Source organism: Mucilaginibacter sp. 3215, assembly GCF_050433785.1.
GTDB lineage: Bacteria > Bacteroidota > Bacteroidia > Sphingobacteriales > Sphingobacteriaceae > Mucilaginibacter.
In genome coordinates this window covers 1-49,799 of sequence record NZ_JBNPWO010000031.1, presented here as the reverse complement: position 1 = coordinate 49,799, position 49,799 = coordinate 1, and the positions used below count along the sequence as shown (strand labels likewise).

Below are 49,799 nucleotides of genomic sequence, written 5' to 3'. Positions count from 1 at the left end.
ATAAGCACTATAACTCGGTCGGCCACACTGCACGGTTCAGCAAATCTATGTCATTTCACCTTCAGAGGCCACGGATTTAAACACTCAGGATGACACCCGTTTTTAATCATGTCACCCCCACTGCCCGAAGTCTTTGACTTTGGACCATTATATTTGTAGTTTATAACTACAGGAAATGTTTTGGGTTCTGTCGTCTCAGACTGCAGGCATACTTAATTCGAAGTCAGAGACTTCGAACAGCACTTCTCTTTTTAGGTCAAAATGATATTTTTAAATGATCGTCAATTCACCATCCTCCCCGCAATATCCACCGACCGTGCAAAAGGATTAAAAAACCTGTTGGCCAGTATAGCAAACTCACGACGGGTTACCGGCCGTTTCATATCAAAAGCAGAACTGAATTTATATTGATCTTTCCAGGCCTTTTGCATGGCAATCTCCAAAGTGTGAGGATCGGTTAGCGTAGTTTCGCTAATAAACGATAATAGGTTTCCTACCGTGAACACCGGGCCGGGCTTCTCTTTATTAAACCATAAAAAGCCCCGGGTATAAATCTCTTCCAGCGTTGGTTTGATTTCGGCTGTGGCAACTAAGGAATCAGGCTGAAATAACAAACGCGCGGTATTGCCATCTGCTTTTTGTACACCTTTTAATAACCCTGAAGCCCCTATCTGTTGCATGGCCCGGAAATACGGATCGGTTGGTTTAATATCGGCAAAGGGCATGATCCAGGCTTTAAAGTCGAGCAGTTCCCCCTGGATTATCCGCACATTTAAGTTTTGCGTAGTGGTTTTAAAAAAGGCGCAATAGGCTGCGGTTGCACCGGCACCCTGTCCAATGGCCATTTGTACCGAGGGGTACATGGTACTGGCATTTACCAGGTGCGTTACCGACATGGCTTTTTCCGTTACTAGTAAATTGTCTAAATCTTTAAGCACAATAGCCCCCAGCGGTACGCCATAGGAAGGGAAAGGCGGGTAATTAACTTTCGGAGCATTGGCATCTGTATAATGCTGCCCCGGCGAGGCATCGCCAACGGCAATGGCTGTACGGTAAAGTTTTGATTCGCGGTCGTAAGGTTTGTACACATCATCCAGCATCATCCTCACCAATCCTTTTGTCGCGCGACCAGCTTCGCGCAAATATGGGAGATATGGCAAATGATCGGGTGTAGTAAAGCCTTCGTCCAACCCGAGGTTTTTATAGTCCAGTTCGGTTTGCAGATAGTAGATCAAACCTAAAGTATGCAAGCGTGCTTTGGCATAAAAAGCTTCCCGGTTTTCCGGCTTTAAATTATCAGGGGTAACAGGGAATTGGTTTCCGCATTCGGCCCATTTGATCATGTATTTATCGTTGGGCAGCTTGCCATCATTGAGCATTTGCTTAAGATCCTTTCCTTTTAGACAGGCATAAGCAGAGGCATCATAGCCTTCGGGCCTGGGAATGGTCTTATCTGCCGCGGCACCAAAATCTTTCAAAATAGCAATCCAGCTAAGGTCCTGCAACTGTGCCGATTCATTATCGGGCGCCAGGGCTTCGTTAGTTTGCTTTTTACTCTCAAAACCATAAACATAGGTTTCGCCTGCTTTGGCGGCCACATCGCCGGTTTCGGTAGCATCAATAACTACTTTGGCTTTTACGGTAGCGGTTTTCCCGTCGAGAGTGATAGTTACATCCCAACCGGTGCCATCTTTTTTAATACCTGTAAATGGGGTATTTAATTTTATAGTGAGGTTTTTTACCGTATCGGTTATTTTTTTGAGGATAGCCGCCCCGGTATAAGGTTCAAATCTTAGCGTAGCATTGTAAGCCGTATCATAACCCGGGGTTTTGCTGTAAAAATCCCTTACCCTGCGCCTGAACTCGCCCCAGATGCCTGTTGGTAAATTGCGGTTACCTTCAACTATGCTCATCCCGCCAGCTGTCATGCTGCCGCCAAGCCAGGGGCCTTGTTCAACCAGCATGGTTTTTAGTTTGCTTCGTGCACCCTGTATGGCGGCCGCTGTTCCGCTTGCGCTTCCGCCTACAACTAATATATCGGTTTTAATGGTTTGCGCAAAGGATAGCGTACAGTTAAAAACTAAAAGTACCGCCAGTAACTTTTTTATCATTAGTTAAATTAACAATCTACAGAACGCTAAAATAGGTCAAAAGCTTGTGGTAGTATAAAATAATACCTAATTTAAATTTTTTTAACATTTATGATGACAGACGAACAAATGAAATACCCTATAGGAAAGTTTGCGCCCCCGGCTTCTTACACTACCGAAGATATGCGCGGCTGGATTGAAGATATTGCTACCCTGCCGGGGAAGCTGCGTCATGCAATTGCCGGCCTTAATTACCAGGAACTGGATACGCCATACCGCACCGGCGGCTGGACACTGCGCCAGGTGATTCACCATTTGGCCGATAGCCACATGAATTCCATTACCCGCTTTAAGCTTGCCCTTACCGAAAATAACCCAACTATAAAGCCATATGAAGAGGCCGACTGGGCGCTACTACCAGATTATCGCCTGCCGGTTGAGCCATCATTAAAAATGCTGGAAGGCATCCATCAGCATTTTGTAGCCCTGTTTGAAAGTTTCACCGAAAACGAATGGGCACGCACATTTGTTCACCCGGCCTCGGGCGAAACGATATCGCTGAAAAAAGGACTGGCCCTATACGCATGGCACAGCAACCACCATTTGGCACATGTAACCGAAACGGTGAAGAAATTTGCGAAGGTTTGATTTGAGGTGAAAGGATAAAGGTAAAAGGCGAAAGGTGTGTTTTACCGGAATAAAGTTTATGTTCCCTCAGGGTCTCTCTGCAAGAGGCTCTGAAGGGACTTTATGACGTAAATGTAAGTTATTGATTATCGGATGCGTTTTTTAATTGATTTATAAATATGGGCGTTGCCTGCGGCCCGGGCTGTACGCTCATACTGCACAAGGCCTTATCCACAGGCCGGTATCCGCTTCCATCCCTAACGCAGCCCCATGCACCATCTTTAAATAAATTTCAAATGTCATTCCGATTTTTTCCGGGGGCACGAACGAGCTAAACGAATATCTTTTAATCAATCGATTCAAAGGTTAACAGCGAATGCTGACCTGCGGTATGAAGGTCCCGCCATACCTGGTTAATTTCCGTATCCGGGTTGGCGGCAGATAAACCACAGTAGGTATAAAGCTTATCCACACTTTCGCGCGAAACTTTGGCCAGCTTCCGGCTCATTAAACTTACTTCCTGTAAGCCATTATTATCATCCGAGTCAAAGTTGTTCCATGAGTTATCAACAGCCTCGTAAAATTCCGCACGGATTTCATTGAGTAAGGTGGTTTGATCGGCCAGTAATTGTTTAATGTATCCTTTTTGAGGCTCGGTTAAACGCGGGTTTTTCATCCGTTCATCAAAGGCAGGTCCGCAGAGGTCAAGAAAATGAACCGCCAGGCCCGAAAGGTTCGCTGCTAAAGTTGCTTCAGCTAATTGGAGAAAGGGGTAGCGGTACAACGGCTCATTGACAACTGTGTATTGCGGATCGATCTTAAAGTTGCGGTTCTTATCAACATACAGGCCTTTTACTTCATAGGCATCACTTCCGGTGGCCATCATGCCAACATATTTCCAGGCCGGGAAAACATGAACATCTTTTTTATCAAAAATAAAAGGAAGTATCAGCGGTTCGCCCTCATCATTCAAAACAGTTTCATCGCCTTTTTTAATGATGCAATTTGCAGTGATATGTGTTGCATGATGTGCACCGCTGGCATATTTCCAGGTACCGTTGATGATATAGCCATCTCCGCTGATGGTAGCTGTACCTGTTGATGCACCGCTACCTGCCAGGCACAATTGCGGATTGGTCATGATCTCTGCAGCTAAAGCCGGATCCAGAAATCCACCAAACCAACCTGCACCTGCACAAAGGGTTACTACCCAACCCAAACTGCCATTTGCCCAGCCCAAACTTTCTTCCAGCCGTACCATTTGCGGCAACGCTAATTGCAAACCGGAATAAGCTTTCGGTACTAAAAATTTAAACCAGCCCTGTCCATAAATAAGCGCCAGCTGATCGGGCTGCAGCTTGCCTGCCTGCTCAGCTGCAGGAGCATCTTTCCGGATGATATCAACCCACTCGGGTTTTAAATTTTGTGATGGATGCATTTTTTATTTAGCTTAAAGCTGAAAGCAAAAGGCTTAAAGCGTAACAGACAATACTCAATTTACCTTCAGGATAACAAAAGATACTGACAGTATTTTGTCAGTGTTCAATTTTTGAAAAACGGGTGTTCAATGTTTTGGCCCTTAAAAACACAAAATACTGATTACCAGAACAAAAGCGTTCAATTTGATTAAAATTGAATTTCAACCAATTCGTAAAACACTGACTATCAACCATGTTTATTTTTCAAAAAACGCCGGGTGTTTACCCTTTTTAAAATTGAACACCTGGTACAACCTGGCCATTGAACATTTTTCCTAACCTCTAATCTCCAACCACCAATCTCCCTTGCTCTACCTGTTTCTTCCATTCAAAATAGCCCCATATCGCTACGATAAACAAGAAGATGGTAAGCATGGCAAACATAGGTAGCTTTTTGTAAAACAGAAGCGGCACCGCGAAAAAGTTGGAAATGTTCAGAAAGATCCAGTTTTCCATTTTACGGCGGGCCAGCAACCACATGCCTGCCCAGGCGGTCGACGATACCAAAGCGTCCCAGCCCGGCACGTTTGATGGGGTGAAATATTTAGCAGGCAGGTTCTTGATCATGTAGTAAAACACTACCCATCCCACAATGCTGATCGCCAAACTTATTATCCATTCATTTTTGGTGGAGTAGGTAATTTTTACCGGCGGTTCGTTACGCTTCTTTATCCAGTGGATCCAGCCGTAAATGCTCATTACAATGTAATAGCCGTTCAACACCGATTCGGCATACAGGTGAACTTCCATCAACAAAAATATGGATATGGCAGTACCCAGTATCCCTGCAGGGTACAGCAATATGTTGTTAATGCGGGCCAGCAGCACCTCGGTAACACCCAGCGCAACGGCAAGCCATTGCAGCCAGGTGGTTTCCTTTATTTGTTCAACGAACAGGTCGAGCCAGTGTTGCATATCCTAATCCTCAATTCGTAAAATTCGATCCAATTCGTAAAAATTAGTGCTCATTTAAAATCCCAGACTCAACGATGCCATAAAATTTCGCGGGGCCTGCGGGAAATAATAGTTGTAGTTAATTACGTGTCCCCCCTCAATATCCGGATAAGTAGCACCGTTATTTTCATACTTCTCGCTGAAGATATTATTAACCTGCAGGCCAACAGTTATGTTTTTAACCGAGCGCACACTGAAGCTGTACCTCAACCTCACATCGTTCACAAAAAAGCTGTTCAGCAAACGGTTGGCGGCATAAGGATTAGCAGCATTATCAGGCGCAATGCCAAAACCTTCGGGATTACGGTTCATGGTATTATCTAAGTATTGCTTGCCTACATATTTGCTGATGAAAGCAATTTCCCCGTCTTTAACAGGACTGTAACTGATCACACTTGAACCGGTAAATGACGGTGAATAGGCGATATCTGTTTTGGCAAAAGTTTCCTCAACAAGTGAGCCATCATCATAATTGGAGAAAAACTGGTGATAGTTTTTAATCTTGTTAGTGCTGAGGGTTGCGGTAGCACTCCAGTTTAACTGATCAGTGATTTTGACTTTTCCGCTAAATTCGAAACCCGCGCGGTAGCTGTCCTTTACGTTGGTACGCACCGGGCTGCCTACATCATTCAATGAACCGGTTAATACCAACTGATTTTTATATAGCATGTAGAAACCATTCAACTCTCCACTAAAAACAGGTGAGCTGAAGCGGTAGCCAGCCTCAAAATCTTTCAGATTTTCGGATTTAGGGCGGTTTTGCGGCGGCGAGTCGACATAATCATCGCGGTTGGGCTCATGGTTTCCTACCGCGAAGGAAGCGTATAAGTTACTATGTCCGTTAAATTGATAAGTAACCCCGGCTTTAGGGTTAAAAAAGTTTAACTCTGCTGTTTGCTGGGCATTATTCAGGTTTTTGTCGATGCCGTAAAACGAATAATTAATATGGCGGTACTGCATGTCGGCATACAGCAAAAATTTCTCTACATGCCATTCGGCGCGGCCGAAAATATTAAAGTCCTTCTTTTTGGCATCATCTCGATAGTATTGGTAGTTAGGGCCTACTCCTATGCTTTCTTCGGCAGAAATGATATTGCCATAGTGTGCTCCTTTATATTCGTTATAGGCGCCGCCTAAGTTAAAGTTCAATTTTGTAGTTGGCTGATATTTTAAGGCATAAGTAACACCATAAAAATCATTATTAAGCCAAAGCCTGCGAACAAGATTAGTGGTTGAAATGGTATCGGTACCATAAATAACCGGTGTTAAGCCGTAATTACTTACAGCATCACCTTTTTTGTACTCTTCATAATAACCTTCGCCATGGGTATAATGTAAAGCCCCGCTGAATGAGAGTTTATCCGAAAACTTTTTATCGTATAGTAATTGATAATGGTTCTGAAGGTAGTCGTCAACTTGGTCTTTATAAAACGCGCCATTGCCCATATCTCCCAATTCGTTATAAGTACGGTTATCCGGGCGGGTATCATCGCCTATTACATAATCGGCTACGCCGTTCCAGGCCTGGTAGGTACGTTCATGGCCCGAGAACACATTTAATCTTAAAGTACTGTTATCACCATAATAAGCCCCGCTTACAAAAAAGGATTTTAACCGGGACGATGCACGGGCGATATACCCGTCGGAACGGATGCGCGATAACCTGCCGTCGATACTGAACCTGCCGCCAAGCAGACCAGTCCCTACGCTTACGGTGTTTTTTAGTGAACCGTATGAACCTGCCGAGTTATCGAGCTGAGCATAGGCGGTATCCCTGCGGGTAGCGGTTTGTACATTGATACTACCTCCAAAGGCACCTGCTCCATTGGTTGAGGTACCCACACCACGCTGGATTTGCAGGGTGTTGATAGATGATGCAAAATCGGGCAAATCGACAAAATATGCGCCCTGGCTTTCAGCATCATTTAAAGGAATGCCGTTAACCGTTACGTTAATGCGCGATGCGTCTGATCCGCGGATGCGGATCCCTGTGTAACCTATACCTGTACCTGCATCCGAGTTGATCACTACCGATGGCGTTTGATTTAACAAATAAGGCAGGTCCTGACCAAAGTTGTTTTTTTCGAGATCTTTTTTGCTGAGGTTAGTGAATGCTGTAGGTGAGTTTTTACCTGCACGGGTAGCGGTTACAGTAACCTCGTCAGCAGTAAATGTACTGCCGCCCAATAAAAAGTTGATTGATTGATTAGCAGCAAGTGTAACACTTTTGGTTAAAGGTTGATAGCCGATATAGCTGACTTTAACGGTATAATTGCCTTTTTTCAGATCGTTAAAACTATACTTACCTGCAGCGTCGGTAATAGTGCTTTGCTGCGGGTTTAAAATAGTGATAGTTGCGCCGGGCAATGCTTCGCCGGATTGATTGGTTACTTTCCCCGAAATGGAAAGCTGGGCCGATGCCATAACAGGCAACAACAGGGCCATAACAGCCACAAATAAATTTTTCAAAATGTTGTAACAAAAATTGAGTTAAACCATCTGCGCGCCAGGGTAACGCGGCAGTACACTTAACTTATTTACCTTTATCCCTCCGCCGGCATTATCCGGATCAGGTGTGGGGGGAAGTCGTGAGCCGGAAGTCGTTAGTCCAAAGTCGCTTTGACTTAAGGCTTAAAACTTAGTACTTATTGACTTACTCCCTGGGTATGATCTCAGCCCGTCTTTCAGTTTGGTAAAACAATCTGCAGTTTGTTTTGCAACCAAAGCAAGGCACCCCTTGAGAATTATTGAGGCAAAGATAGGATTTAAGTCCGAAAGTCAATGGTCAGGAAGTCCGAAAGCTGAATATCTGCACTCAAAAGCCAGTAAGCCTATAGATATGCAGAAAGAATACTGTTACTTTCGGACTTTCCGACTTTCGGACTTCCAGACTTCCAACTAAAACCCTACTTTTGCAGACTTTTATAAAACATTGTTATGCTTAGAACTCATACCTGCGGCGAATTAAATATCAGCCATTTAGGCCAAACCGTTACTTTATGCGGTTGGGTACAAAAATCGCGCGATTTGGGCGGTACCACTTTTATCGATGTGCGCGACCGTTATGGTTTAACCCAATTGATATTTAACACAGATACAGATGCTACCCTGCGCGAAAAAAGCCGCGGGCTTGGTCGTGAGTTTGTGATCAAAGTTACCGGTGATGTAATTGAACGGGCCAGCAAGAATACCAAAATCCCAACCGGCGAAATTGAAATTGCAGTTACTGATATTGAAGTACTTAATGCCGCCAAGTTGCCGCCGTTCCTGATTGAGGACGAAACCGATGGCGGTGAGGAACTGCGTGCCAAATATCGCTACCTCGACCTGCGCCGTAACCCTATCCGCAACAACCTGGTACTTCGCCATAAGATGGCGCAGGAAGTGCGTAAATATTTAGATAAGCTTGATTTCATCGAAGTTGAAACCCCGGTACTGATCAAATCGACTCCAGAAGGCGCGCGTGACTTTGTGGTGCCAAGCCGCATGAACGCAGGTGAATTTTACGCCCTCCCGCAATCGCCCCAAACTTTTAAGCAATTATTGATGGTAAGCGGCTTTGACCGTTATTTCCAGATCGTAAAATGTTTCAGGGATGAGGACTTACGTGCCGACCGCCAGCCAGAGTTTACCCAGATCGACTGCGAGCTTTCGTTTGTGAGCCAGGAAGATATCCTGAATATTTTTGAAGGCCTTACACGTCACCTGTTCAAAACTGTAAAGGGTATTGATTTGGTTGAACTGCCGCGCATGTTGTATTCAGATGCTATGCGTTTATACGGATCTGACAAACCCGACCTGCGTTTCGGGATGGAGTTTGTTGAGTTGAATGATATTGTTAAAGGCAAAGGATTTAGCATTTTTGATAATGCAGAACTGGTTGTTGGCATCAACGCCAAAGGCTGCGCAGGTTATACCCGTAAACAGGTTGATGAACTTACCGAGTGGTTAAAACGCCCGCAAATTGGTGTAACCGGCATGATCTATTGCCGTTACAATGAGGATGGCACCCTGAAGTCATCGGTTGATAAATTTTATAGTGAAGATGAGCTGACCAACTGGGCTGCTGCTTTCAATGCCGAAAAAGGCGATTTGATGCTGATCCTGGCTGGTAGCGCCGATAAGGTTCGCAAACAACTGAACGAACTGCGTTTAGAAATGGGCAGCCGTTTGGGCCTGCGCGATAAAAATATTTTTGCGCCGCTATGGGTTGTTGACTTCCCGTTGCTGGAGTGGGACGAAGAAAGTGGCCGTTATCATGCTATGCACCATCCGTTCACTTCACCCAAACCCGAGGATATTGCCTTGTTAGATACTGAACCAGGTGCAGTACGCGCTAACGCTTATGACCTGGTGATCAACGGTACCGAAATTGGAGGTGGCTCTATCCGGATCCACGACCGCGGCTTGCAATCATTGATGTTCAAGCACCTTGGTTTTTCGCCGGAAGAAGCACAAAAACAGTTTGGCTTTTTGATGGATGCTTTTGAATATGGAGCACCTCCGCATGGTGGTATAGCATTTGGTTTCGATCGTTTGGCATCGATATTTGCAGGTTTGGATTCAATTCGCGACGTGATCGCATTCCCTAAAAATAATTCGGGCCGCGATGTGATGATCGATTCGCCATCAACCATTGCCGAAGCACAAATGACCGAACTAAAAATAAAAACAACGGTTTAACTAACCCAAAACATACACTGAGCCTCCTTTATTGCAAAGGGGGCTTTTATTTGGACCTCCATCATGAAAAAATATGTTCTATTGCTAAGCGCGGTTATTATTACACTGATGATGTCATGTTATAACTCAGCGAAATTAAACCGGGCTAAACAAGCCAAAACAGATGATTCGCTGATCCGCGTTTACCTGAAGGCCAACCCCCAGATCAAAGTGCAGAAACACCCCTCCGGTATTTATTACCAGGTTTTATCCGAAGGCAAGGGGAGAAATCCTAACGAAAATTCGTTGGCCACTGTAAATTATACCGCAGCGCTGTTAAATGATATGGTAGTTGATAAAGCGAACGGTTTTTCAAGCTCGTTAGACCGTTTGATTAAAGGCTGGCAAATAGGCATCCCGTTGATAAAAGCAGGCGGCACCATATTGCTCATTGTACCCTCGGGCCTTGCCTACGGTGCAAATGGCGTAGGCCGTATCCCCGAAAATTCGGTATTGGTTTTCACTGTCGATTTAACAGAATTTAACTAATCTTCCCAAAATAAGTTCAATTATTGTAGCGTTCTGTAGCTTTTACGCGTCAAACTAATCCAAACAGAACTATTAACTAATGAAGAAATTTCTATTATTCGTATTCGCCCCATTGGTGATCCTCACCTCGTGCTCAAAAGACAAATTCGATGCCTCAAAACAGGCAGCCACGGATGATGCCGCTATTAAAGCTTATATCGGTACTGACACTGCTTTTCATGCTACTGCTGATGGCTCTGGTGTTTATTACAAGATAGTAACCCAGGGAACAGGTGCAAATCCAACCATTAAATCGACCGTTAAAGTAACCTATACCGGCAAACTATTGGATGGAACTACATTTGACTCGGGCACCATTAACCAAAGCCTGCAGGGCCTTATCAAGGGTTGGCAATCGGGCCTGCCGTATGTAAAAACCGGCGGTCGGATTATTTTGTTGATTCCCTCAAGAGAAGGCTACGGCAATAGTGCGGCCGGAAGCATCCCTGCAAATTCGGTTTTGGTATTTACAATTGATCTGCTTAGTTTTAGTTGATTTAATTGATGGTATAGAAAAACTTAACTGTTATGGTTTTTACTGCCGGCATGATGTGCTAAACACGGCAACCGGTACTCATACCGGATCAAGCGCTAATAACGAAGACTATCCCACAAAGATGGTCTTCATTTTTTTATCTCCACGGTAAAAATACCTTTTACCTTTCGCCTTTAACCTTTCACCTCCAAAAACTATCTTTGTGCTGTGAGTGAGAAAACCATCCTAAAACTGCAGTTGCCTACCGATCCGCTTTGGGTTAAAAACGTGGTAGAGAGCAATATTGAAGAAATTTTGACAGACCATGCTTTTTGTGAACAAAAGGCAGCCAGCAATGCCATTACGCTTATTGTTCAAAATCCCAACCTGAGCGAATTGGTACAGGAAATGGCCCTGCTGGTGCAGGAAGAAATGGATCATTTTAAACGCGTACATGATATTATATTGAAACGCGGTTATATTCTCGGCCGCGAGCGGAAGGACAACTATGTGAACGAGCTCAGAAAATTTATCATCACAGGCGGTGGCCGCGAAGCTCAGCTGATTGACAGGCTGCTGTTTTCGGCTATGATAGAAGCCAGGAGCTGTGAACGCTTCAAAGTGCTGTCCGAAAATATTAATGATGAACAACTGGCAACTTTTTACCACGAACTAATGGTAAGCGAAGCAACCCACTACTCTATGTTTATTCGGCTGGCCAAAAAATACTCTGAAGAAATTGATGTTGAAGCCCGCTGGAAACAATTTCTGGAGTATGAAGCCCAGGTAATTCAGAACTACGGTAAAGGTGAAACTATTCATGGGTAAGTTTTGAGTCTGAATCGAAGCTTTGACGTGTTGACCTGTACGCTTCACTTACTACTTAAACTACAGACTTTTAACTTAAGACTGTTCATGGCCTTTCCGCTGTTTTTTTAAATACCCGGGGCCAGTGCAAATATGGCGTAAGCAAGCGCGAACCTGCTGCTATTGATATTAGAATTAATATTAATGAGCGCAATATTTCATTTTACTGCAAAAACCGGGTTTTTGGTTTACGGAAAAGTGATTACCAGCATACCGGCATCGGCATAAACAACACCAAACAGCGCCTGGACATTGATATCCTGGCAGGCATTTGTTCAATATAAGCAGCCTGAATAATGAGTATATTGTTCAACTTACTTTACAAACTTAAATTATGGTGCTTAAATGTATAGCCATTGATGATGAACCGCTGGCCTTAAGGCTTATAAGCGAATATGTATCACGCTTCCCGGCATTGCAAATGGTTAATACTTTTGAAGATGCTATAACCGGCGCCGAATTTTTAAAAAACACCCCAATAGATCTTCTTTTTGTTGATATCAACATGCCCGATGTTACCGGTATTGACCTTGTGCGCTCTTTGCAGACTAAACCCATGGTAATATTTACTACCGCCTATAAAAAGTTTGCGTATGAGGGTTTTGAACTGGAAGCGATTGATTATATTTTAAAACCGATAGATATTAAACGCTTCACCAAAGCTGTTGAAAAGGCGTTTGATTACTACAAGTACAAAAACAAGCCCACCGACGACGAAACTGACGAAAGCCTGTATGTATACTCCGAATACCGCATGGTTAAAATAGATCTGGATACTATTGAATATATTGAAAGTATGGAGGATTATATCAAGATCCATATCACTAATGATAAAACCATCCTTACGCTGATACCCATGAAAAAGGTATTGGAGAAATTGCCCTCCGCCAAATTTCAGCGCATTCACCGCAGCTATATCGTACCTGTCAACAAGATCCGGTCTATTCAAAATCGTAAGGTGCGGCTTACAAATGTTGAGCTGCCGGTAAGCGAAAGCTATAATGATTTTGCACGCAACTGGTCGAAACAGAAGTAAAATGAACGCAATTCTCTTGATTGGCTTATCAATAAAATTAATCAACTGGCTTTTATATAATGACTTTAACAGAGAATAAAACCAGGCAACATATCCAGCAGGTTGATTATATCAGGGCAATAGCTTCATTGGCGGTAGCTTTGTTTCATCTTGGCGGCAAATCATTACCCGGCCTGCACTACGGCTGGCTGGGCGTTCAAATGTTTTTCCTGTTGTCAGGCTTTATAATTTGCTGGGCTATTCCTGAAAATTATAGCTGGGCCTTATTCCCCAAGTACATTTTAAAAAGAATAACACGCATTGAGCCACCTTACATAGCCTCCATATTATTAACCATTTTGGCCGGGTATTTATTAAACACAAATTATCGGCCCGATATCAGTAACATATTAACCCACTTAGCTTATATCAACAATTTTACTGGTCGCCCATACCTAAACCCCGTTTACTGGACGCTGGGGATTGAGTTTCAATATTACCTGTTCATCGGCGTTTTCTTTCCAATTATTATAAAAAAATGGGGCGCCATCTCCCTGCCCCTGATTTGCTTATTGCCTTTATTTATACCCGTACCCGGATCAACACTGTTAAACGTTTTTCCTTTTTTTGCTCTTGGGATATTATATTACCTGTACCTGACAGGTAAAAGAGGGTTAACTGAAGTTTTGATATATGGCGTAGCTGTAACTGCCATTGGTTTATATGGTGCAGGGTGGCTTCCTATGGCTGCCGGCCTTACGGCACTTGCCCTTTTAATATTGCCGTTAAAACGCCACCCGGTTATTGCGTTTTTTTCCAAAATCTCTTTTTCGCTATACCTTACCCATGATGTTGTTGGGAGCAGTCTTGTAGCTTTTATGGGTATGCACCTGCCAAAAACATTTGGATTCAGGGCGTTTGAATTTTTAACAGGCATCGCTGTAAGTATCAGTTTTGCTTACCTGTTTTATCGCCTGGTAGAACTGCCCTGTTTACGGTTATCCAAACGGATCAGGTATTGATTATCCGGTTATTTACAAGCGTTTTAAACTCTTTTGCAAATCCTTTTTACATTCACCAATACAAAAGCGCTATTCATCGATACATTATTGATGAAAACCAGCTTTGTCCCAATATTTATATCATAAACCAATTATAACCCCATAAATGGTTTATTAATACCCCTTTTCATAATAGTTGCGATAGTAGCGTCTGTGTGTTAGTAGTTACATGCAGGCGCTTTTTTAAAAACAGTATTCCGTTGGAAGCAAAAAAGTTACTCCCCCTAATCAGCTTTTTTCTCATTATATTAGTTCGTAAAACAAACGCGCAAAGCCTTGGCGATCCTGTGGTGAGCATTACCTTTGGCTCAGGCAGTTCAACACATTCCGGTGCCTTGCCTGCCGATTCGGGCTCAACCAGTTATACATATAGCAGTGCCAATTTCCCAAGCGACGGCTCGTATACAATTGAAAATACTACCGCGGGTGCAGGCAACGTCTGGTGGTCGGCCACAGACCATACAGGCAATACAGGCGGCTATATGATGGTGGTAAATGCCAGCGTATCCAAAACCGATTATTTTTATAAGCGCGCCATTACCGGTTTATGTTCCAATACCACCTACCAGTTTTCGGCCTGGGTAGTGAATTTGTTAAGGAGCAATGATATCAGCCCGCCTAACATCACTTTCGCCATCGAAAAAACTGACGGAACAATTATTCAAAGCTTTAATACCGGCACCATTGCCCGCACAAGCAACAATTATGAATGGGTGCAGGAGTCGTTCAATTTTACGCTACCGGCTGGTGTCGGCGATCTGGTGATCAAAATGATCAATAACAGCGCCGGCGGTGCCCCTGCCAATGACCTTGCCATTGATGATATTGTTTTCAGACCTTATGGTCCTGTGATAGAGGCCAGCTTCAGCACTTCAAACTCAGCCAATACAGCATCGGCCTGTTCAGATGTTCCGCAAACCTATACACTCAATACGACCATCCCCAGTGGCTATACCGTTTTATGGCAATACAAAAACGGCGGTGGGGCCTGGACGGATCTTACCGGAGCAAATAACACCAGTTCAAATTACCAGATAACATCGCCATCAGTGGCTGGTACTTATTACTACCGGGCAGTAACGGCGCAGGCGGGTAATATTAATTCGGCCCTTTGCCGGTCTGCATCAAATGTGCTTACACTTACGGTTGGCGCACCGCCTCAATCAACAGCAACGGCCAATACACCGGTTTGCGCAGGCACAACGTTAACGCTAAGTGCATCAACCGGGGTGAGCTATCAATGGACGGGGCCAAATGGTTTTACATCGGCCATTCAAAGCCCAACTATCAGCAATGTGACCGCTGCTGCTGCAGGAACATATCATGTTACGGTTAAATCATCCTCTAACTGCGAGGTTGTGGTGCCAGTGACAGTGGTAGTAAACGCCCAGCCCGTTGCGGCTGTTGATGCGGTTGAGCCAATTTGCGAGGGGAGTTCGGTTACATTAAATGCCAGCGGAGGCTCAACCTATTCATGGTTGCCGGCAACGGGCCTTTCAGATGCCAGTATCGCTAACCCGGTAGCCAGCCCAACAGATAATACACTTTATACTGTAACAGTAAGTAACGGCACTTGTACCTCGACAGCCACAGTACAAGTAGATATTATAAAAAAGCCTGTGGCCAATGCCGGGCCCAACAGGTACATTACCCAGGGCCAGTCAACAACACTTAACGGCAGCACCAAAGGAACCAACGTAAGCTATTACTGGACACCGACCGATAACCTGAGCAGCAGCCTTGAGCTTACGCCTACCGCTTCACCAATGGAAGATATCACCTACACCCTGCACGTGGCATCAAACTCGGGCTGCGGTGACGAAGCAACCGACCAGGTATTTGTGCGTGTTTATAAAAAAGTAGTTATCCCCAATACTTTTACACCCAATGGTGACGGGGTTAATGATACCTGGGCGATAGAGGCGTTGAATACTTACCAAACCTCGACAACGCAGGTATTTAACCGCTATGGCGGACTGGTGTTTAAAAGCACAGGCTATCCTGAAGCCTGGGATGGCAGATCTAACGGCCAGGATATTCCGTCAGGAACATATTATTATGTGATAGATTTAAAGAATGGCAATGTGATGAGCGGCTGGGTGATGGTGGTTCGTTAGTTCATGGTTGATGGTTCATAGTTCATGGCGAAAATACGCAGGCAGGAACAATTCGCAGGCAAGCATGGTCTATGAACCATGAACTATGATCGGCTTCACCCCCGCTACATTCAGCAAATAATTATCCATCATATCAATATCCACCACATCATTTAAAAAACCGATATGCATATCCGGACGGGTGATGAGCGCTTTTTTTTGGTTTTCTTTGATGGCGAAAGCATCGAAAATGTGTTGATTTTTTGCTGATGGCGGCAGGTAAAAAAAATTAAGACTGGCCCCATAGTTTTGGGTGATCCATTTGGCAATGGTAAACAGGTCGAGCTCTTTGAGCTTGCCTAAACAGATGAGCGTAAAACCCGGTTTACTGCACCATTCATGCAGGTCGGTTTCCACCTCCCGCTTTTCGTCGAACACTTTGAGATAAGGTAGCCTATCGCCTGCTTTGATCTGGCTGGCATGGCTTAAGTTAAGGTTTATGGCGCTGTCGCGATAGGAGATACCGGTTTGCGATACCCGTTTAAAAAAGGCTTCGCGAAGGCTGGGTTTCCTCCATACCCATTTTAAAATAACAGGCAGCAAATATTTCTTTAGTAAGTTAATGAACCAGTTACGCGACAGGATCATTTTAAAGATCCGGTCAGTAGTATTAAGGAGCTCTTTTGCTACCGGCATCCTTTCCTGCGCATAGGTATCTAACACCGATACCTTAAGCTGGTTATTAATTACACCTGCCAGTTTCCAGGCCAGGTTATAGGCGTCCTGCAAGCCGGTATTCATCCCCTGTCCGCCAACCGGCGAGTGGATATGCGCGGCGTCACCAATTAAAAAGCAGCGCTGCTCCCTGAATTTATCGGCCATGCGGTGATGCAGGCGGTAGGTAGTGAACCAGTTGGTATGTTCAACAATGATCTGTTGTTGGGTTACATCCCGCAAATGTGGTAACACCTCGCCAATTTGAAGCTCGTCCTTTTTATCAAACTCATCGGGCAGGTTGCCTACCACACGATAGCTCCGTTCATCGGGCATGGGGAAAAAGCCCGCGAAACCTTTTTTTGAGAGGAACAGGTTAACCTTATCGCCAAAGTCGGCCTCTATTTTTATATCGGCCAAATAAAATTGATGCTGGTAGGTATCCCCCTTAAAAGGAATGCTCAGTTGCTTACGCACAGTGCTATGGGCACCATCTGCCGCAACCAGCCAATCACAGGTAATGGTTTGTTTATCCTCGCCGCTTTGCAGTTTCAGTGTTACCTTATCAGCATCCTGGCTTAGTGACAGCAGCGATGTGTTCCAGTATACCGGGCAGCAGTTGAGGGTAATCAAATCAAGTAATAACCGCTCGTTTTTGCTCTGCGGGTACATCTGGATAAATGGAAAAGCCGTTTGCGTTTCGCCAACATTGGCAAGCGAAAGACTGGCAACCTCTTCACCGTCCTGGTTAAACTGTACACCCCCTCCCCGTTTACCATCATTGAGCACTTTATCGATAACGCCCATCTGCCGGTAAATCTCCATAGACCGTGCCTGAACGGCAAGCGCCTTTGAATGTGTGGTTGGTCCCTGCCTGCTATCAATAATTACCGGCTGCATCCCATAGCGTAAAAGCTGAGCGGCCATCATCAAACCTGATGGGCCCGCGCCTACTATTACAACCGGGGTATGCTGCTGGCTTATGGTCATTTATTGCCGTGATAGAGTAAAAAGATAGTTGGGCGCTTGTGCAGATCAGGCACTTTCTTTTGCCATTCGGCAATGGTTTTAGTTTGCACAAACTCGGTTGCAGCGGTCAGGTCGCAGGCTATACAAAGCTTGGTTTTGGGATTGCCTGTTTTCAGGATCTCCTCAAGCATGGGGTTATTGCGGAAAGGTGTTTCGATAAATAGCTGGGTTTGATCAAGCTTTATGGCTGTGCTTTCCAGCTCTTTGATCTTTTTAGCACGAAGCACCTTATCAATAGGCAAATAGCCGTGAAATGCAAAACTTTGTCCGCTGAAGCCCGAAGCCATCAACGCCAGCAAAATAGAGCTTGGGCCAACCAGTGGTACTACCTTAATGCCCATGCGGTGGGCTTTATCCACAATCTCGGCACCGGGATCGGCAACACCCGGACAGCCGGCTTCGCTCATCAGCCCAACATCATTACCCGCTTGCAGGCCTTTAAAAAAATCGGCCTTGCCCATGTCGCGGTTATGCTTGCCATAATCATGGATTACCAGCTCGCTTTGCGGGGTTTTCAAGCCGGCCTCTTTTAAAAAGCGACGGGCGGTTTTTTCATTCTCCACGATGTACTCTTTGATACTGTTTATGGTATCAGTAAGGTAGGGCGTAAATGATTTTGCGGCCGCGTCATCGGCCAGCGGTACGGGAATTAAATAAAGGGTTCCATAGGGCATATTGCAAAGTTGGTGTTTTTTGTTTAATTTAAGCTATCAAAAGGAGGCTGAAAAATGAGGCAATTAGGCGCAAACTGGTTTATTGAAGGTCATATTGATTTTGAATACAAAAAATATATCCTGTTAAGTTACCTTCAGGAGATTAACAGTCACTTCGATAACAGCCGGTTATATCCCAACCTGGCCGACCTGATATTTCATTATAACAACCTCATCGATTTTAAAAAAAATAAATCGCTGCTACAGCAGGCCTTTCCGCAACGCTTAACACAGGCTGATATCGACGCTGTAAAACTCACCTATCAAAAGATCATTATGGATGATCAAAGCATGCAGGAGATAGAGCAGATCATTACTTACGCATTAGGCAAAATGGACCCGGCTATAAAAACCGGCAGGGACATTTATGATTTTGTAGAAAGCCATGTGAATATTGATCCGGTGGGCATTATCCCTTTAATGCCCTATCACGGTTATTTTTCGTTACAGAATGGCAAAGAACGCACCAACCGGATCTACGAGTACCAGATCACTATTTTTGAAGGCAAGGATGATAAATACCGGGGCATTAACGTAGCTTTTGTTGATGCCTACGAACAAAGTATCACCAATACCCCCGAAAGTATTAAACTGCATCTCATAAACCGGAACAAGTTTATGCCCAACCCAGCTGTTTACTATGTACACAGCGATATCACTTTTCCGCTTGAACAAACGCTGCTGCCGGTGGCCAAAAGAAGCCTGGTGAAGTATATTTCGAATGCTGCGTAAATACTTATCAAATTTTTTTTATTCGGAAGCAGTGGTGGTGCTGACGCCCTTTACGTTTACCTATCGGGCAAACCTTGAGTCACGCATGAAACAACGCTCCTCCCGGTTAGGGTTTTGCAACGTTGCAGAGCTTATGGCAAGCCCGGGCATTTAAGATGAGAGTTTGATGAACTATCCGGAAGGAGAATCATACCATGGGCCGAAATTCAACCTTGAAGGCTGCCAATGGGCGGTTAAAAGTGGCCGGTTCAATTTGCACATGCTCGCACAGGTCAGGCTCTCACTTTTTTAGCTCCTATTTATCTACCCTTACCTATCTGTAATATACTATCTTTCAAGAAGATCGGAATCAACTTTATAATTATTACTGCTAATTGCTTTTCATATGATTATAAATCATGAAATTATTTGTCTTACCTGGATAAATACTATCTGACATGAAAAAAAACGTAATAATATTGATTACCGGTTTATGGTTAAGCTGCTTTATCAGCGTGGTTCGGGGACAGGGAATAAAAGATTCTGTACTTAGCCTTCGGTCGCCGGATAAAAATATAACATTCAGGTTCCGTCAAAAAGTTGAGACCGGGAAGCGTAGCATGTACTATAGCGTGGATTATAAAAACAAACCGGTAATTCTGGAGTCGGTCCTCGATCTGCAACTGGATAATAACCTTTCAGAAAAAGCAATGGCGCTGAAGGTAGATCAGCATAAAAACTGGTGCGAAAACCTGTTGACCACTGGCGTTGATTCCTCCCGGCATGATACCACATGGGCACCAGTTACCGGAGAGCGGGCTATGATCAGGGATCATTACAACGCAATGAATATTACGCTGGTAAAGGATGACAATCCCATTTATGTAATGCAGGTGCAGGTACGGGTTTATAACGAGGGGGTTGCATTCCGGTATTATTTCCCCGAAAATCCTAAAGGAACCTACTACAACATCACTGCGGAAAACACCGAGTTTCACATGCCTGAAGGCACCCAGGCCTGGTTTGCCAATTGGGCACAAGCGCCGTATTACAAACTGTCGCTAAAAAACTGGCCCGGCGAAAGCGAACGGCCGTTAACCATCGAATTGCCTAACGGCCTTTTTGCAGCGCTGGGGGAAGCACAACTAATTGATTATGCACGCACCAAATTTAAGCTGAGTGCCGATAAATCATCCACCCTGGTAACCTCTATGTTTGGCGGGGCGCAACTCATCTCGCCGGTAGGCACACCATGGCGGGCAATCATGATAGCTGAAAAACCGGGCGACCTGATTGAACATAATTACATGATGTTAAATCTTAATGAGCCATCGGCAATAGCCAACACTAATTGGATTAAACCCGGTAAAATCATGCGGGTAATGGCCATGACAACAAATGAGGCAAAAACAAATATTGATTTCGCGGTAAAGCATAACCTGCAATATATTCTGTTTGATTGGAAATGGTACGGACCGGCATTTAGCTTTAGCTCGGATGCTACCAAGGTTGCTATACCTGATTTTGACCTGCCTGGTATAATCAAATATGGCAAGGATAAGGGTGTTGGTGTTTGGTTATATGTTAATCAGCAGGGTTTATTAGCCCAAAGTGATAGTTTATTTGCTATTTATCATAAATGGGGTGTAAAAGGCGTAAAATTTGGTTTTGTGCAGCAGGGCTCGCACCGCTGGACAACCTGGGTGGAAAAAGCAATTCAACAGGCGGCCGCTGCCCAGATCATGGTAAATATTCATGACGACTGGCGGCCAACCGGCGAGCAGCGTACCTGGCCAAACCTGATGTCGGCCGAAGGGATCCGTGGTAACGAGGAAATGCCCGATGCCACGCACAATACCGTGCTGCCTTTTACGCGGTATATTGCCGGAGCAGCCGATTATACCTTCTGTTATTTTGATAAACGTATTAAAACTACCCATGCCCATCAATTGGCGCTGGCAACAATTTACTACAGCCCGCTGCAAACGCTGTATTGGTATGATAAGCCTTCGGCGGAGCATAATGAGCCCGAACTGGAATTTTGGGACAAGATCCCAACCATATGGGACGAAACGAAAATAGTGCAGGGAACACCCGGCGCATTCATTTCCACAGCTCGCAGAAGCGGAAAAGATTGGTTTGTAGGTACTATCACCAACAATGATGCACGTGAAATCAAACTTGACCTAAGTTTTTTAGAACCCGGTAAAAAGTATAAGGCAACAATTTACAGCGATGACCCATCGGTGAACACTGAAACGCATGTCAGGGTCAGCAGTAAAAGTGTTAACAGTAAAACAGTATTAAAATTTGCCCTGCTGCCATCGGGCGGCGAGGCGGTTTATCTTACTCCCGAAAAATAATCCATAATATATATAGCATACATGAGCCAACAGCGTAAAAATAATTATGTAATCAGTGCAGATATCGGCGGTACGCATATTACATCAGCGGTCATTGATCTGGAAAAAAAGATGATCATTGAAGATACCCGTACCAGGTTAACTGTGGACTCGCATGGAACAGCAGCTGAAATACTTAAAACGTGGGCGAAAGCATTGACACGGGCTTATGAAAAATTCGGCTCTCCGGCTCAGCAGGTTGCCCTGGCCATGCCTGGCCCGTTTGATTATGAAAATGGGATTTCACGGATCAAAGACCTGCATAAGTATGAGGCCATTTATGGTTTAAATATTAAGTTATACCTGTCGGAAGAGCTCAGGATAGATGCTGCAGATATCCTGTTCCGAAATGACGCCGAAGCATTTTTACAAGGGGAAGTTGTGGCGGGAGCAGGCAACGGCTCCCGTAAGGCTCTTGGGCTTACGCTGGGCACAGGGTTTGGTTCAGCTTTGTGCGTTGATGGTATTGTGAAAGATTTAAACCTGGGCGGCGAACCTTATAAAGATAGCATTGCAGATGATTACTTCTCTACAAGATGGTTCTTACGGCGATATCATGAAACAACCGGACTGTCCGTTACCGGAGTGAGCTCGCTGATATCAATGTCCAAACACAGCGCTGTGGTCAGGAACATCTTTGATGAGTTTGCGGTCAACCTGTCTTTATTCCTCCGGGATATTATCCAAACCGAAGGTCCTGATGTAATTGTTATTGGTGGCAATATTGCAAAAGCATCGGTCATGTTTCTGGATGAACTTACCGCCAGGTTAACAGCATATTCTGGAAGTTTAAAAATAAAATTAGCTTTATTGGGAGAAGACGCGGCACTGATGGGTGCTGCTGCGGCTTTTGATAGCAGGCGAGGACTTAATATCTTATTTAACGCCAATCATCCGGGTAATTAATTTTAACAACAATATGACCAATAAACCAGCTTTTACCGAGAAAAAATTCATCGTAACCTTTGTATTTGTTACCTCCCTGTTTTTGATGTGGGGATTGCTGCACTCCATGAGCGATATTTTGAATAAGCATTTTCAAAATGTGCTCCATCTCTCCAAATCTCAGTCGGGCTTAATTCAGTTTTCCGTGTTCGGGGCTTATTTTATTATGAGTATCCCCGCTGGTTATTTTTTAAAGAAGTTTGGCTACAAACCGGGTGTAATCCTAGGCTTGGTTTTATTTGCCTCGGGCTTATTCCTGTTTGTGCCTGCGGCCAACGCGGCTTCATTTACTTTTTTCAGGATAGCCTTATTTATTATGGGCTGCGGTATGGCTACTTTAGAAACTGTTGCTCATCCATTTGCGGCGGCCCTGGGCGATCAGCGCCGGAGCGACCAGCGGGTAAATTTTGCGCAAACTTTTAATGCATTGGGTACTATGATTGGCCCCGGTATTGGCACGTATTTTTTATTTGGACCTAAAGCTATCCACACAACCGACCTAAGCTCAGTAAAAGCGCTGTATGTGGCCATCGGCTGCGTGATTATACTTATAGCAGTTGCTTTTATGTTTTTGAAAATTCCGGTTTTAACAGATCCGCATGCAGAAACTTCGGCCGTCAATCCTGATGCGGTTAACGTGGACGTGGAACCATCTAAAAAACTATATCAGCATTCGCATTTTGTATGGGCAGTTGCGGCACAGTTTTTTAACGTGGCGGCACAGGCCGGCACATGGGCATATTTCATCAACTACGGTGTGGATATTATGTATTTCAGTAATGAAAAGGCCGGTTACTTTATGATTATTTTTATGGGGATGATGGCGCTGGGGCGTATTGTGGGCACGTCGTTAATGACTTATATCGCGCCCAATAAATTATTAGCGGCATTTGCCTGCGGCAGTATCTTAATGTGCCTGATAGTTGCACAGAGCCTGGGCTGGACATCATACATCGCTCTGCTGATGATCAACTTCTTTTTTAGCATTATGTTCCCCACTATTTTTAGCTTGGGGATCAAAAACCTGGGCAGTCATACACAACAGGCTTCATCCTTCATAGCAATGGGCGTAGTAGGCGGTGCGGTATTTCCAATGGTTATGGGGCTGATAGCCAATCATAGTGTAGCCCACGCTTATTATCTGCCAATTATATGCTACGCGGTGATCTTTTTATTCGGCGCTAAATTTTATAAAGTTAAGCACTGATGAAAAGCCCGCAGAATTATATCAAACCTCATATTACCTGCCCACCATACTATCACACTCAATAATGTTACGATAAAAGGCGAGCCGATAAATCAGCTCGGCAATAAACAATGGTGTTTTAATATGCCGGCAAGCGCCGATGTTAAAAATTGTATTGAATTAGAATTATGAAAAGGTATTGTCTTTATTTTATTTTTTTAAGTTCGCTGATGTTGGCGGATCTGCCGGTAGCAAAAGCTGCTGTTTGGCAATGGTCGGTGCCGGTTAAGCCTGCTGGTACTAAGCGGGATCCGTCGAGGGCTTTTTTATGGATATCGCCGAATTGTAAGCAAGTGAAGGCGGTCATATTCGCCCAGAACAATATGGAGGAGCAATCCATATTGGAAGATCCTCAATTCAGAAAGGAAATGGGCAAGTTGGGTGTTGCGGAGATTTGGGTTAGCCCGGCTTTCAATCTTAAGTTTTTGTTTAATGAGGGCGCCGGAGATCAGTTTAACACGTTGATCAATGACCTCGCTGATATTTCAGGTTATAGCGAATTGAAAACAGCGCCGGTGATCCCTATCGGGCATTCGGCAGCGGCAAGCGCACCTTATTATTTTGGTGCATGGAACCCTTCGCGTACGCTTGCTTGCATCTCGGTAAGTGGGCAATGGCCATATGTAAGAAACGTTTTTGCTCCCGATATCTGGCGTAAAGATCAAAGCCTGGACTATATCCCTTGTTTGGAAACAATGGGCGAATACGAAGCTGCCAACACCTGGAGCGATGAAGGATTAAAAGAAAGACAGGAACATCCGTTGCTGCCGTTGAGTATGCTATCCAACCCTACACAGGGGCATTTCGCTGCCACGCCTGAAAAAACCGGTTACCTGGCCTTCTACATTAAAAAAGCCATGCAGTACCGCTTGCCAAAAAATGTACCTCCGGGTACCGTTCCGAAATTGATTGATATCGATCCGACAAAAACCGGCTGGCTGGTTGATAAATGGCGCTATAATGAATTGCCCGCCGCGGATGCAGCACCGGTAGGCAGGTATAATGGCGATGCTTCAAAAGCCTTTTGGTATTTTGATGAAGAAACAGCACGGGCAACAATAACTTACCAGGCAAAACATCGCAATCAAAAACCCCAGTTAATAGGTTATGTACAACATGGCCAAATGGTTGAACAGCGTAATACGCACCAGCAAGTAAACCTGAAATTTGAACCTGAAGCCGATGGCATCACTTTTAAACTCCATGCTGCATTTTATGATACGGTACCCGGGGGCAGTCCCCGTTTACCTGTTTGGGCAGGCATGCCGGTTGGTTCCGCTATAGGGCATGCTGCCGGGAATATTCCTATTGCCATTAACCGCATTACAGGCCCGGTTATCAAGATAAATGATTCCACTTTCAGATTGAGCCCGCAGGACGGTTTTTGGGAGAACCCGCATAGTTATGAGTTGTGGTTTGCTGCTACCCATCCTGGAGATGCTGAGTATAAACCGGCCGTGCAGCAATCACAAATGCTTGTGCCGCCACACAATACAGCAGGGACGGAACAGCATATTACATTTTTACCGGTCCCTAACCAAAAGGCACATGCAAAGGGAATAAAATTGGATGCCAGCTCAGATGCACAGGTGCCTGTAGGGTTTTATATATTAGAAGGCCCGGCGGAGTTATCAGGCAATACATTAAAAATTACAGCTATTCCGCCAAGAAGCCGTTTCCCGGTAAAGGTTACGGTAGTGGCCTGGCAATATGGTAATAGCCATGAGCCTAAACTGCAAACAGCCATACCCGTTGAACAATCCTTTTTTATTGAAAAATAATTTAAATGCTTAAAATATTAACCATAGTTATGCCTCTTCCAAAACTCAATGTGTTTTACTTAAACCCAAAGGCAATTAGATAAGCAGTATAGTCTTTTTATTATACCCGAATTGATCACCAATAATCAGTTAAGATCAAGAGTTAACGAAATATTTAACGGTGCTGCTCAGTGCGACATGAAACCTAAAGGAATAGAAGTATAGCTCGGGGCCCTGCCTAATAAGCCAGCAGCCTTTCCATGCTTTCTTCCAATCGCGCCTTGGCCAAAAACTGATCTTCTAAGGCTTTGTTCATGGGGATAGCCGTATCGAGGCTACCGCAGCGCATTACAGGAGCATCAAGATATTTAAAGCAATGTTCGGCCAAATGGGCGGCAATTTCGGCGCCGAAACCGTTGGTAAGCGTATCTTCATGCAAAATCAGCACCCGGCCTGTTTTCTTAACGCTGGTTTCCACCGCTTCCTGATCCCAGGGTTGCAGACTGCGCAGATCGATGATCTCTATGGATTGATCGGGATGTTTGTCTGCATACTCCAATGCCCAGTGTACACCAAGACCAAATGTAATTATACTGGCCTTTTCGCCTTGCCTAATCATATTAGCCTTGCCTATCTCTATCATTACATCATTATCGGGCACATCGGCGCTGATACTGCGGTACAGGTATTTGTGTTCGAAATAAATTACCGGGTTAGGATCGTCAATGGCAGCAAGCAGCAGCGCTTTGGCATCTGCCGGGAAAGCCGGGTAAACAACTTTTAAGCCGGGAGTTTTGGTAAACCAGGCTTCATTGCTTTGCGAATGGAAGGGGCCCGCGCCGGTACCAGCACCCGCGGGCATCCGTATTACCACATCAACGCCCTGCCCCCAGCGATAATGCGTTTTTGCCAGGTTGTTAATAACCTGGTTAAAGCCGCAGGTAACAAAATCTGCAAATTGCATTTCAACCACAGCTTTGCAGCCGTTAAGCGCAAGTCCCATGCCTGCACCAACAATTGCCGATTCGCAAATGGGGGTGTTACGTACACGGGCCTTACCAAACTCCTCAACAAAGCCCTGGGTAATTTTAAATGCGCCGCCGTATTCGGCAATGTCCTGCCCCATGATCACCAGGTTGGGGTGTTTGCGCATAGCTTGTTTAAGCCCGTCGCTAATGGCATCTATATAGCGCTTACTGGTAACCGGCGATGATTTTGGCTGTACAACAGGAAAGCTGTAAGGCTTGTACATATCCTGCACTTCGGTGGCCACATCCGGTATAATATCTGTTTCGGCATAAGCCTTTTCAATTTCGGTTTCAATAAGGGCGGCGAACTCCTTACGGATAACAGAGATCATGTCTTTAAACAAAACCCCTTCAGTAATCAGGTACTTTTCAAAGTTTGTAACCGGGTCCTTTCCGGCCCACCACTCAAATAAATTAGTGGGAACATATTTGGTGCCTGACGCTTCTTCATGCCCGCGCATCCTGAAGGTCATACATTCCAGCAAAATGGGGCGCGGATTTTCGCGGATAGCTTTATTAAGTGAGGTTATGGTATTATAAACTTCAAGCAGGTTATTACCGTCAATACGGCGGCCTTCAATACCGTAGCCTATGGCTTTATCAACCAGTTCGCGGCAATTATATTGTTCGTTGGTGGGGGTTGAAAGGGCATAGCCATTATTTTCGATCAGAAATATTACTGGCAGTTTCCAAACAGAGGCTATGTTAAGTGCTTCGTGAAAGTCTCCTTCACTGGTAGCACCCTCGCCGGTAAAAACAAGGGTTGATTTTTTTTTAGCCGATAATACATCCGCTAAGGCAATGCCATCGGCCAGGGCAAGCTGCGGACCGAGATGGGAGATCATCCCAATGATTTTATACTCCTGGGTGCCGAAGTGGAAGGAGCGGTCGCGCCCTTTAGTAAAGCCCGAGGGTTTGCCCTGCCATTGCGCCATTAACCGCGACAAAGGGATATTTCTCGATGTAAAAACACCGAGGTTGCGGTGCATAGGCAAAATATATTCGTCGGCATTCATAGCAAGGGCGCTGCCAACTGCTATGGCTTCCTGGCCAATACCCGAAAACCATTTGCCAATGCGGCCCTGCCTCAGCAGGATCAGCATCTTCTCTTCAACCATGCGCGGAAACAGCATTTTTTTATAAAATTCCAGCAAAGTATCATTATCGAGGTTTTTCCTGTCAAAAATCATAACGTAAAACTACTGAAGTTTTTAAAACTTTGTATGTTTGGTGATACTATCCAAAAACTATGAAGCGCACCTCTATTTTCATCATTATATTACTGCTCATGATCGGCTTTGCGGCCAGTTCGCAGGATTTTTTCTTATTGCCACATAATTTTTACGTTCACAAAGGCGATAAGCTTAACCTGCACTTGTTGAGCGGCAACGAGTTTAAACCCGAAAATGAATTTAAGTTTGCCACAGCAAAGGCAACTAAATTTATGCTGTATGAAGGCTCAAAGAAAACGGACCTTTCAAAAGTCAGTAACTCTGCTGATAGCAGTCTGCTTATCTATGAGCTGCAAAACTCCGGGCTTGCGCTTTTTGAACTGGTAAGGGATGATGAAACAGAATCGGAAAGGAATAAATTTATCAGAGCACTTGAAAGTGAAGGCCTCGATAAAATGGCCGAAGAAGCCCGGGCCAGTAGTCAGCAATACTTTGTTGAAAAGTATCACCAGTCAAGCAAAACCCTTATTTCTGTTGATAAAGCTAACGGTAAGGACTTTGATAAACCCCTGGGTGAGGAATATGAAATTGTAATACAGCAAAATCCCTATAAATCAAGCTATGGCGATGATGTTACCGCTCAAGTGCTTTTTAGAGGCAAACCCATGAAAGATGCTGTGGTGATGCAATATGTACGTACTTTGAACGGCACCATCGTTCCGCAAAAATTATTGAGCGACAGCAATGGCCTGGTATTTTTTAAACTGAGCCGTGAGGGGGTATATATGGTCAGCTCAACCCATGTTGAACCATCGCAGGATAAAAAAGCCGACTATGAGAATTGGAGTACTACTTTCACCTTTGCCTTCAGCAATACCGATGACGTACCAAATTCATACAGGGAATTTGGATTTGGAAATAAGCATTGATTTTTTAGCAGCAGTTGCAGGTTTTAGTAGCGGGTTAAAAATATAGAGACCTCATTTCTTCCCTTTTGTCGGTGATTGGGAGGGGACTGAAACCTTAATTACCTACCTGCTCGCTGAAACCGCGTTAGTAAGTTTTACAAAATCCTCTACACTCAATCTTTCCGCACGCAGATCGAGGACAGGTTTATCAGTCAATTTTTCTTTGTTAATGAGCGATGATATGGCATTGCGCAGGGTTTTGCGGCGCTGATTAAAACCCGCTTTTACTATCTGCCAAAATAGCTTCTCGTCGCAATCAAGTGTTTGTTTATCGTTGCGTGTAAGCCTGATCACTGCTGAAAGCACCTTGGGCGGAGGATTAAATACACCGGCCTTCACCGTAAACAGGTATTCCACTTTATAATAGGCTTGTAAAAACACGCTAAGTATACCATACTCCTTGCTGCCTGGTTTGGCGGCACAGCGCTCAGCTACTTCCTTCTGGAACATGCCCACTACCTCAACCACCTGCTGGCGGTTGTCAAGCACCTTAAAAAGTATTTGCGATGAGATGTTATAGGGGAAATTACCGATAATGGCAAAGTTTTCGGGAAAAATGCTTTTAAAATCAAGCTCCAAAAAATCGGCATTGATAAGGCGGGTACCTAATTGCGGGTATTTTTTTTTCAGAAAATCGTACGATTCGGTATCAATATCAATGAGTGATGTTTCGTACTCGCTTTTTTGCAGCAGAAAATCAGACAGTACACCCATGCCCGGCCCTACCTCAAGCACATGGCCGAAACGCCCTTCGGGTTTCAGGCTGTCAACTATCTTCGCTGCTATGTTTTTATCAGTAAGAAAATGTTGCCCTAAATGTTTTTTTGCCCTTACCAATGTCATTATTAATCAAATATTTGAGCAAATTAAATCATATTTGTGCTTTTATCAGGAACTATAAGCTTAAAATCTTTTATTTGCAGGTGTAAAGATAGGTTAAAGGCGAAAGGTTAAAGGTAAAAGCTTTACTTTAAGTACTGAGCTTTTATAAACCATTAATAATCATCACTGTTAAAATTCTGTGTAATCATTGGGCAATCGGTGAAATCACGAACTAATCGGTGAAATCAACATATAAAAATGAGCGATAAATTAAAAATTGGGATCAGCATTGGCGATGTAAACGGCATCGGTTTAGAGATAATTATTAAAACTTTGGCCGATAGTAAGATTTATGATTATTGTACGCCTATTGTTTACGGGCATACCAAAGTGGCTTCGTTCCACCGCCGCGCGACCCAGATTAATGAGCTTAATTTTTTGGTGATCAATGATCCTTCACAAACTCATTTTCGCAAACCTAACATGATCAACTGTTGGGAAGAGGATGTAAAGATTGATATAGGGCAGGTTACGGAAGCGGGCGGCAAGTACGCCTTTAAATCGTTGGAGCGCGCTGTTTATGACCTGAAAGAGGGTTATATAGATGCGTTGGTTACCGCCCCCATCAATAAAGACAATATCCAAAGTGAGCAGTTTCACTTCCCCGGCCATACAGAATATTTGCAGCAATATGATGGAGCCGCCGAATCGCTGATGTTTTTAGTGAGCGATACTTTACGTGTGGGTGTGGTTACAGGCCATATCCCGGTATCAAAAATTGCCGAAAGCATTACCGCCGAAAAAATATTGGCCAAGCTGAAGCTAATGAACACAAGCCTACAAAATGATTTCTGGGTGCGCAAGCCAAAAATTGCAGTATTGGGGCTTAACCCGCACGCTGGCGACAACGGCCTTATCGGCAGCGAAGAAAAAGATATCATTATACCCGCTATTGAAGAAGCCCGTTCAAACAATATCCTGGCATTTGGCCCGTACTCGGCCGATGGTTTTTTCGCAAATGGCACTTACCTGCAGTTCGATGCTGTACTGGCTATGTATCACGACCAGGGCCTGATCCCTTTTAAACAGATCGCCTTTGAAACAGGTGTTAATTTTACAGCCGGGCTAAACTTTGTGCGCACTTCGCCCGATCATGGAACTGCGTATGATATAGCAGGAAAAAACCAGGCTTCTGAGGTTTCCTTCCGCGAAGCGCTGTTTACAGCTATCCACATTGTAAAGAACCGCAGGGAAGGGCTCGAACTTAATGAAAATCCACTTTTATTCAGCAAGCTAAGCCGCGACAGAGATTAAAAAAGCCTTGTAATAGTAATGTTTTAATTTAATTACCGTTAAATTAAAACATTTACGCTGCTTGTTGCATTTACATGACTGAATGAATAATTTTCTTAGCCGCATACGTTCAATAGATGCATTCCGCGCTGTAACAATGTTCCTCATGATATTTGTGAATGACCTGGATGGCATTCCGAATACCCCAACATGGCTTAAACACGCGGGCTCAAATGTTGATGCGCTGGGTTTGGCAGATACTATTTTTCCCGCGTTTTTATTTATAGTCGGGCTTTCTATTCCCTTTGCTTTTCAAAACAGGTTAAAGCAGGGCGATAATTTCAAACTATTATCACGGATAGTGAGCCGCTCATTCGCGCTCATTTTTATAGGTTTTTTCCATGCCAACATGGAAACCTACAATGAAGCTGCCACCTTGTTACCCAAACCAGTTTGGGAAAGCCTGGTTACATTCAGCTTCTTCTTTATTTTTTTAGATTACGGCAAGGACACGTCACCCACTAAACGTTATTTGCTGCAGGGCTTCGGTATATTGTTACTTGCAGGCATGGCGTTGCTATATCGTACCAGCGACCCCGGGCATACTTGGCTTCACTTTACCTGGTGGGGTATTTTAGGCCTGATAGGCTGGTCATACATGCTTTGCGCACTTATCTATTACTATTCCGACGGGCATTTATGGGTACAACTGGCGGCCTGGATGTTCTTCATTTTCTTTAACCTGGATGTGCATTTCGGCTTTCTTGATTTTATCGACAAGCTGCAGGGCTATATCTGGATTGCGGGTAATGGCGCCATGCAATCGTTCACCATGGCAGGGGTATTTATTTCTGTATTGTACATGCGCCTCAAGGCCAATAATGAAATGAAGATGCTTTGGGTGGCCATGATCCTGATTGCAATAATTTTGTTTAACCTGGGCTTTATAGTACGCTATTTTAGTGGCGGCATTTCCAAAGAACGCGATACCCCTTCATGGGTGCTCATTTGTACCGGCATTAGTTTGGTGGTATATGCTTTCTTTATTTTCCTGGTTGATGTTAAAAATAAATACAACTGGTTTAAGGTGATAGAGCCCGCCGGCACCAACACTTTTACCTGTTACATAGTGCCCTTCCTATTTTATCCCATATATGAAATGAGCAGGATAGGCTACCCCGAATACCTGAGCCAGGGCACCGGGGGCCTCATAAAATGCATTGTATTTGCTTTTGTAATGGTATGGCTCACGGGGTTATTGGATAAAATCAATATCCGGATTAAGATATAAGCTGACTGTTTACTTTATTTTGATGAGATATGTTCCACTAAAGTTTTTTATATCTGGGTTTCCTTTTTTTGAACGATCAAAGTAAATACTGCTGAATTGAAATACTACAGTATAACCGGGCGTTTGTCTGGTTACCTGCATCAGATTTGCTGGCAGCTCATAGCCTTTTGGCATATAAAGGTTATCTTTATTCTTTTTGCTACGATATTTTTCGAGCGTAGTAGTATCGGTCATCATTTTATTCACAATCTCAATGGGATCAAATTTAACTATATCGTTATTAAGCATTAAGCTGCACCTGTGTGTTTCGGCAAAATAAACTTGCTTTATAGTGATGCCATTATAGTTATTAATCACAGTATCTGCCCCCAGGTTGCTTGCAAGTTCAATATCATATCCTTTAACAACCGTGATATTTTCTTTTTGACTAAACACATAGCTTTCGCTCTCTGAAAAATCGGTTGTTGTCTCAGCAAAGGGATAATAATAATCACTGAAACGGCCTAGGCCCAATTGTTTTTTTGCCCATTGATATTTTAAAGTCCTTAACCCCTCCCTGTCAACCAGCAGGTTGTTGTACTCCCCCTTTTGTTTTGCTAATGAATCAGCAACTATGTTTAAATCTCTTTTAAAATAGGGTTGCAAGCCCTTTAGGTCGTAATGATAAATGAAATAGCTGAGCCTGCTTGCGCCGAGGCTTCCTTCCTTCATGTTGATTTTTGTGCTATCAACAAGTGTCAGCTTTCCATCTTTAAATCCATTATGCTTTTTAAAAAAGCTAATCACCATACCCCTTTGCGAATACATACTCATGGTAAATGCACTTTGTGGCCCATAAATACTAAGCAGGGTTAGTATACAGAGTGAGATTGGAATGATTTTAATATTCTGCTTTTTAAATAATAAAAAATAAAGCGAAATGAACAGCAGCCACAAAGCGAGTGCTATCAAAAAATACCTAAACTCTGTAACGCCATAACTAAATACTCTTGTACCAACAGCCACAAATAGCAATATCTGTAAAGGAATGAGCAAAAAGTAGAAACTACGGGTATAGGTTTTAAGCCATTTATTTTCGTTTTGCTCGCGGATGGGGTATACCAACAGGAGCGATAATATGCCAAATACGGCATAACCTAATATCAGGTTTGATACAAGGCCTTTAGGGAGCTTCCATTCAATGAGTATTTTGATTTCATAAGCCAGTAAAATGAGCACATATACTGTTGATAGCGGGATGAGTACATATTGGGTGAAGATCTTTAGGCCTTTGGGGTAGCTTTCATCTTCATTAAGCGCGCGAGTGTTTGTTGGTACTCCCGCTAAAAAGAAGGTAGTAGTGAACATCCCTGTGATCCATACCCATAAAATCTGATAAGTATCCCACTCAAACTTAAAATTAAACAGAAAGTTGGTCGCTCCTATTGCTGCGGCCAGCCCAGCAAACAATACTACGCCATACAGCATACATGCCAAAAAGCGTAAAAAAAGAGTTTTATTAAACTGCCAAAACCCTTGTATCTGGCCTTTGCCGGTAAAGGCAGCAAAAGAAACCATTAAATGAAAAGCCAGGCTAAGCAGAAAGAACCGGGTATAATCTGCCTGTCGTTCGGGGGGGTTAATAATAAATATGAACAGTACAGCTATCACAGCCGCCGCAATTTTTGCTAATACCATTTTGGTTGTTTTCCATCCTTTGCTTTGCGTGTACAGCGTAGCTGAAAGACTAAGCAGGAAACCAAGGTTAGCTATCATGATAGTGCGCATACACCAGTTTTCGCTTACACGGTTAAGGTGATTAAGTTCGATCTCTATAGTAGCTGCTATGGTGCCAGCTAAGGCAAAAAGTGTTTCAAACGGATAACGTTTAATGGTATTTACCGCGCTTTGTAACAGGTTTTTTAATGACGGGAATTTCATTTGTGTGAGGTTTAGGAACTAATGTAGTATTTATTTGTGCTTTTGAGGTTCGGTTTGAGGCTTTACTTCTTGCAGAATGATGAAAATGTAAAATATATGTATTAAAAATCAAACCAATACCATGGTTAATTGCATTTAACACATTAGTGTTTATATTTGCGTTCGCAAAAAAACATCATTTTACGATAATGAGAGAAATACAATTCAGAGAAGCGCTAAGAGAGGCCATGGTCGAAGAAATGCGCAGCGACGAGAATATATACCTGATGGGTGAAGAGGTTGCCGAATATAACGGCGCGTACAAAGTAAGCCAGGGAATGCTGGACGAATTTGGCGCAAAGCGTGTTATAGATACGCCCATCTCTGAATTGGGTTTCGCCGGTATCGGCATCGGCTCGGCAATGAATGGCTTACGCCCTATCATCGAGTTCATGACTTTCAACTTTTCACTGGTAGCTATCGACCAGATCATTAATGGCGCTGCCAAAATGATGTCAATGAGCGGCGGCCAGTTTTCGGTGCCGATTGTTTTCCGCGGCCCTACCGGTAATGCAGGTATGCTTAGCTCACAGCACAGCCAGTGCTTTGAAAACTGGTATGCCAACTGCCCTGGCTTAAAAGTGGTTGTACCATCAAACCCATACGATGCTAAAGGTTTATTAAAATCAGCCATCCTTGATCCCGATCCGGTTATTTTTATGGAGTCGGAGTTAATGTATGGCGATAAAGGTGAAGTGCCTGAAGAAACTTACTATATCCCATTGGGTAAAGCAAAAGTAGTTAAAGAAGGTACTGATGTTACTTTAGTTGGCTTTGGCAAGATCATGAAAGTGGTTGTTGCAGCCGCTGCCGAACTTGAAAAAGAAGGTATCCACGCTGAAGTGATCGACCTGCGTACTGTACGCCCTATCGATTATGCTACAGTTATTGAATCGGTAAAGAAAACAAACCGCCTGGTAATTATTGAAGAAAGCTGGCCGTTAGGTTCAATTGCTACCGAGGTTGCTTTCAAAGTTCAAAAAGACGCGTTTGATTACCTTGATGCTCCTATCCTGCGTATCATGGGTGGCGATGTTCCGCTTCCTTATGCTCCAACTTTGATCCAGGAGTACCTGCCAAACCCTGAAAGGGTGATCAAAGCGGTTAAAGAAGTAATGTACGTTACCAAGTAATCATTTTAATATAAAATATGTAAGAGCCCGATATGAGAATACCGGGCTCTTTATTTTTTGAAACTTTATTTTAACTGCCCGCTTTGCCACATTTCAATCATCTTAATAGCTATTATTGGGGGATTTGTAAAAAATGCCTACTTTTAAAAATTAACATTTTTGAACATGCGATACACCTACTTTAAAGCATTTAAACCCTTATTTTTTATTGTATCGGCGCTGGTATTCACCGGCAATGTTGCCTCGGCACAAACCCAGGCGGCAACTCCGGCCGCGGCTCCGGTAACCGGGGTACAAACCTTTATTGATAAGTTTTTTAAAGAATACGACAAGCAAGGCACAGCCCGTGCAGTGATTGATATTTTTAAAAGCAACAAGCAGATGGATTCAACCCGGCTTACGGGGATTATTGTTAAAATAGATTCCATGCGCAGTGTAATAGGCAAATATCTCGGCAAGGACCTGATCATGCAGAGCAAGGCTTCAAACAGCCTGGTACTGTACAGCTATCTGCTTAAACACGAAGGCCAACCGGCCCGCATGACGTTTATGTTTTACAAACCCAAAAATGAATGGGAGATCTACCGCCTCTACTTTGATGTAGACGTTGATGGTGAACTTGCCGAATCATCAAGAGTAACGGGGAAACCATAAAAGAGGTAAAAGGACAAAGGTGAAAGGTAAAAGGCTTTTTTTGTAAAGCGTAACAAAACCTTTCACCTTTATCCTTTTACCTTTAACCTAAAAAATTAATCTACTAATATATTCTCGCCAAACTTTTGCGAAACCGTGGTATCCTCGCGGTTTTCAATTTTTATCACCAGCGAATTGTCATACGGAATTTTTTCAATCAACTGAATTTTTGTGCCTATCCCTATGTTCAGCCGTTGAAGGTATTGCAAAAATGAACTCCTGGTGTCGCGCACGGCGGCAACATGGCTTTGTGAACCAGGTTTAAGCTCAGAAAGGCTTACGGAATAGGATTTGGGCACTTTACCGTTCGCCTTTGGTATAGGGTCACCATGCGGGTCATATTCAGGAAAGCCCAGGAATTTATCCAGCCTGTCGGCAAGGGTGGCATCGTTAATGTGTTCCAGTTCTTCGGCTATATCGTGGATCTCATCCCAGTGATAGCCTAATTTCTCCAGTAAAAAAACTTCCCAGAGTCGATGGCGGCGTACAATTAATGTAGCATCCTTTAAGCCCTGCTGGGTTAACCTTACACCATTCTTTTTATCATATTCTATCAATTGTTTTTCGGTAAGCTTACGGATCATATCTACCACTGAGGCCGGGTTATTGCTGAGTGATTCGGCAATGGCGGTGGGCGTTATTTTAAAATCCTTCCCTTGTAATGCAAGGCGATAAATAGCTTTTAAATAGTTTTCTTCCGAAAGCGTATACATCAGTAATCAATTTGATAAAACACAAACATAAGCAAAAGTACAGCGCTTATTACATCCTGAACGTTAGGTAGTGCCCCGGCTTAAAAGAAAATACTCCGGATAAACTTTTGAAGATTGGTTTTAATTATAATTGTATATGGATATTCAACTTTGTATTCTTCTGCAAAATCCTCCGGCGGGGGTAGATTTCGGAATTCAAAAGGGTAGCGTAAACAGATATGAGACGATCCAAACACAACGATCCGATGGGCTGGATATCCAATTTAATCTGACGATCCAATTAAAAAGCGATTCACAGAAGATCAATGATCCTCGATTTTCAGGACCATTTGTACAGGGGAAGCCCGCAAGCCAATTCCTTTATATTGACGTTGGTGAATATGCAGGCCAGGTGGGAGGCTGGAGCCGCAGAGTTAAAGTTCCGCTTTCCGGAGTAACCTGGGACATGATAACCCAGCTTAGCCATCATTCGGCTGCATTCCTTATAACAAGCTTTCCGGCAACAGCAAAAGACGGCAGTCCCATTTGTGCTACGGTCAAACCATTTGAAGGCTGGAAGGTAAATATGCCTTAAACTGAGCCTCAATGAACTTATAGATATGCCTTAGAAACAAAATAGGCCTCCTTTTCAGGAAGCCTATTTGTTATATAATAATGTTTATTAGTGATGTCCGTGACCACCGCCGTGACCATGTCCGCCGCCACCACCGTGTCCGCCGCCACCATGACCATGATCACCGCCACCGTGCCATCCGCCTCTGTTTGGGTTACCGCCATGCCATCCGCGGTCGCCGCCGCGCCAGTGATTGGCATATCTTACATCCCGGCTGTTACGGATAATCACCTGATCATGACGGCCGCGATAGCCGGAATAATGGTCCCTGTAGTACGCATTGCGCATCCATGGGTTACGATCATTTATTACAACCTTGTAGCCATTGTAAACATTGTAGTTACGATACCTTACAGGTAAATATCTGCGGTGTACCCATACGTTGTTTTCATAGTAAACATAATTATGGGTTGGCACATCATAGTAAGCGTCAATATCAGGCATGTAATAGTAGTTTACATAATCATATCCTACGGGGCCCCAATCGGGCTGGCTGCCTATGTTGATCCCTAAACCAATACTAACCTGTGCAGAAGCTATTTTTGCAGTAAAGCAGCTTAACAAAATAACTGCCGATAAAATCATCTTTTTCATAACGCGTGTAATAAGTTATATTTATATGACTACGGTTAAAGCCCATGGTTTAACCTGTCTTAATATCTGTTGCTCCATTTATTCAAAACAAGTGCCATTGTAATGGCAACCTTAGTGTAATGAAGCAAGCTCAATTAATTGCAACACAGCAAATGTTAGTTATTTTCCGTCTTAATTAAATGAGCAATATTCCAAATTAAAAAAACTGTTTTTTGTTATCATTCGGTTAATAATTATATGGCAAATAAAAGCTTTCCGGGATTTCCGGAGCCCTGCTTTAGCCCTTGCAATACTGTCTGTAAAAACATACGAAAATAGCCGCACAAAAAAGCCACCCCAACCGGGTGGCTTGAAATATTGATTGCTAAAATACAATTATTGTTTAGGCGGCGCGGGCTGATCGGCCGGTGCTTTGCCTATCAGGTCCATAAACTGATCTAATTTGGGTGTTATGATAATTTGAGTACGCCTGTTTTGTGCTTTACCACTCGGGGTTGAGTTATCCGCGATAGGATTATACTCACCGCGGCCACCGGCAGTTAAACGTTTAGGATCAACCTGATAAGTGGTTTGCAGGGCCTGCACTACTGATGAGGCACGTAAAGCACTTAAATCCCAGTTGTTGCGGATATTTTTCTGCGAAATAGGAACATTATCTGTGTTACCTTCAATCAGCACGTCATAATTGCTATAGTCCATAATGATCTTGGCTATCTTGCTTAAAGTAGCACCTGCCTTATCAGATATTTCATAACTGCCCGATTTATACAGCATGTTATCAGACAATGAGATGTACACGACTCCTTTTAACACCTTTACATCAACATCCTGGGTTTCTTGCGGAGTTAATGAGCGGGTAAGGTTGTTGGTCAACACCATGTTAAGCGAATCGCTTTTGTTTTTAGCGTTAACCAACTGCTGTATATAGCGGTTTGAAGCATTGATCTCATCAACCAGCTTTGATATATTCACATTGCCTTGGCTACTTGAGTTTAAACATTTGTTCAAGGCATCCTGCAAAGCGGTTACATTTGTTTTTTGCTGCTCAATTTGCTCTTCAAGGCTTTTGTTACGGCCACGTGCCACGGCAAGGGCCTGTTCGCTGGTTTGGTATTTAATGCTCAGGTCTTTGGTACTGTTTTGCAATTGTGTGTAATTAGCATCCAGCTCTTTGTACTTTTTGCTGCTTACACAGCTTTGGCCTAATATTGCTGTTACAAGCAGGGCCAAAATGGATATTCGATATTTCATAGTGTAATTTGATTTAAATCGTTTAACAATAAATCGGTTAACTAAGTAACGAATATAATGTCCGTTTATAGCTAACCTATACAGGTAAACTATTAAAGTTAACCGGAATGTGACATAAAGGGGCAACTTTTGTGCCGAAGGCCAACTATGCCCCTAAAGGAAGATATAAGGGGAATTGCAAGAAAAAAGGGCTGTCCTTTTTGGGGGACAGTCCTTCATAAAAACAATCAAAATTATAACAATACAAAAACTTAATCGCGATGGCCATTGCCGTGATTGTCATGACCGCCATGTCCGCGTTTATTACCATTTGATTTTTGTTTTACGTCAACCCTGCGCACGGTTTTACGTTCAACCCAATGGTTACGGTATTTTTCATCGTGGCTATCACGAATTACAACCTGATCACGACGGCCTTTGTATAACGCATATTTACGTTTGTATACATCATTCCTAACCCAAGGGGTGCGCTCGTTAACTACTACCTTGTAGCTGCGATATACATCATAGTTACCAAAACGTGGCGGCAACATAGCCCCATGAACCCAAACATTATTATCAAAATAAACATACTGGTGGGCATTGATATCGTAATAAGAATCAATATCGGGCAGGTAATAATAATCTACATGGTCATAACCTACGGGGCCCCAGGCGGGTTGGCTACCGATATTAATATTTAAGCTTATTTGGGCGCTGGCTATTTTTACAGTTAAGCTGCTTAATAAAATAGCAGCTGTTAAAATTATCTTTTTCATGTTGTGTTATTGTTTTGTTTGTAGGTATGACAATAACCGTGCATAAAAGTTTAACCCGTTACATGTTGCAACGGGTAACTAATTGGATACAATGTATATTTTGAATTGAAACAGACTGGTGTTCAGCCTATTCGTCGTCGTCATCTTTGTCGGCTGCTTTTTTCGCTGCCATGGCCAATACAGGTTTTCCGATAACTTTATAGCTGCCTTCACCTTTTAATATTGATGCCAGCTGGGCTTTATCCTGCATAGTTTTTACGCTTTGCGCAAGTTCCTTATCATATTTAAAGTTGGTTTCGTAACGGCCTTTTTCATAGTAATAGCGTGACGCTATTTCGTTTTCAAGTACTTGCTTGATTTCGTCTTTGTGTTGAATGAGGTCGTTCTTTTTGCTGGCAATAAGTTTGGTTTTCAAACCTTCATACTCGGCCTGGATATCGTTGAACTGTTTATCCTTCGTGGCTTCAACTTTTAAGGTGGTTAATAATTTTTCGGATGCGGTGGTGTAACTATAGTTTTTATCGGCCAGGTATTTTATAAAGTCATTGTATTCGCCATCAGATAGCGTAAACGAACGGGCATCGGCAATTTTAGCGTGCTTATCGTGGTAAACGGTGGCATAATCAAATATCAGCAGCTTGCCCACCAATGCCTGGGTTACGTTGGCAAATTTTTCCTGTTTGATAAACAGGTCCGGGTAAATGCCGCTGCCGTCATAAACAGAGCGCCCGTTTTTTGTTTTAAATTCATGGATCAGCGAATCGGCCACTTTTACCACACTGCCATCGTCCTTACGGTGGGTATAATCCAGCTCCTGGATACAACGGCCCGAAGGCACATAGTATTTGGCGATGGTAATTTTTACCAGGCTATTGTATGGTAAATTGAAAGTTTGCTGTACCAGTCCCTTACCATAACTGCGCTGCCCGATGATCACCGCTCGGTCGAGGTCCTGCAGGGCGCCGGCAACAATTTCACTTGCCGATGCCGAATGGCTGTTAACCAATACCACCAAAGGCAAATCGGGTTCGAGCGGTGCGCTAATGGTGCTGTAAGTAAAGTTTTTTTCCTTTATCTTTCCTTTTTGCGATACGATCTCCACATCTTTCTGCACAAAAAGGTTCACTATTTTTACGGCTTCCTGTAGTATGCCGCCGCCATTTGAGCGAAGATCAAGGATGATACCGTTGGGATTTTTCTTTTTTAGCTCGACGAGCGCATTGGTAACTTCGGCGGCCGAATTTTCAAGGAATTTATCCAGTTTAATATACCCCATGTTGCCATCAACCATGCCAAAGTATGATACGTTGGGTTGTTTGATCTCGTCACGAACCAGGTTCTTTTCAAATGGCTGAGGCGTATTATCCCGTTTGATGAACAGTTTTATAGCCGCGCCCTTTGAGCCTTTAAGCAACTGGCTTACCTGGTCGTTATTTTTGCCGTTAAGGTCAACATCGTTTATCTTCAGGAGCTGATCGCCGGGGTGGACATCTCCTTTTTGGGCCGGGAAGCCCGCAAACACTTCTGATACAAATACTTTACCGTTACGCAAAAAAATACTGGCGCCAATGCCGCCATACTGGGTACTTACGTAATGCAGCTTATAATCTTCAATTTCCGATTCGGGCACAAACTCGGTATAAGGGTCAAGACCGTCGAGCATAGCATCAACACCGGTTTTTACCAGCTTGGCCGAATTGATGTCATCAACGTAATTGATATTAACCTCTTTATAAACAGAGGCAAAAACATCAAGGTTCTTCGAGATCTGGAACAGGTCGTCATTAAAACCTACTATACCCGCGGCCAGCAATGCAATACCTGCAAATAAGCCTGCTCTTTTGTATCCTTTTTTGAACACTAACCCCTGTTTCATCATTTATCCTCGAAAAAAATAAAAATACAAAAAAGCTATCCAGTTTGTATAACCGCAGTGTCTATTTTACAGTCGGTTGGTATCAATATTAACCAGCGCCTTTTTTAGGGTAAAAACCACATATTTGCGATCGCGGTTTACCAGGTCCATCAGTTTGGTAATCAAGCTTTCTTCCTGCCCTTCGCTGTATTTCAACTGCTCGTCTGTAAGGTGGTTGTATTTACGTTGAATCTTAATTTTTACGCGTTCCCAATCCTTGTTGGTAATACTGATTTCAGCCATGTTCAATTTATTTTCAGCAAAAATATAAAAAATACCAAGTTGCTACTGTTAATTGTTTGGCTCGTGTATTGATAATACCTGATACGGCTCAAATATGGGCCGGGTTATAACCAAAGTAAATTAATAGCGTAGGGCCGTATACAATTTAAAGGATAACGTGCGTTTATGGCTTTACATTTAACATCGAAAATCATGAAAAAGTATCTATTAAGTGCAGTATTGCTGATAGCTGTAAGCATCAGTGCAAAAGCACAATTTTCTTTAGGCGTAAAAGGTGGTGTCAATTTTTCAAAAATTGGCTCCGATAATTTTAACGACAAAAACCTGACCGGTTACCAGGCTGGTTTATTTGCCCGCGTGGGCAACGGCGTTTACTTACAGCCAGAGCTTTACCTGAGCGGCACCGGCGGTAAATTTGAATCGAATGATAATAACACCGCTTTTAGCGGCAAGGTAAGGTTCACTAACCTGAATGTGCCGTTATTGGTAGGTAAGTCATTTGGCCAAAAAGATCTGAACTTCCGCATTATGGCAGGGCCTATTTATACTTACACGCTTGATCAAAGCACCAGCGTAAGTAATAACGTAGGTAATGCATTCAATGATTTTAACAAAAGCAATATTGGTTTCCAGGCCGGGGCCGGTGTTGATATAGGTTCAATCACTGCCGATTTGCGTTACGAAGGCGGTTTAACCAAAGTTAGCGATAGCTTTGCCAAACGTCAGAACCTTTGGGCACTGAGTGTGGGCTTTAAGATTTTTTAAGTTGATAATGTCTGTGAGGGACATGTTGATTAATATAAAACAGGGCTGTCATAAATCATGAACAGCCCTGTTTTATATCTAATTAAAAGTAATTACCAATGATTAGGTTGTAATCTCTATCTGATGATAGTAACATATCCGCTAAAAGGTTGGGTTTTATTATCCAGTTTAACAATATAATAATAGGTTGATACCGGCAATAATTTTCCTTTATAAGTCCCGTCCCAGGGTTTACCATATCCTTTTGTATCATATACCGCCTGCCCATAACGGGTGAAAATCCTCACAGAACAATTAGGATAGTTGGATAAAGCAGGAATGCTCCAAAAATCATTTACCCCATCGCCATTTGGGCTAAACGTATTGGGTATAGTAACATTTAGAAGTTGTACCGTTATTTTAATTGGGCTACTTGTTACCGGTATGCTACAGGCATCGGTGCTGGTAATTATGCAAGTTACTTCATCATTGTTTTTTAATTGGTTGGTGTTAAATATATAACTGTTGCCATTTGGAGCATTTATGTCGTTTACCTGCCATTGGTAGTTGCTTACCATACTTGCATTTGATGATGTACCTACAAAACTAACCAGGGCGCCTTCATAAATGTTATTTTCGGAAGCGCTTATTGAAACCGTTAATGAAGGACCGGAGTTGCCAATTATGCCTGCTGAAATGACGTTTGATGTTGCATAGGCGTTAACGAGACAGGGGCTGCTGGTATCGGTTATATCGCAGCTCACTTTGTCGTTATTGCTGAGTGTTTTAGTGGTAAAAGTGGGTAATCCATTTCCTGCCGGTATGCCATTAACTTTCCACTGGTAAATTACATTGCCGCCTGCAGGAGTTGGCACCGCTGCGAAGCTGACAGATGTACCGCTGCATACCGGGGTTTGAACGGACGACGTAATAACCACTGATGGGGTTTTATAAGGCAAAAAGATTATGTTGGTTATATTATTTGAACTGGCTGATAACGTGCAGGAGCCAACTTCAGTGATAGTACAGGCGAAAACATCCGTAGCTGTAGCCGAAGTTATTGTGAGTACCGGACTGTTTGTTCCTGTATTTACGCCGTTTATCTGCCATTGATAATTTATTGTGCCGCCCGACGTATTTGTTGGAGTTGCGGTAAAGTTAATGGATGTCCCCTCGCATACAGGACTATTATCGACGGCTATAGTTACTGCCGGGCTAACCGGCAAAATAACGGTTAGCTGCTGTGACACAGGAGTGGCGGCATTGTGCAAGTCGTCGCCGCTTTGATTTGCCGTAATAATAGTGGATCCGGGGCCTGTAATATGGATTAGTCCCTGGGCATTTATGGTAGCGACGGCAGGATTGCTGCTGGTATACATTACAGGTATTGTAGCATTGCTCCTGCTAACATTGGCATTGAAGTCGGTGGTACAGGTAGTTTTGTTTGCAAACGGAGGGAAAACGAGCAAGAGTTTCTCCTTAATCGTAAAAGTTTCAGGAACCGGAGTTGCCGGGTCATAATTATCATTGCCATTTTGCGAAGCAGTTATTACCGTTACACCCGGAGCAATAACATGGATCAAGCCGTTTGCATCTACATAAGCAACAGCGGGATTACTGCTTGTATAGATAATAGGAGTTTCAGTATTTGTACTTGTTGCTCCCGGATGCAGAATATTATCATTATCGATATTCATTGTTTCGGGAGGCGGGAAAGTAATTATTGACGGCAGTTTTTGGCTGTTTGCCGACAATATCGACACGGTGCTGCCTGCGTTGTTTCCAACAATAAGATCGGGCCTGCCATTTCCATCTATGTCACCCATAACAGCGCTTCTTGGATAATTACCAGTCGCAAAATCCAATTTGTTATTAAAATTAATATTGCCCGACGAACTGCTGTTTATAAGTACCGATATCGAATTATCAACCTGGTTGGTTACGGCAAGGTCTGGTTTACCATCTCCATTGATATCTCCGGCGCAAATACTAAAAGGGTTTTGGCCTGTAGAAATATCCTGCCTGCTTACAAAAGAAACTGAACCTGCCGAGCTATTGTTTTTCCATACGGAAACACTTCCAGGCAAATTATTATCAGCAACTGCAATATCCGGTTTTAAATCTCCATCAAAATCTAAAACTACAACACTTTCAGCCCCTCCGCCACTTGACGGCACGCTGTAGTCAATTTTCGCATCAAAATTGATGGTGCTCCCGGCAGAGGTATTTTTAAATACCGAGACAAAACCGTCCTGACTGGCCACAATAAGATCTGCTTTGCCATCTAAATTTACGTCGGTAGCGCTGATCCCTCTGGAATTGGTTAATGAAGGAAAATCCCTTTCTGCTAAAAAAGAAATCGGGCCGTTTGGCGGCGTTGAATTAGTGTATATCGAAATGTACGATGGATAACTATACTCGTTGGTAACTGCCAGATCAGGTTTACCATCCCCATTAAAATCAGCAATCGCGATAGCGTAGGGACTTTGCCCTGTATTAAATGTAACAGCATTATCAAAATTGATCTGATTATTAGCAGACGTATTTTTGAATATAGAAATAGTGTTGTTACCAAAATTTGCAACTACAGCATCTGGTTTACCATCCCCGTCTAAATCATCAACAGCTAAGCCATTTGAATAATTATTTACTGCTTTTTGAGTGGCGAGTGTGAATACTGGTACACCCAGCTGGCTGTTATTCTTTAAAAACGAAACATTATTGCCGCCACTGTTAACGCATACAATATCGGCCTTACCGTCTCCGTCCAAATCCTTTATGGCAAGACCATAAGGGTAATTACCCGATTGAAAATCAATCTTTCCGTTTAATGAACTGGCGGTAAAAGGTGTACTATTAAACGTTATAATAAAAGGCTGTTTGGAGTAACAGGTAAGTCTATTATTGGTAACAGTAATGGGCTGACAAGTTGCACCTTTGGGAGCGCTAACAGTTAAATGTGTATTACTTGCCGATATAACATTTGCCTTTACCGGTCCAAAATAAACCGTATTACCGGAAGCATTTGCATTAAAGTTGGCGCCATCGAGATTAACAATTGTACCAACAGGACCGCTTGAAGGGGAAAATGCATTTATAGCCGGAACCTGGCCATTGGCGTTAACTGTTATAAGTAGCAGAAATGATAATAAAAAGGCACCGATCCGTTGTAATATCATAAGAAGTGCAAGGTTCAAGTTGAAAATTTGCACTAAGATATAATATTAAAAATGATCCGAAACCATCTTAATAATGCCAACGCATTAACCGCAAAATCAAAAACCGTATCATTTATTTTATGATACGGTTTTTTGATTTTGTAGATCTAAATAAAATTATGCCAGCGAATAGTATGATAATCTCGTAACTCCCCCCGCCATAACACGTGAAAGCTACTTCGCACTAAACACAACTGATGTTACCCCTGCTGTCATAGCGGCTTTACTTGCCGGTTTGTATATGAAGAACAGCTTGTGCATTTTACCGTCAGTTACCGGCGTAATTACCAGGTGCACAGCGCCGCCTTTAGCATCCTTAGCAGGCACAGGCATACTTCCTTTGCCTGCAAGTGTACCTGTTTCCGAATCAAGTCTTACTTCAAAATTAAGCGGAGCAGTCGGTGGCCCTTGCCAGAAATTGGTAAGGTTAATGGAATGTACCCCGGTAAGATCGATGTTATCCAGCTCAAACCAGCCTTCACCCGGAGGATAGATCATCAGGTTAATGCCATTGTATTTAAAGGCGGTAAACCCGTTGAATTTCTCGGTGCCTTTAAACTGGTAAGTACTGCTGTTTAACGATACAATGCTGCTTCCGGTTAATTTTTTAATGTCATTACCGCCATCATCAGTGTATTTAGCCGATAATACCAGCGCGGCCGCTTGTTGTTTTTCAGGCGGAGCAGGCATAATAGTGCCAGATGCAGCTAACGAAGGTTTCTGATTGCTGTTATCGAGCGAAAGTACCCAGTTAATGATCTGATCAAGGTCGCCTTGCTTAATGTTTGGATGGGCAGACATTGCGGTTTCACCCCAAACGCCGGCACCACCTTTAATTACCTTTTGGGTAAGTTTGGCCATGGCATTAGGATCTTTTTTGTACCTGGCCGCAACCTGAACAAATGACGGGCCTATGGATTTGCCGTCTTCTTTGTGGCAGCTTTTGCAATCCATAGTTAACATGAGTGTTTTACCGCGGTTCTCGGGTTCGCCCTGCTCGTGCTGAGCCGCTGATTGCGCCTTGTCGAAACCCTCAATATAATCAAGCCCAACATAAATACGTTTTGGATCTATCGCTTTGGTGTCTGGTCCATCGGTTACGTTAACCGCATATTTGAACGGCACGCCAGGCAGGTAGAACGATTTATTACCACCACTGATATTGATGCTAACAGTTGGTTGCTCGTTACCTGCGTAAACACTAACCGGCGCGCTTTTGCTTGCTGCACCTTTATCGTCTTTTGCTTCAACAGTAATTTTGTAATCGCCAACAGTTGTGTAAGTATAGCTAAGCGATGGGGTGGTTGTTTCTTTAGTTACACCATTACCCAGGTTCCAGGTGTAAGAAATATTATCTTTTTCCGGATCAGCGGCTTTGGCAGTCAACTTAACAGTAAAAGGCAGCACACCTGATGTTTTATCAGCTTTGAAAGATGAAATTTCAGGCGGGCGGTTGCCTGAAATATAGTCAATACGGAACAGGCCTGCATCCGGGTTATGTGAAAACCAACCGCTGCCGTACTCCAAACCATAAAGCCTGCCATCTGGGCCAACTTCCATATCAATCATGGAGTTTACTTTCAATTTAGGGAAGAAAGGTTCCATCTTATCAAAATCACCTTCAGGAGTTAGCGTGATGGCCTTTATCCAGCCGCGCATCCAGTCGTATGCTAAAAACTTGCCGTTATAATAATCAGGCAGGCGGGTTTCTTCGGGGAACATATCGGTATAATAAACCGGACCAGCCATAGCGTTCCTGCCCCCTGCGCCAACCTGCGGAAAATCTGCTGATGGGCCATAAGGGTACCAGATAAATGCCGGTTGTGCCGGCGGGAGATCGGTTAAACCTGTGTTATTACGCGAGTTATTAACCGGGTGCTTAGGATCAAACGCCGGGCCCGATTTGCCTGTGGCATAATCATAAAGGTGGTACGGTTTGTTATCGCCCACAAAATATGGCCAGCCAAAGTTACCCGCTTTTTTAGCCTGGTTAACCTCGTCGTATCCCATAGGGCCACGGTTGTCAAGGCTGTCATTATGCGCATCCGGACCCACTTCGCCCCAGTACAGGTAGCCGTTTTTCTGATCTACCGAAATCCGGTATGGGTTCCTGTCGCCCATTACATAAATCTCCGGGCGGGTTTTTGGCGTACCTTTCGGGAACAGGTTACCTTCCGGAATTTCATATGTACCATCATCCTTAAGGTTGATACGCATAATTTTACCGCGAAGGTCATTGGTATTACCGGCCGAGCGGCGTGCATCAAATTGCAAATGCCCCGGCCTGTCATCAAGCGGAGCATAGCCACTGCTTACATATTTCTGTCCTTTTTCATTAAACGGAGTTGAGTTATCTCCGGCCGAGAAGAACAGGGTTTTATCAGGTCCCGGACCAAAGGCTATCGAGCCCCCCGTGTGGCAGCAGATCTCGCGCTGCGCTTTTACCTCCAAAATAACTTTCTCGGTTTTTTTATCCAGTGTGTCGTTTTTAAACGTAAACCTTGAAAGGCGGTTTACCGAACTATCGGCAGGACTATAATATATGTAAATCCAGTTGTTTTTTTCAAACTCAGGGTCTTTAGCCAGTCCAAGCATCCCTTCTTCGGCATTTACATTGGGCACATGGGCTTTCCAATACACATCAAAAAAACCAACCTGTTTTACCTTCTGGGTATCGTGCTTGTACAGCATGATCTCGCCGCGGCGCTGGATCACCATAATATCCAGGTTCGGCAATATGGTCATCTCGGTTGGCTCAAAAAATTCGCCGGTTGATAATTGTGTCTTTTTAAAGCGATCCTCATCGGGCGGCAGCTGGGTTTTAGCCTTGCCGTAATCCAATTCTTTATTTTCGCCTATGGCGTATTTAATACCGGCAAGCAGCATTTTCAGGTAGCCCGTTTCCTTATAACTTTCGTCGGTATGGCCCATGGCTGTATAAAATGCACGGCCGCCGTCAAAATCATGATACCAGGTGGCAGGGTGGTTGCCCATACGCTTACCTCCTTTGTAACTGTTTTCATCAAGGGTAATGAGTACATGCACATCCGAGGCTAATGGCTTGCGGAAACTGTAAAACTCATCGGTACGTTTCCACACTTTAGGCAGATCTTTAGTTGCATCGTTGTTGGCGTCAACTATATTATAAGTACCGGGCTGTACATTCGGATTTTTATCATGGATCCCCGGGTGGTCATAAAACCAGGCGCCAACCAGCCGACCATACCACCCCCAGTCATATTCTGTATCAGCGGCGGCGTGAATACCTACGTAACCGCCTCCCGCCTGGATATAACGTTCGAAGGCCGCTTCCTGCCTGTAATTAAGTACATCGGCAGTAGTGCTTAAGAAAATAACAGTTGAATACTTTTTGAGGGTATCCTCGTTAAACATGGCCGAGTTTTTTGTAGTGTCTACCTCAAAGCCGTTTTCGGCGCCAAGTTTTTTGATTGCAGCTATACCTGCATCGATGGATGCATGGTGAAAGCCCATGGTTTTTGAAAAGATAAGCACGCGCGGTTTATTGGGGCGTGTTTTGTTACAGGATAAGTAAATGCAGCTGAATGCCACAAGAACCATCAGGACGATTTTTTTCATATCGACTTAATTGCAGATTGGATTAATTGGTGTTCGGATCGGTTTCAGGACTTAAGGCAGCAATATACCACAATCGATTGCAATAAATTGTTGCCAACCAAATTTATAACTAAATCTTTACGAAACAATACCCAATGTGTAAAAATGACACATTATTTTTTACTGTAATTTTGACGGTTTTTGCTGTGCTCGGTCATATACAGAAAGGCTATTTCTTTTCCTGCTTTTTTCGGCAGGCTGCACATGAAGATATCGGATCAGACCGGAAAGTTGTGGGATTAAAAGGTTAAGCATAGATTTTAGCTAATCTGAATAAGAAGAAAGTAGTATCCCTAACACCTCTTGAAGTAGCTCTGAAAGC

37 protein-coding genes are annotated in these 49,799 nt (G+C 43.6%); 20 read left to right on the top strand and 17 right to left on the bottom strand.

The features are described 5' to 3' along the window. Window positions 1-281: 281 nt before the first annotated feature. Window positions 282-2,111, bottom strand: coding sequence for an FAD-dependent oxidoreductase (locus ABIC84_RS27170; protein WP_429265599.1), 1,830 nt, complete (start codon window positions 2,109-2,111; stop codon window positions 282-284). Between the two features lie 90 nt (window positions 2,112-2,201). Between ABIC84_RS27170 and ABIC84_RS27165 the strand changes: the two genes are divergently transcribed. Continuing rightward, the gene (locus ABIC84_RS27165) at window positions 2,202-2,738 is read left to right on the top strand and encodes a YfiT family bacillithiol transferase (RefSeq protein WP_090532080.1); all 537 of its coding nucleotides are present in this window, start codon (window positions 2,202-2,204) and stop codon (window positions 2,736-2,738) included. A gap of 325 nt (window positions 2,739-3,063) precedes the next feature. Here the strand turns inward: ABIC84_RS27165 and ABIC84_RS27160 are convergent, their stop codons facing one another. From ABIC84_RS27160 to ABIC84_RS27150, 3 genes are all read right to left on the bottom strand, one after another. Further along, window positions 3,064-4,155 (bottom strand): acyl-CoA dehydrogenase, encoded by a 1,092-nt coding sequence (locus tag ABIC84_RS27160; RefSeq protein ID WP_429265598.1) that lies wholly within the window; start codon window positions 4,153-4,155, stop codon window positions 3,064-3,066. A 322-nt stretch (window positions 4,156-4,477) separates the two neighbouring features. Beyond that, the gene (gene pnuC / locus ABIC84_RS27155; protein ID WP_429265597.1) at window positions 4,478-5,110 is read right to left on the bottom strand and encodes a nicotinamide riboside transporter PnuC; all 633 of its coding nucleotides are present in this window, start codon (window positions 5,108-5,110) and stop codon (window positions 4,478-4,480) included. Between the two features lie 54 nt (window positions 5,111-5,164). Continuing rightward, the gene (locus tag ABIC84_RS27150) at window positions 5,165-7,618 is read right to left on the bottom strand and encodes a TonB-dependent receptor (RefSeq protein WP_429265596.1); all 2,454 of its coding nucleotides are present in this window, start codon (window positions 7,616-7,618) and stop codon (window positions 5,165-5,167) included. Between the two features lie 468 nt (window positions 7,619-8,086). Between ABIC84_RS27150 and aspS the strand changes: the two genes are divergently transcribed. The 7 genes from aspS (at window position 8,087) to ABIC84_RS27115 (ending at window position 15,934) form a co-directional block, all read left to right on the top strand. Continuing rightward, window positions 8,087-9,832, top strand: coding sequence for an aspartate--tRNA ligase (gene aspS / locus ABIC84_RS27145; RefSeq protein WP_429265595.1), 1,746 nt, complete (start codon window positions 8,087-8,089; stop codon window positions 9,830-9,832). A gap of 63 nt (window positions 9,833-9,895) precedes the next feature. Further along, window positions 9,896-10,360: an FKBP-type peptidyl-prolyl cis-trans isomerase gene (locus ABIC84_RS27140; RefSeq protein ID WP_429265594.1), complete on the top strand. Its 465-nt coding sequence runs from the start codon at window positions 9,896-9,898 to the stop codon at window positions 10,358-10,360. A 79-nt stretch (window positions 10,361-10,439) separates the two neighbouring features. After that, complete coding sequence (locus ABIC84_RS27135) at window positions 10,440-10,895, top strand: FKBP-type peptidyl-prolyl cis-trans isomerase (protein WP_426583785.1); 456 nt, start codon at window positions 10,440-10,442, stop codon at window positions 10,893-10,895. A 207-nt stretch (window positions 10,896-11,102) separates the two neighbouring features. Then, on the top strand, window positions 11,103-11,702 hold the full coding sequence (locus tag ABIC84_RS27130; RefSeq protein ID WP_429265593.1) for a tRNA-(ms[2]io[6]A)-hydroxylase: 600 nt from the start codon (window positions 11,103-11,105) through the stop codon (window positions 11,700-11,702). A 373-nt stretch (window positions 11,703-12,075) separates the two neighbouring features. Then, entirely contained in the window at window positions 12,076-12,777 is a 702-nt protein-coding gene (locus tag ABIC84_RS27125) for a LytR/AlgR family response regulator transcription factor (RefSeq protein ID WP_090532092.1), read from the top strand. Window positions 12,778-12,836: 59 nt separating this feature from the next. Continuing rightward, window positions 12,837-13,778 carry an acyltransferase family protein gene (locus ABIC84_RS27120; RefSeq protein ID WP_176625741.1) on the top strand — a complete coding sequence of 314 codons (942 nt, stop codon included), beginning with the start codon at window positions 12,837-12,839 and terminating at the stop codon, window positions 13,776-13,778. Window positions 13,779-14,017: 239 nt separating this feature from the next. Further along, entirely contained in the window at window positions 14,018-15,934 is a 1,917-nt protein-coding gene (locus tag ABIC84_RS27115; RefSeq protein WP_426583780.1) for a gliding motility-associated C-terminal domain-containing protein, read from the top strand. Window positions 15,935-16,003: 69 nt separating this feature from the next. On the opposite strand, the gene ABIC84_RS27110 is transcribed toward ABIC84_RS27115, so the two are convergent. Further along, window positions 16,004-17,617: an FAD-dependent oxidoreductase gene (locus ABIC84_RS27110; RefSeq protein WP_426583778.1), complete on the bottom strand. Its 1,614-nt coding sequence runs from the start codon at window positions 17,615-17,617 to the stop codon at window positions 16,004-16,006. Continuing rightward, on the bottom strand, window positions 17,614-18,330 hold the full coding sequence (locus ABIC84_RS27105; protein WP_426583776.1) for an SAM-dependent methyltransferase: 717 nt from the start codon (window positions 18,328-18,330) through the stop codon (window positions 17,614-17,616). The genes ABIC84_RS27110 and ABIC84_RS27105 overlap by 4 nt, the downstream gene beginning before the upstream one ends. A gap of 54 nt (window positions 18,331-18,384) precedes the next feature. Between ABIC84_RS27105 and ABIC84_RS27100 the strand changes: the two genes are divergently transcribed. The 5 genes from ABIC84_RS27100 to ABIC84_RS27080 all read left to right on the top strand — a co-directional run bounded on the left by ABIC84_RS27100 (window position 18,385) and on the right by ABIC84_RS27080 (window position 25,454). After that, window positions 18,385-19,101, top strand: coding sequence for a hypothetical protein (locus ABIC84_RS27100; protein WP_354484628.1), 717 nt, complete (start codon window positions 18,385-18,387; stop codon window positions 19,099-19,101). A 437-nt stretch (window positions 19,102-19,538) separates the two neighbouring features. Then, a complete protein-coding gene (locus ABIC84_RS27095) occupies window positions 19,539-21,443 on the top strand; it encodes a glycoside hydrolase family 97 N-terminal domain-containing protein (RefSeq protein ID WP_429265592.1) in 1,905 nt (634 codons plus the stop codon). A 21-nt stretch (window positions 21,444-21,464) separates the two neighbouring features. After that, window positions 21,465-22,388, top strand: a complete 924-nt coding sequence (locus ABIC84_RS27090) for an ROK family protein (RefSeq protein ID WP_429265591.1) — start codon at window positions 21,465-21,467, stop codon at window positions 22,386-22,388. A 13-nt stretch (window positions 22,389-22,401) separates the two neighbouring features. Beyond that, window positions 22,402-23,634 (top strand): sugar MFS transporter, encoded by a 1,233-nt coding sequence (locus tag ABIC84_RS27085; RefSeq protein WP_429265590.1) that lies wholly within the window; start codon window positions 22,402-22,404, stop codon window positions 23,632-23,634. 167 nt (window positions 23,635-23,801) lie between these two features. Continuing rightward, on the top strand, window positions 23,802-25,454 hold the full coding sequence (locus ABIC84_RS27080) for a hypothetical protein (RefSeq protein WP_429265589.1): 1,653 nt from the start codon (window positions 23,802-23,804) through the stop codon (window positions 25,452-25,454). 217 nt (window positions 25,455-25,671) lie between these two features. On the opposite strand, the gene ABIC84_RS27075 is transcribed toward ABIC84_RS27080, so the two are convergent. Beyond that, window positions 25,672-27,651, bottom strand: a complete 1,980-nt coding sequence (locus ABIC84_RS27075) for an alpha-ketoacid dehydrogenase subunit alpha/beta (protein WP_429265588.1) — start codon at window positions 27,649-27,651, stop codon at window positions 25,672-25,674. A 59-nt stretch (window positions 27,652-27,710) separates the two neighbouring features. Here ABIC84_RS27075 and ABIC84_RS27070 point away from each other — a divergent pair, with 59 nt between their 5' ends. After that, a complete protein-coding gene (locus ABIC84_RS27070) occupies window positions 27,711-28,562 on the top strand; it encodes a DUF4198 domain-containing protein (protein WP_429265587.1) in 852 nt (283 codons plus the stop codon). 102 nt (window positions 28,563-28,664) lie between these two features. On the opposite strand, the gene rsmA is transcribed toward ABIC84_RS27070, so the two are convergent. Further along, window positions 28,665-29,444 (bottom strand): 16S rRNA (adenine(1518)-N(6)/adenine(1519)-N(6))-dimethyltransferase RsmA, encoded by a 780-nt coding sequence (rsmA, locus tag ABIC84_RS27065; RefSeq protein ID WP_429265586.1) that lies wholly within the window; start codon window positions 29,442-29,444, stop codon window positions 28,665-28,667. Between the two features lie 237 nt (window positions 29,445-29,681). On the opposite strand from rsmA, the gene pdxA reads away from it, so the two are divergent. Both pdxA and ABIC84_RS27055 read left to right on the top strand, forming a co-directional pair. Continuing rightward, a complete protein-coding gene (gene pdxA / locus ABIC84_RS27060) occupies window positions 29,682-30,737 on the top strand; it encodes a 4-hydroxythreonine-4-phosphate dehydrogenase PdxA (RefSeq protein WP_429265585.1) in 1,056 nt (351 codons plus the stop codon). An 82-nt stretch (window positions 30,738-30,819) separates the two neighbouring features. Beyond that, on the top strand, window positions 30,820-32,007 hold the full coding sequence (locus tag ABIC84_RS27055) for a DUF5009 domain-containing protein (RefSeq protein WP_321556689.1): 1,188 nt from the start codon (window positions 30,820-30,822) through the stop codon (window positions 32,005-32,007). 9 nt (window positions 32,008-32,016) lie between these two features. Here the strand turns inward: ABIC84_RS27055 and ABIC84_RS27050 are convergent, their stop codons facing one another. Further along, window positions 32,017-33,927: a DUF4153 domain-containing protein gene (locus ABIC84_RS27050; RefSeq protein WP_429265584.1), complete on the bottom strand. Its 1,911-nt coding sequence runs from the start codon at window positions 33,925-33,927 to the stop codon at window positions 32,017-32,019. A gap of 188 nt (window positions 33,928-34,115) precedes the next feature. Between ABIC84_RS27050 and ABIC84_RS27045 the strand changes: the two genes are divergently transcribed. Next, window positions 34,116-35,099: a pyruvate dehydrogenase complex E1 component subunit beta gene (locus tag ABIC84_RS27045; protein ID WP_354484641.1), complete on the top strand. Its 984-nt coding sequence runs from the start codon at window positions 34,116-34,118 to the stop codon at window positions 35,097-35,099. Between the two features lie 165 nt (window positions 35,100-35,264). Next, on the top strand, window positions 35,265-35,753 hold the full coding sequence (locus tag ABIC84_RS27040) for a hypothetical protein (protein ID WP_429265583.1): 489 nt from the start codon (window positions 35,265-35,267) through the stop codon (window positions 35,751-35,753). Window positions 35,754-35,848: 95 nt separating this feature from the next. On the opposite strand, the gene ABIC84_RS27035 is transcribed toward ABIC84_RS27040, so the two are convergent. Further along, window positions 35,849-36,505 (bottom strand): metal-dependent transcriptional regulator, encoded by a 657-nt coding sequence (locus tag ABIC84_RS27035; RefSeq protein WP_429265582.1) that lies wholly within the window; start codon window positions 36,503-36,505, stop codon window positions 35,849-35,851. Window positions 36,506-36,641: 136 nt separating this feature from the next. Between ABIC84_RS27035 and ABIC84_RS27030 the strand changes: the two genes are divergently transcribed. Continuing rightward, entirely contained in the window at window positions 36,642-37,079 is a 438-nt protein-coding gene (locus ABIC84_RS27030; RefSeq protein WP_429265581.1) for a DUF5990 family protein, read from the top strand. Window positions 37,080-37,166: 87 nt separating this feature from the next. Here ABIC84_RS27030 and ABIC84_RS27025 read toward each other — a convergent pair whose 3' ends face one another. The 5 genes from ABIC84_RS27025 to ABIC84_RS27005 all read right to left on the bottom strand — a co-directional run bounded on the left by ABIC84_RS27025 (window position 37,167) and on the right by ABIC84_RS27005 (window position 41,879). Next, window positions 37,167-37,712 carry a hypothetical protein gene (locus ABIC84_RS27025; protein ID WP_429265580.1) on the bottom strand — a complete coding sequence of 182 codons (546 nt, stop codon included), beginning with the start codon at window positions 37,710-37,712 and terminating at the stop codon, window positions 37,167-37,169. Between the two features lie 375 nt (window positions 37,713-38,087). Beyond that, window positions 38,088-38,963, bottom strand: a complete 876-nt coding sequence (locus ABIC84_RS27020; protein WP_429265579.1) for an OmpA/MotB family protein — start codon at window positions 38,961-38,963, stop codon at window positions 38,088-38,090. Between the two features lie 251 nt (window positions 38,964-39,214). Then, window positions 39,215-39,721, bottom strand: a complete 507-nt coding sequence (locus tag ABIC84_RS27015; protein WP_429265578.1) for a hypothetical protein — start codon at window positions 39,719-39,721, stop codon at window positions 39,215-39,217. Window positions 39,722-39,848: 127 nt separating this feature from the next. Next, on the bottom strand, window positions 39,849-41,597 hold the full coding sequence (locus ABIC84_RS27010) for a S41 family peptidase (RefSeq protein WP_429265577.1): 1,749 nt from the start codon (window positions 41,595-41,597) through the stop codon (window positions 39,849-39,851). Window positions 41,598-41,663: 66 nt separating this feature from the next. Next, complete coding sequence (locus tag ABIC84_RS27005; RefSeq protein ID WP_090532134.1) at window positions 41,664-41,879, bottom strand: hypothetical protein; 216 nt, start codon at window positions 41,877-41,879, stop codon at window positions 41,664-41,666. Window positions 41,880-42,071: 192 nt separating this feature from the next. On the opposite strand from ABIC84_RS27005, the gene ABIC84_RS27000 reads away from it, so the two are divergent. Then, the gene (locus ABIC84_RS27000) at window positions 42,072-42,644 is read left to right on the top strand and encodes a porin family protein (protein ID WP_091167635.1); all 573 of its coding nucleotides are present in this window, start codon (window positions 42,072-42,074) and stop codon (window positions 42,642-42,644) included. Window positions 42,645-42,760: 116 nt separating this feature from the next. Here ABIC84_RS27000 and ABIC84_RS26995 read toward each other — a convergent pair whose 3' ends face one another. Together ABIC84_RS26995 and ABIC84_RS26990 are read right to left on the bottom strand one after the other, a co-directional pair. Next, complete coding sequence (locus tag ABIC84_RS26995) at window positions 42,761-45,802, bottom strand: FG-GAP-like repeat-containing protein (RefSeq protein ID WP_429265576.1); 3,042 nt, start codon at window positions 45,800-45,802, stop codon at window positions 42,761-42,763. Window positions 45,803-46,015: 213 nt separating this feature from the next. Next, window positions 46,016-49,438 (bottom strand): ThuA domain-containing protein, encoded by a 3,423-nt coding sequence (locus tag ABIC84_RS26990; RefSeq protein WP_429265575.1) that lies wholly within the window; start codon window positions 49,436-49,438, stop codon window positions 46,016-46,018. Window positions 49,439-49,799: the final 361 nt, after the last annotated feature.

Bases quoted from the DNA above. Each gene is read 5' to 3' on its own strand.
- ABIC84_RS27105 (WP_426583776.1), bottom strand. From the start codon at position 18,330: ATGCCCTATGGAACCCTTTATTTAATTCCCGTACCGCTGGCCGATGAC.
- ABIC84_RS27125 (WP_090532092.1), top strand. From the start codon at position 12,076: ATGGTGCTTAAATGTATAGCCATTGATGATGAACCGCTGGCCTTAAGG.
- ABIC84_RS27165 (WP_090532080.1), top strand. From the start codon at position 2,202: ATGATGACAGACGAACAAATGAAATACCCTATAGGAAAGTTTGCGCCC.
- ABIC84_RS26990 (WP_429265575.1), bottom strand. From the start codon at position 49,438: ATGAAAAAAATCGTCCTGATGGTTCTTGTGGCATTCAGCTGCATTTAC.
- pnuC (WP_429265597.1), bottom strand. From the start codon at position 5,110: ATGCAACACTGGCTCGACCTGTTCGTTGAACAAATAAAGGAAACCACC.
- ABIC84_RS27140 (WP_429265594.1), top strand. From the start codon at position 9,896: ATGAAAAAATATGTTCTATTGCTAAGCGCGGTTATTATTACACTGATG.
- ABIC84_RS27005 (WP_090532134.1), bottom strand. From the start codon at position 41,879: ATGGCTGAAATCAGTATTACCAACAAGGATTGGGAACGCGTAAAAATT.
- ABIC84_RS27070 (WP_429265587.1), top strand. From the start codon at position 27,711: ATGAAGCGCACCTCTATTTTCATCATTATATTACTGCTCATGATCGGC.
- ABIC84_RS27050 (WP_429265584.1), bottom strand. From the start codon at position 33,927: ATGAAATTCCCGTCATTAAAAAACCTGTTACAAAGCGCGGTAAATACC.
- ABIC84_RS27030 (WP_429265581.1), top strand. From the start codon at position 36,642: ATGGATATTCAACTTTGTATTCTTCTGCAAAATCCTCCGGCGGGGGTA.
- ABIC84_RS27035 (WP_429265582.1), bottom strand. From the start codon at position 36,505: ATGTATACGCTTTCGGAAGAAAACTATTTAAAAGCTATTTATCGCCTT.
- ABIC84_RS27110 (WP_426583778.1), bottom strand. From the start codon at position 17,617: ATGACCATAAGCCAGCAGCATACCCCGGTTGTAATAGTAGGCGCGGGC.
- ABIC84_RS27010 (WP_429265577.1), bottom strand. From the start codon at position 41,597: ATGAAACAGGGGTTAGTGTTCAAAAAAGGATACAAAAGAGCAGGCTTA.
- ABIC84_RS27170 (WP_429265599.1), bottom strand. From the start codon at position 2,111: ATGATAAAAAAGTTACTGGCGGTACTTTTAGTTTTTAACTGTACGCTA.
- rsmA (WP_429265586.1), bottom strand. From the start codon at position 29,444: ATGACATTGGTAAGGGCAAAAAAACATTTAGGGCAACATTTTCTTACT.
- ABIC84_RS27135 (WP_426583785.1), top strand. From the start codon at position 10,440: ATGAAGAAATTTCTATTATTCGTATTCGCCCCATTGGTGATCCTCACC.
- pdxA (WP_429265585.1), top strand. From the start codon at position 29,682: ATGAGCGATAAATTAAAAATTGGGATCAGCATTGGCGATGTAAACGGC.
- ABIC84_RS27055 (WP_321556689.1), top strand. From the start codon at position 30,820: ATGAATAATTTTCTTAGCCGCATACGTTCAATAGATGCATTCCGCGCT.
- ABIC84_RS27090 (WP_429265591.1), top strand. From the start codon at position 21,465: ATGAGCCAACAGCGTAAAAATAATTATGTAATCAGTGCAGATATCGGC.
- ABIC84_RS27120 (WP_176625741.1), top strand. From the start codon at position 12,837: ATGACTTTAACAGAGAATAAAACCAGGCAACATATCCAGCAGGTTGAT.
- ABIC84_RS27025 (WP_429265580.1), bottom strand. From the start codon at position 37,712: ATGAAAAAGATGATTTTATCGGCAGTTATTTTGTTAAGCTGCTTTACT.
- ABIC84_RS27100 (WP_354484628.1), top strand. From the start codon at position 18,385: ATGAGGCAATTAGGCGCAAACTGGTTTATTGAAGGTCATATTGATTTT.
- ABIC84_RS27160 (WP_429265598.1), bottom strand. From the start codon at position 4,155: ATGCATCCATCACAAAATTTAAAACCCGAGTGGGTTGATATCATCCGG.
- ABIC84_RS26995 (WP_429265576.1), bottom strand. From the start codon at position 45,802: ATGATATTACAACGGATCGGTGCCTTTTTATTATCATTTCTGCTACTT.
- aspS (WP_429265595.1), top strand. From the start codon at position 8,087: ATGCTTAGAACTCATACCTGCGGCGAATTAAATATCAGCCATTTAGGC.
- ABIC84_RS27020 (WP_429265579.1), bottom strand. From the start codon at position 38,963: ATGAAATATCGAATATCCATTTTGGCCCTGCTTGTAACAGCAATATTA.
- ABIC84_RS27040 (WP_429265583.1), top strand. From the start codon at position 35,265: ATGCGATACACCTACTTTAAAGCATTTAAACCCTTATTTTTTATTGTA.
- ABIC84_RS27080 (WP_429265589.1), top strand. From the start codon at position 23,802: ATGAAAAGGTATTGTCTTTATTTTATTTTTTTAAGTTCGCTGATGTTG.
- ABIC84_RS27095 (WP_429265592.1), top strand. From the start codon at position 19,539: ATGAAAAAAAACGTAATAATATTGATTACCGGTTTATGGTTAAGCTGC.
- ABIC84_RS27045 (WP_354484641.1), top strand. From the start codon at position 34,116: ATGAGAGAAATACAATTCAGAGAAGCGCTAAGAGAGGCCATGGTCGAA.
- ABIC84_RS27015 (WP_429265578.1), bottom strand. From the start codon at position 39,721: ATGAAAAAGATAATTTTAACAGCTGCTATTTTATTAAGCAGCTTAACT.
- ABIC84_RS27000 (WP_091167635.1), top strand. From the start codon at position 42,072: ATGAAAAAGTATCTATTAAGTGCAGTATTGCTGATAGCTGTAAGCATC.
- ABIC84_RS27075 (WP_429265588.1), bottom strand. From the start codon at position 27,651: ATGATTTTTGACAGGAAAAACCTCGATAATGATACTTTGCTGGAATTT.
- ABIC84_RS27085 (WP_429265590.1), top strand. From the start codon at position 22,402: ATGACCAATAAACCAGCTTTTACCGAGAAAAAATTCATCGTAACCTTT.